Below are 57671 nucleotides of genomic sequence, written 5' to 3' on the forward strand. Positions count from 1 at the left end.
ACGACATCGTCGAGATCGATCTCGGCGTGCCGACCCCCGTACTCCGCACCATCGCCGAACCGGCCGAGTCGAAGGCCGCCCCGGAGTCGGGATATCACGCGGCGTTCTCCGGTCCGTTCACGGTGGCGCGCGCACTGCTGGGCGGGTCCGGACTCGGTGTCGGGCATCGCGATTTCACCGACGAGGCGGCCCGGGACCCGCGCACGCTCGCGCTCGCGGCCCTGGTCACCGCACACAGTGACGACCGATGCGATGAGATCTATCCGCACCAGTTCCCGGCCGTACTGCGGGTGCGAACCCGCGCGGGCACCTGGCACGAAGCACGGGTCGACCACAATCGTGGCGGACCGGTGCACCCGCTCTCCGACGCCGAACTCACCCGCAAGTTCGAGCTCAACGTCGAGGGCCGGCTGGCCGCAGACGTCGCGCAGTCGGTCGCCGCGCAGGCCTTGGGCCTGTCCACGGCCGATTCACTCGACGCGCTGCTGGCAACCGTGCGGGACTGACTTCCCGGACGGCAAAGCAGGCCACCGCCGGGTCCGGACGGATCCGGCGGTGGCGCTTTCCATTCACCGGGAGCCTCACACCACCCGGGCACAGGTCCGTTAACGTCGATCGATGCAGTACGCAGTGATCGCACCCTCCGCAACCGGTACGACCGCCGATCCGCAGTGGATCGGCGAATACGCCCGCCACGCCGAGTCCTGTGGCTTCGAATCCCTCGTGCTGGTCGAACATCCGGTGGTCATCAGCGGATATTCCAGCGTCTACCCGTACGCCAGTTCCGGAAAGATGGAGATCCCCGAGAGCTGCCCGATCCCCGACCCCCTGGACACCCTCGCGTACCTGGCCGCCGTTACCACGACGATCGGCCTGGCCACCGGCGTGCTGATCCTGCCCAATCACCACCCGGTGACGCTGGCCAAGCGAGTCGCCACGGTGGACCGGCTCTGCGGCGGCCGGGTCCGGCTCTGTGTGGGGGTGGGCTGGATGCGCGAGGAGATCGAGGCCTGCGGCGCCGAATTCAGCACCCGGGGCCGCCGCACCGATGAATCGATCCAGGTGATGCGCGCCTTGTGGGCGGAGCCGGGCCCCGGTGGCGCCACCCACCACGGTGAGTTCTTCGATTTCGACAACGCACTGTCCTACCCGAAACCCGTGCGACCCGAGGGTGTTCCGATCCACATCGGTGGCCACTCCGCGGCGGCCGCCCGGCGCGCCGGCCGCTACGGGGACGGTCTGCAGCCACTGGGGCTGGCCGGGGAGGAACTGCGCGCCACTGTAGCGCTGATGCGCGAGACTGCCGAACGCGCCGACCGCGACCCCGACGCCCTGGAACTCACGTTGGGACATCTGGTCACCCGGATCACGCCGGAACGTGCCGGCAAGCTGGCCGACCTCGGCGCGGACCGCCTGGTGCTGGCACCGAGCGACACCTCGGACCTGGAGCAGGCGAAAGACGAACTGTCGGCCTGCGCCGAGCGGCTGAATTTGATTCGTCGCTGATTACCCACATCTCGCCCCGGCGCCCCGGCTGTTCAGCCGGGCGCCGGATCGGCGTGAAATGGTCGGGATGACAGGATTTGAACCTGCGACCCTCCGCTCCCAAAGCGGATGCGCTACCAAGCTGCGCTACATCCCGTGGCCGCCCGGCGCGGGCGCCGAGACCTCCCGAGTGGGCGGAGCCCGTGGCCGGGGATCTGTACGATCCCCATGTCGGAGCGGGTGACGGGAATCGAACCCGCACCATCAGCTTGGAAGGCTGAGGTTCTACCATTGAACTACACCCGCAGGCATACGACACCATTGGGATCGCCACGATGTCGTCTGCGTGTAGGACTGTACCGAACTTCACGGACGGAATGCCAATCGGGCACCCCCGACTTTTCCGGTGCCACCACTCCACCACCGTCCCGACGCCCCGGTGGCAGCGATTCATCTTGTGATACTCATCACCGAAATCGTGATAGTCGAGTGCTATCACCGAGCAGACGCCCCGAATGACCTCGAACAACACCTTTTCACGGAACCACCTGCGGACCAACGGCCCGAGCGTATGCAACACGCCGCAGGCGACACACGGGGTCCCGGTGTAACACCATGGGTACGGCAGCGATCACACTGCCGATCGCCATTCGCGAGGTATCGGAACAGGTTGCAAATCAGCGTCTTTCGATACCGGGTGGCTTGCTATGATCCTTTTTGCCGGACGGGGGTTTCTGGAAAGGGGGCGGTGAGCGTGCGCCGAAGGTGTACTCGACCGCGAAGCAGTGAGCGCGTTCCGGAGGGCGTGACCGGCCGGAGCGCCGGCGTCGACGACGTCTGCGCGAGGTGATCGGCGATGACCGCCGAACTCGACGCACAGACCGCCGCGATCGTCGCGGCGACGACACGGGACTGGGCTCGTGCCGTCTATCCCGGTAGCGGGCTGACGGTCGCACCCGAACACCTGGAGTGGGTGTTCGGCGCGATCATCGACGAATTGTTGAATCTTGCACAGTGGGAACCGTTCCCGGTGACCGCGGCTCGCGCCATCGGTCGGCGCCTCGCCGAGGCTCCGTTCGACCGCACCCGGATGCTCGCGCCGGCCACCAGGGCCCTGCTGGGCTTCGCCCCCGGCGATTCCGGCTCCCTGGTCGCCACCCGGTGGCCGTTCGTCGCCAGCCACGCCATCGACAGCTACGCCGAGGCCCTCCAACAGCGGGCATTGGCACAGCAGGAGCGCAATCTGACGGCAGCGGTGTCGGTCCGGGTACAGGAGATCGCACAGCTGCAGAACCGGTTACGGCACGAGGCCACCCACGATGCACTGACCGATCTGGCCAATCGTTCCCTGCTGCAGGAGCGGGTACGGATCATGGCCACCGACCACACTCGCGGCGTCGGCCTGCTGCTGATCGACCTGGACGATTTCAAACAGATCAACGACGGTCACGGCCATTCGGTGGGTGACGAGGTACTCGTGGCGATCTCGCGGCGGCTGCGCGCCGCCTGCCCCGACGAGGCTGTCGTATGCCGCTACGGCGGCGACGAATTCGTCGTCGCACTACCCGCCCACCGCAATACCCTCGCCGAGGTGGCGATGCGCGTGTTGACCGCGCTACACGATCCGGTCCACACCGAAGCCGGACCGGTTCCGGTATCGGCCAGCGTCGGGACCGCCTTCTCACCGCCCGGGCGGCCGTGCGATTTCTCGGATCTGCTGCGCAGCGCAGACCGCGCGATGTACTCGGCGAAGACGGCAGGTAAGCGGCAGTTCGCGCTGTCCGAACTCGAGGACACCGAGAGCGAGCCGGGCGGCTACGATGCCACCCGGCTCCACTACGGCGCCGACGCCACCCGGCTGCGTTACGACGCCGCCGTCGCCGGCTGACAGGACGGGCACCAGAACAGATTCCGGCCCTCGAGCACGCCGTGCGCGACGGTGGTCGCGCAGATCCGGCAGGGCTCGCCCGCCCGGCGATAGACATAGGTCCGCGGCTTACCCGTGGCATATGCGGGTGCGCCCCGGTCGTGTTCCGGACGGACCACCACGATCGCGCCCCGGCGCACCCCGGTCTTCATCAGCGCCACCAGATCCGTCCACAGCGCGTCCCATTCCGCCACGGTGATCGAGCGGCCGGTCCGGTGCGGCGAGATACCGTGCCGGAACAGCACTTCCGCGCGGTACACGTTGCCGACCCCCGCCACGACCGATTGGTCCATCAGCAGCGCTGCGATCGAGCGCCCGGAACGACGAATACGAGCCGCCGCCCGCTCGGGATCGGCATTGCGCCGCAGCGGGTCCGGGCCGAGCCGGGCGGTGAGCGCCTCGACCTCGGGCTCGTACAGCACTTCACAGGCCGTCGGACCGCGTAGATCGGTGCCGTAACACTCGCCGTTCGATTTTCCCGCGCCGATCATCCGCATCCGCACCTGTCCGACCGGCTCACTCAGCGGCACGGGCGATTCGGTGAAGGTGCCGTACAGGCCCAGATGCACATGCACGACCAGACCCGAGTCGTAACGGTGCAGCAGATGTTTGCCCCACGCCTCGGATCCGATCAGCACGCCACCGTCCACCAGGGCCGCACCGTCGGCGAAACGTCCCTGCGGACTCGAAACACGTACCACGCCACCGGCGAAGCGGCGCTGATGCAGCTTCGCCAGGCGGTGCAGCGTATGCCCTTCAGGCATCGAGCGAAATCCGTACCTGCCTAGCCCTCGACGGCCGGCGGCTGACCGGACTTCTCGTACTCGGCGATGATGTCGATCCGCCGCTGGTGGCGCGCCTCGTCCGACCATCGGGTAGCCAGGAAGGCATCGATGATCGCGAAAGCCTCCTCGGTGCTGTGCATCCGGCCGCCGATCCCCATGAGCTGCGCATTGTTGTGCTCGCGGGCGAGCTTGGCAGTTTCCACGCTCCAGGCCAGCGCACAGCGCGCACCGGGGACCTTGTTCGCGGCGATCTGCTCGCCGTTGCCGCTGCCGCCGAAGACGATGCCGAGACTGCCCGGGTCCGCGACCACGCGACGGGCGGCGTCGATGCAGAACGCCGGATAGTCGTCGACGGCGTCGTACTCGTGGGCTCCGCAGTCGACCACGTCGTGGCCGGCCTGCGTCAGATGATCCTTGACTTGGTTCTTCAATTCGAAGCCGGCATGGTCGGCACCCAGGTATACGCGCATGGCTGAGATTGTGTCAGGCTGAGCCGACGCCGCGTCACGGGGTGGTCTGCGGATTCTCTATAGAGTTCAGCCCATGGAGTCCGACGATCAGTCACCAGTACAGGGGCGCGGACCGGGGTGGAATCCGGTGACCGGTATGACCGGATGGGACCCGCGTCAGGGGCCACCGGGATGGGGCCCGCAGCAACCGTTCTCACCACCGGTGATCCCGCCGTACCAGCCGACCACCGGACTGTCACCGTGGGGCCGGCCGGCCCGCCACAGCTGGGAGATCGCACTGCTGGTCGTGGTGATCATGGCGACCGTTCTGGCCTACCTGTTCGCTCTGTTGTTCCTGCTGTTCGGACTGATGAACTATGTCGTCCTGGGGTTGGTCCTGGCACCGATCCTGGTGTGGTTCGGTCGCGGCACCACCTACTCGACGCAGCGGCTCAATGCGGTGAAGATGTCGCCGACCCAGTTCCCCGAGGGGTATCGCATGGTCGCCGAGGCCGCAGCGCGTTTCGGTATGGCGACCGTTCCGGACGCCTACGTGGTACTCGGCAACGGGCAGATCAATGCCTTCGCCTCCGGGCACGGTTTCCGCCGTTACGTCGCCGTCTACAGCGATCTGTTCGAGGTCGGCGGTCAGGCGCGCGACCCGGATGCGCTGGCGTTCATCATCGGGCACGAGGTCGGCCACATCGCGGCGGGCCACGTCTCGTACTGGCGCCAGCTGGGCATGTTCCTGGTGCCGTTCCTGCCGCTGCTGGGCAATGCGCTGATCCGTTCACAGGAGTACACCGCCGACAATCACGGCTTGTGCAATCGCCCCGACGGTGCGCGCGGCGCGATGCAGACGCTCGCCGGCGGTAAGTACCTCAATTCGCTGGTCGGGTTCGACGAGATGGCCGATCGAGCCTGCCAGGAGAAGGGGTTCTTCATCTGGATCGTCAATGCCATGTCGTCGCATCCGGTGCTGACCTGGCGGATGTGGGCGCTGCGTGACCGCAGCCGGCACGGCAACATGTTCTGGCGCCCGGGCGGGCCGCCACCGCGACCGGCGGTGGCCGCGCCGCCGTATCCACCACCGGTCACCGGCCCACCGCAGGCGGGGCCGCCCACCGACACCGGCAGGTACGGTCCGTCGGGGTACGGCGAGTACTACTCCAGCTACTTGCCGCGCTAGTCGAACTCCGGGTCCTCGGTGCGGGTGCGCTTGAGTTCGAAGAAGTGCGGATACGACGCGAGCGCCACCGCACCGTCCCACACCTTTCCGGCATCCTCCCCGCGCGGAATCCGCGACAGCACCGGACCGAAGAATGCGACACCGTTGATATGGATGGTCGGCGTGCCCACATCCGGCCCGACCTTGTCCATCCCCGCGTGATGACTCGCGCGCAGCGCCTCGTCGTAGTCGGTGCTCGTGGCTGCTCGTGCAAGATCGGCCGGTAGTTCGACCTCTGCGAGCGCGTCGGCGACCACAGCCGTCAGGGTGGCGGCACGATCCTCCTGCTCGTAGTCGGACCTACGGTCGTGAATGCGGGTACCCATCGCCGTGTACAGCGGGGACAAGACCTGGTCACCGTGCTGTTCGGCGGCCGCGATCGCCACCCGCACCGGGCCCCACGCCGACTTCATCATCTCCACGTACTGCTCGGGCAGATCACGGCCCTCGTTGAGCACCGCGAGGCTCATGACATGGAAGTGGGTTTCGATCTCACGGACCTTCTCGACCTCCAGGATCCAGCGCGAGGTGATCCAGCACCAGGGGCACAGGGGGTCGAACCAGAAGTCGACGCGGTCCGTGGTCGTCCGATCGCTCACATTCGTCCTTTCGAACCGGGGGAGGCCGCGTGCCCCGCCCTCGATAATCGACAACACCGCAATGTCTGCGTTATTTCCCGGATACGGCATCTCGCGGGTTAGAGTCGCACTCGACCCTGGTTGCCACTGCCCGGAGGTTCTGCCATGCCCACAGATTCCAGGTTTGTCGTCGTCGGCGGTGGTCTGGCCGCCGCGAAGCTAGCGGAGTCGTTGCGCGACAACGGCTTCGACGGATCACTCACGGTCATCGGCGCGGAGACGCAGCCACCCTACGAACGGCCGCCGCTGTCGAAGGAACATCTGTTCGGGAAGCAGGCGCTGGCCGACTTCACCGTGCACCCCGCCGAGTGGTATCGGGACAACGGTATCGATCTACTACTCGGGACCACCGTGACCTCGATCGATCGATCCTCGAAAACTGTTGCCCTGCCCGATGGTTCGACACTCGCCTACGACAAACTGGGCTTGGCGACGGGGTCACGCCCACGCCGGCTCCCGATCCCCGGTGCCGATGCGGAGGGGGTGTACCTGCTGCGGACCATCGAGCAGTCCGATGCCTTGCTGTCGCTGTTCGGCACGGCGCGGCGGCTGGTGGTGATCGGTGCGGGCTGGATCGGACTCGAGGTCACTGCGGCCGCACGCGCCGCGGGCGTCGAGGTGACGGTGCTGGAGATGGGCCCGGTTCCGCTGCGGGCCGCGCTCGGCGAGGAAATGGGCACGGTTTTCGCCGAGTTGCATCGCGCCCACGAAGTGGATCTGCGCTGCGGTGTACAAGTCGCCGAAATCGTCACCGCCGACGGTAAGGCCACCGGTGTGCGACTGTCCGACGATACGATCGTCGACGCCGACGCGGTGCTGGTCGCGGTGGGCGCCCGGCCGAATATCGAACCGGCCGCCGATGCCGGGCTCGCCGTCGAGGGCGGTGTCCTCGTCGATGAAAGCCTGGCCAGCAGCGATCCGGATATCGTCGCGGTCGGCGATATCGCGGATCACCAGCACCCGGTGCTGGGGCAACGGGTGCGGGTCGAACACTGGGCCACCGCGCTCAATCAACCGGCCGTCGCGGCGCTGACCATGCTGGAGCGCCCCGCGACCTACGATCGGCTGCCGTATTTCTTCACCGACCAGTACGACCTCGGTATGGAGTACACCGGGTACGTCGCGCCCGGCACCACCACCTCGGTCGTGGTCCGCGGCGACGTCGGCGCCCGCGAATTCGTCGCGTTCTGGCTGGACTCCGGCAATCGCGTGCTGGCCGGCATGAATGTGAACGTCTGGGATGTCACCGACCGGATCAAGGAGTTGATCCTCGGCGCGCAGCCGGTGGACCCCGCAGTCCTCGCCGATACCGCCACACCCCTGTAACCGGGTCCCGTCCCGCCGACGGCGTTGCCGCTCGGCGGGACCGGGCATACCGCGATCAGGACCAGGTGTGGCCGGTGATGCGCTGATAGGCGTCCATGTACTTCTCCCGTGTCGCCGCCACGATGTCGGACGGAATCTCCGGGCCGGGCGGTTCCTTGTCCCACCCGGTGGAGGTCGCCCAGTCGCGCACGAACTGCTTGTCGAACGAGCGCTGGGCACGGCCCGGCTCCCATTCGTCCGCCGGCCAGAAACGGGACGAATCCGAGGTCAGCACCTCGTCACCCAGAGTGAGGACATCCGCGTTCCAGCCGAATTCGACCTTCGTATCGGCGATGATCACACCGCGTTCGGCGGCATGCTCGGCGCCCCGGGTGTAGATCTCGAGCGTCAGTGCGCGCAGCCGCTCCGCGACCTCGCGGCCCTCCTGGTTCACCACGTCGTCGAAGGTGATCGGTTCGTCGTGGCCCGCCGACGCCTTGGTGGTGGGAGTGAAGATCGGCTCCGGCAGCCGGTCGCCCTCGCGCAGCCCCTCGGGCAGGCGCACCCCCGATACGGCACCGGTGTGGCGGTACTCCTGGAGACCGGACCCGACCAGGTAGCCGCGGGCGATGCATTCCACCTGCACCATCTGCAGCGGACGAACCCGCACCGCGCGGCCGGTGAATTCGTCCGGGACATCGGTCGTGGACACTACGTGGTTGGGGACATCGGCGAAATAGTCGAACCACCAGTTCGACAGCTGGGTGAGCAGCGCGCCCTTGTCCGGGATCGGCGTCGGCAGCACCACGTCGTACACCGATACGCGATCGGACGCGACCAGAATCAACGATTCGCCGTCGGCGTAGAGATCACGCACCTTACCGGCGTGGATGTGCTTCAACCGTCCTCCTCGTATCACTGAGCGCCGCAACGAACGCTCAGCCTACCGAGCGGTCCGATGGCCACGAACCTTCGGTGGCGTGGCGCGCGGTGGTCGCGAACATGGCATTCTGGGCTGCGACTACATCAACAGCGCGGTTCATCGACCGGTCTCGAGCGAAGGAGTCTCCTTGTCTGCACCGAATCTCACCCGCGAGCAGGCCATCGCGCGGGCCTCGACGATCAGCGTGGACAACTATCGAGTCGAACTCGACCTCACCGGGAAACGGTCGGAGGGCCCCGCACACGAGACCTTCCACTCCCGCTCCACGGTGACCTTCACCGCCACCGCCGGCGCGCAGACCTTCATCGATATCGTCGCCGCCGGAGTGCGCTCGGCCGTGCTCAACGGCACCACTGTCGACGTCTCCGGATACGACGAGTCGCACGGCATCACCCTGACCGATCTGGCCGAGCACAACGAACTGGTGGTGGAGGCGGACTGCGAGTACTCCCACACCGGTGAGGGCCTGCACCGCTTCGTCGATCCGACCGACGACAAGGTGTACCTGTACTCGCAGTTCGAGACGGCCGACGCGAAGCGGATGTTCGCCTGCTTCGACCAGCCCGATCTGAAGGCCACCTATGACATTTCGGTCACCGCCCCGAGCGACTGGGAGGTGATCTCCAACGGCGCCGCGATCGAGACCCGGGCCGAGGGCGATGCGGTCGAGCACACCTTCGCGACCACGCCGCCGATGAGTACCTATCTGGTCGCGCTGATCGCCGGACCGTACGCCAAGTGGATCGACGTCTACACCGACGATCGGTCCACCATCCCGCTGGGCATCTACTGCCGTGCCTCGCTCGCCGAATTCATGGACGCGGAAAGGCTTTTCACCGAAACCAAACAGGGCTTCGCCTTCTACCACCGCAACTTCGGCGTCCCCTACGTCTTCGGCAAGTACGACCAGTTGTTCGTCCCCGAGTTCAATGCCGGCGCCATGGAGAATGCCGGTGCGGTGACCTTCCTCGAGGACTACGTGTTCCGGTCCAAGGTCACTCGCGCCTCCTACGAGCGCCGTGCCGAGACCGTGCTGCACGAGATGGCGCACATGTGGTTCGGCGACCTGGTGACCATGAAATGGTGGGACGATCTGTGGCTGAACGAGTCGTTCGCCACCTTCGCGTCGGTCCTGTGCCAGACCGAGGCCACCGAATACACCGGGGCCTGGACCACTTTCGCGAATGTCGAGAAGTCGTGGGCCTACCGGCAGGATCAGCTGCCCTCCACCCATCCCATCGCCGCCGATATTCCGGATCTGGCCGCGGTCGAGGTCAATTTCGACGGCATCACCTACGCCAAGGGCGCCTCGGTCCTCAAGCAACTGGTGGCCTACGTCGGGCTGGAGCCGTTCCTCGCCGGCCTGCGCGACTACTTCGCCGCACACGCCTTCGGCAACGCCACCTTCGACGATCTGGTCGGAGCACTCGAGAAGTCTTCCGGGCGTGACCTTTCCGGTTGGGGCGCGCAGTGGCTGAAGACCACCGGCCTGAATACGCTGCGGCCCGATTTCGAGGTGGACGACGACGGGAAGTTCACCCGGTTCGCCGTCGTCCAGGACGGTGCCGCCCCCGGAGCGGGTGAGCGGCGCGTACACCGGCTGGCCATCGGCGTCTACGACGACCGGGACGGAAAGCTGGTACGCACCCGCCGCGTGGAGCTCGATCTGGACGCCGCCGAGCGCACCGAGGTACCCGAACTGGTGGGAGTCGAACGGGGCCAACTGGTTCTGGTCAACGACGACGACCTCACCTATTGCTCGCTGCGACTGGACCCGCACTCGCTCGACACGGTCACCACCAGGATCGCCGATATCGCCGAATCGCTGCCGCGCACGCTGTGCTGGTCCGCCGCCTGGGAAATGACCCGCCAGGCCGAGATGCGGGCCCGCGATTTCGTGGCGCTGATCCAGGGCGGCGTGGGCGCGGAAACCGAGATCGGCGTGGTGCAACGGCTGCTGATGCAGGCACACACCGCCCTGGCGAGCTACGCCGACCCGGAATGGGCGGATCAGACCGGCTGGCCTGCCTTCGCCGACCGCCTGCTGGAACTCGCCCGCGCGGCCGAACCGGGTTCGGACCACCAGCTCGCATTCGTGAACGCGCTCACCGCCGCACGCCTGTCCCCGTGGCACAGCGAGGTGCTCGGCACCCTGCTACTCGATTCCGACCCGGCCGCGGCGCAGTTGCCGGGGCTCGCGGTCGACACCGATCTGCGCTGGCGGATCGTGCAGGCGCTGGCGGCAGCAGGCCAGCTCGACGCGGAAACCACCGAAACCCCGGTCATCGACGCGGAATTGGAGCGCGATCCCACCGCCGCCGGTCGCCGCCAGGCCGCCGCGGCCGCCACCGCTCGTCCGCAGGCCGAGGTGAAGGAGAAGGCCTGGCGCACGGTGATGGACGACGATTCGGTACCGAACATCACCGCCCGGGCCATCGTCGGCGGATTCGCTCCCGTCGGTCAGGGCGAGCTGCTGACCCCGTACGTGCAGCGCTACTTCGACGAGATCGCCTCGGTGTGGGAGCGCCGCTCCAGCGAGGTGGCCCAGACCGTCGTGGTCGGCCTCTACCCGCACTGGGCCATCAACGAGGAGGCGATCGCCGCGGCCGACAAGTTCCTCAGCGGTGATCACCCACCGGCCCTGCGCCGCCTGGTGATCGAGGGTAAGGCCGGTATCGAGCGGTCACTGCGTGCCCGCGCGGCCGATATCGCCTGATCAGGACGGACGGTGGTGGGTGGGCCTGCCCCACCGCCACCGCCCGCTGCTGTGAGCGGATCTGCCCACAGCAGCATCTCGCGTTCTCGGGACGCCCCCGGGTGCACCGTGGACGCATGGCTCACGACGACACCAAGACACCGCTGTTCAGCTGGCGCTCGCGGGAACAACTACTCGGCCGTCGCATTCTCGTGCTCGACGGCGGGCTCGACGACGACAACGGGACCCTGCTCACCACCCAGCTGCTCACCCTGGCCGCAGAGGCCCCCGACGCCGACATCTCGCTGTGGATCCACTCCCCCGGCGGATCGGTCCCCTCGATGCTGGCGATCCGCGACGTGATGCGGCTGGTGCCGTGCACTGTCTCGACGCTGGCGCTCGGATTGGCCTGCAGCGCCGGACAGTTCCTGCTCTCGGCCGGAACCCCGGGCAGGCGGTACGCCCTGCCGCATGCGCGCATTCTGATGCATCAGGGGTCGGCCGGTATCGGTGGCAGCGCGGGTGAGGTGGAAGTACAAGCCGACGATCTGCGCCACACCGTCAACACGGTATTGGGCCTGATCGCCGCGGATACCGGCCAGCCGTTCGACCGGGTCTACGAGGATTCGCTGCACGACCGCTGGTTCACCGCCACCGAGGCCCGCGACTACGGCTTCGTCGATCACATCGTGGACTCCTTCGATCAGGTGATTCCACAACGCCATCGCGTCGGAATCTCGGCCTGAGGAGGAACTCGTGACCAGTTACACCATCCCCAATGTCATCGCCCAGCACCCGCACGGCGAGCGAGTCATGGACGTCTACTCCCATCTGCTCACCGAGCGGATCGCCTATCTGGGCACCCCCATCGATTCGGGCGTGGCCAATGCGTTGATCGCACAGCTGCTGCATCTGGATGCCGACAGCCCGGGCCAGGAGATCAACCTCTACATCAACTGCGAGGGCGGCGATCTGTCGGCGATGCTGGCGATCTACGACACCATGCAGCACATCTCGTCACCGGTGGCGACCACCTGTGTCGGCCAAGCCATCGCGGTGGGGGCGGTACTGCTGGCGGGCGGCGCGGACGGACGCCGGTCGATGCTCCCGCACGCGCGCGCCGTATTGCACCAGCCGGCCACTCGTGGGCAGGGGGCGATCCCCGACCTGATCATCCAGGCCGACGAACTGGTGCGGATGCGAGCCGAGATCGAGACGATCCTGTCCAGGCACACCGGTCAGGACGCGACCACACTGCGCCACGACACGGATCGTGACCGGGTGTTCACCGCGCAGGCGGCACTGGAGTACGGGCTCGTCGACCGGATTCTGGGCGAGCGTCCCTGAGCCGGCCCGGCCCTGGGTCCGCCACACTGCGGAAGCTGCACTGTGTGACGCCGATGCCGGTGTTACCCGGCAGCGGACGCGCGGTGGCAGCGGCCGGGTGCGGCGATCGGCTCAGGCGGCGAGCAGCATGGTGTCGGTCGGGCGGCCGACCGATGCCGTGTCGTCCGGACGGCCGAACGAGGTAAGGCGCGTGGCCCGCTGCAGATCGTCGGCGACAGTGGCGGCCAGCTCGCCCAGTGTGGTGCCGAGCGCGCCGGTCAGGGCCGCGATCATCTCGCTCGACGGCTCTTTGCGGCCGCGTTCGATCTCGGACAGGTACTGGGGTGAGATTCCGGCCCGTCCCGCGGTGCGAGCGAGCGTCTCGCCCAGATCGAGGCGCCGTTCCCGCAATCGGCGGCCGAGCACCTCACGCCACAAGGGTTCCGCCGCGCCCCCGGGCCGGGCCGGACGCAGGGCCCGCACCGGGGTCGGTCGCACCAGCTCCGGACGTGCTCGGTCCTCCGAGCCGTCGGGGATCGAGACGGGAGTGCGATCCGGGACCGGGACCGACGGCGGCTCGGCGGCCGGTGACTGCCGTGCGGCCTGGTCGTGTCCGCCGGAGATCGCACGCAGTGTCGGGAAGTCCGCCATATGCCGAGCCTACGTCCGAGGGGCCGCGCGGCGGGCGCGCTTACGCTCACAGCGAATCCCGGAACGCGGCCGACCGGTGTGCAGACAAAAACGCACCCCTGCCCGAGTGTCTCGGACAGGGGTGCATCGGCCCTGATGAACCGGCGCGAGCGTGCCGATCAGCGCGGGTGGATCAGCTCGGGCGTCCGATCGCCGCGGCCATCACGCGTACCGCGGAGACGACACCGTCGACGAGTTGTCCCTGACGCAGTGAGGCCAGCGCCGCGGTGACGCCCAGCTGGCAGACGCGGTCGTTGACACGGTCGGCGACATCGCGACCCGAGCGCACCTCGACCGCGCGGTCGTTGGGTGAGACGGCGATGAGCACCGAACGCGCCGCCTCGGGAGTCACCGGGAACACGGCATCGATACCGGCAGCGGTATCGGCACCCAGGTCGCCGATGTAGACGTTGAACCGGACCTTGGTGGTACGGGTCGCCTCGGTGAGGGTGTTGTCCATCAGCAGCCGCTCGTTGTCGTTGAACGGCGCCTCCTTGAACACGTCACCGGCCTCGTGCACACCGGATACGCGTCCGCTGCTGGTCACGGCGTAGCCGTGCGGCAGGGTGGACGGGTCCACCGCGGGCCAACTAGAACTTGCCACTTGCCCGGCCTCCGATCAGATCAGCCCCGGATTCGATTGCCGCATGATGACCGTGCGACGCATGTGCGGCCTGGGCGACGGACAACGTCACCTCGTCGGTCGCGCTCCACAGCACCGGTGCGGAGGTCCACTTCTTCCCGAGGTCGTAGTGGACCGGCTTCTCACCGGGCAGCGGCTTGCCGAGGAACGACAATCCGGCAATCACCGCGTAGATCACCAGCGGGATGCCGAGAAAGATCAGCACTGTTTCGAGAATGCTCACAGCCCAACGGTAGACGATGGCGATTTCCGGGTCAGCTCCGAGCCACCGTGTCGGCCACCCAGGCCGCCGCACCCGGGGCGAGCTGCGCCTCGTGCAGTGGCGCGCTGGTCAGCAGCAACTCCCCGGCCGGCAGGTCGATCGCAGCCGTGGACGTGTTGAGCACACATACCAGTCCGCCCGGCCGGCGGAAGCCCGGACAGTCGCCGGGACCGTCCCGCCATTCGATCGTATCGCCCGCGAATTCATCTCTGGTGGAGCGTAATTCGAGGGCACTGCGGTACAGCGACAACGTCGATTCGAGATGCTCGAGTTGCTGTTCCACGGTCCGGTCGGCCCACTGCTCGGGCATCGGGAGCCAGGGTTGTCCGTCGGTGAATCCGAACGGCGGCCGCTCCCCCTCCCAGGGAATCGGCACCCGGCAGCCGTCGCGGCCCCGATCGCGATGGCCCGAACGCTCCCACACCGGATCACGCAACGCGGACTCGGGCAGATCGTCGACATTGGGCAACCCGAGCTCGGCGCCGTTGTAGACGAACACCGTGCCGGGCAACGCCAGTTCGAACATCATCATCGCTCGTGCCCGGGCGAGACCCGTCGCGCCGCCACCGTACCGGGTGACCTCGCGCGCGATGTCGTGATTGGACAGCGTCCAGGTCGCCGCCGCGCCGACCGAGTGCACCGATTCCAGCGAGTTCTGCACCGCGGCCCGGATATCGGCGGCATCGAACGCAGCCTCGGCGAGCCGGAAGTTGAAGGCGAGATGGAGTTCGTCGGACCGCAGGTAGTCGCCGAACCGCGCATTGTCCTCGACCCACACCTCACCGATCGACACCGCGCCCGGATACTCGTCGAGTACCTTGCGGAGCCGGCGATGGACGTCGTGCACACCCGGATTGTCGAACCGCGGGTCACGGCCGTCGCGGGCGGGCGGTTCCGCATCCTCGCGCGCGGTTCCCGGCGGCTCGCCCGAGGCTTCGATCGCCGCCAGCACCGTGGGATCGATATCGGGCAATCCCGGTGGTTTCGCCATACCGTGGGCCACATCGATTCGGAAGCCGTCCACTCCGCGCTCGAGCCAGAAGCGCACGGTGTGTTCGAAATCCGCGACGACCTCCGGATTGTCCCAGTTCAGATCGGGCTGCTGTGGCGCGAACAGGTGCAGGTACCACTGCCCGGGGGTCCCGTCGGATTCGGTGACCCGAGTCCAGGCCGGACCACCGAAGACACTGGGCCAGTTGTTGGGCGGCTCGGCACCGTCCGGGCCGCGACCGTCGCGGAAGATGTAGCGAGCCCGTTCGGAACTGCCGGGCGCGGCGGCGGTCGCGGCAGTGAACCACGGATGACGGTCACTGGTGTGATTGGGCACCAGATCCATCGTCACTCGCATACCGCGGTCGTGCGCCTCGGCCACGACCTGATCGAAGGTCTCCAGATCACCGAACAGCGGGTCGATATCGCGCGGATCGCTGACGTCGTAGCCGCCGTCGGCCATCGGCGACCGCATCACCGGGCAGATCCACAACGCGTCGACACCCAGTAGTTCCAGGTAGCCGAGCCGGTCCCGAATGCCGGCGAGATCGCCGACGCCGGTGCCGCCGGCATCGGAGAACGACCTCGGGTAGATCTGATAGAACACCGCCGACTTCCACCACGCCGCGGCGTTCTCCGTCGCCGTGTCCTCCACGTCCCGCTGCACCGGTCCCCCGGTCGATGGCATCGTCACAGTCGCCCATGGTGCCAAAGACGTTGCGGCCCTCCGTGCGGGACCGCGAATTCGGCACAAATGAGCTACTGCACAGCAGTCACCGCAACCGCGCGAAACACCTACTACCAGGGACGGAACCCGGTACAGCTCACATCGGCGCGTTCATCAGTGAATTCGCGGCCATCTCCAGGTAATTCAGCAGCGCTTGCCGATGTTCGTCGTCGAGGATCTCCGGCTCGATCTCCGCGATCGCGATGTGCATGCACCGCAGCCACGCGTCGCGTTCGAGCGGACCGATACTGAACGGCATGTGCCGCATCCGCAGCCGCGGGTGTCCGCGCTCGTCGGAATAGGTGCGCGGGCCACCCCAGTACTGCTCCAGAAACATCCGCAACCGGCGCTCGGCCGGGCCGAGGTCGGCTTCCGGATACATCGGCCGCAGGATCTCGTCGGTGGCGACCTCCCGATAGAACGCCGCCACGATCCGCCGGAACGTCTCCGCCCCGCCGACCGCCTCATAGAACGATGTCGCCGTCTGTTCGCCGGAAGTCATCGACCCTCTCGATCTGTTCGCTGCCCGTATTCGCCCACCATTGTGCCCGTCCCCGTACCGACCGCCCACCGGTCGAGGCACACGGCGCCGCTCGCGGGCCCGTCACCGGCGCATTACTTCGTGTTCAGGCGAAGGCCGGTGTGCGGCCCGCGGCGGCGCGGATAATGGTGCGCAGCCCGTCGACCACGTGCGATCGGTGGAACCGTGCCGATTTCGCGGCCGAAATCACCGTGCACACCGGCACGTTCCGTGGTCAACTGGGTGGCAGTGTCTGCCTGACAGCACACGAACCGACCTAGCAGAATTCGGGGTCCGCAATGAAGCAGCGGCACGGCGCCCGGTCACACGAGGCGAGAGCGCACCGACAACTCCAGCCCGCCGACGTCCACAATCGTGGGTCGGGGGCCACTCCGCTGCATATCCTCTCCGCATATTCCTCTCCGGCACATCCGCCGCCCGCAACCGAGCCCGTCGCGACCCTGTGGTCCAGACGCCGGGTGCTACTTCTCAATGCCACCTACGAGCCGCTGACCGCCCTGCCCGCGCGTCGCGCCATCGTGCTGCTGGTCTGCGACAAAGCCGATACGGTCCACGACGATCCGGAGGGCCCCGTCGTACACTCCGCCGGCACTTCGATCGCGTTGCCATCGGTGATCCGGTTGCGCAATTACGTGCGAGTTCCCTATCGCGCCCGGGTCCCGATGACCCGAGCGGCCCTCATGCACCGGGATCGCTATCGCTGTGCCTACTGCGGCGCCAAAGCCGAAACCATCGATCACGTCGTGCCGCGCAGCCGCGGGGGCGCCCATTCGTGGGAGAACTGTGTAGCCTGCTGCGCGCCGTGTAATCACCGCAAAGCCGACAAACTTCTCAGTGAACTGGGTTGGGCACTCCCGCAGCCGCTGGTCTCACCGAAAGGCCCCCATTGGCGGCTGCTGTCCACCACGTCCGATCTCGATCCGGTGTGGTTGCAGTACCTGGGTGAGGGCGCGGCGTAATACCCCGCGCTCAGGAGGCCAGCAACGGCGCGCCCCGGCGGCGAGCGACCGAACCGTAGCGGGCATCCAGGCGTAACCAGGTCCGGGTGGCCCGCACCCGGACGTACTCGGTGGCGGCGATCCGCCGGGAATCCGCCTCGGTGCCGGCGTGCGGGATGAAATCCATCGCGGTGAGGGCGAACACCACCCGCATCGGCACATCGACCTGCTGACCGGCACCCGTGACGGTCAGCACGGTCTGTTCCAGCAGGGAGGCCGGTGGCCCGTGCCCGCTGCCGTGCTCGGCCGCCAGGCGAGCACCGCGTTCGGCCAGTTCGACCAGGTTGCGGGCCGGGACGTCGTCGATCTGTGCGAACCCGGTCAGCGGCGGTAGTGCCGTGCGCCAGGCCGAATCCATGGAGTACCCCACATCGATGGTCCCGTCCGCACCGGGCGCGGCCAGCCCGGCCAGCGCGGTGTCGCCCGCGACGGTGACATCGCCGACACCCAGTTCGCCTACCACCGTGCGGGCGGCCAGCACCTCGAAACCGGTCGCGGCCCATGCGGTGACGTAACTCTCACCGCGCCGGTGCAGCCGGATGACAGCCGCCGGATCGAGCCGGGTCGCACGGGTGAGGAAGGTTGCCAGATTTTCCCGCTCGGCGGGATCGGTTATGCGCAGCATCGAATCGTCGTGTCGTCCGGACGCGTCAGTCGGCCTGCCAGAGGCTCAGGTAGTCACGTTCCTCCGTACTCAACCGGCGGAGCCGCTGAGTGTCGATGTCGAACGCTGCGATCTGTGTGGTGGCGACGACCGCGGGCGGTGAATCCAACGCCACCCCGTTGGCACGCACCTCGTAGCCGATGGTGAAGTCCACCGCGCGCAGCTGCTCGATCCACATGGCCACATCCAGCGGCGTGTCCTCGTGCCGGAGCTGCCCCCGGTAGCGCACGTGCAGATCGGCGAGCACGCAGCCGGTGCGCAGGCGGGCGGTCGGACGGTCGCCCTCGAACAGCCACGGGATCCGTGCCTCTTCGAGCAGCGTCACCATGCGAGCGTGATTGATGTGCTGGAAGACGTCCATATCCGACCATCGGACATCGACCTTGGCATGGAATCGCTTGGGCGCGACGACGGCATTGCCCGACGTCGAGACTCCGTTCACCGAGCCGACACTGGTCACGCTGTACACCTCCGATCGGGTTACCGCCCGCGCTTCCGGCCCCTGAGGCGGGGAGCGCGGGCGGCCGAACTAGCTCGACGCGGCGGCGGGAGACTCCCGGCCGCTTCGGCTAACCAGTATGCAGTGTCCGCCCGGATCCGCGACTCCGCGGTCTCCGGCGATCACGGCGATCCGACCCGAAGTAGTACCTCCGTTGCTCAGCGCGGCACCTCCGATTGCGCCCCGACACCGCTGACCATGCTGCGGACCTGCCGTGCCGCCACCGACAACGTGGCCAGATCGTGGGTACCCGAGGCGAACAATTCCGACAGGGCCGCGCGCGCACGCCCCAGCCGGGACTGGTTCTTCGACTCCCAGTAGGCGATCTTCTCCTCCGCCGTTTCCTCCGGATCGCCGGCGGAGAGCACATCGAGGGTGAGCGATCGCAGCGAGCCGTACATATCGTCACGCAGCGCGAGACGGGCCAGCGAATGCCACCGGTCACCGCGTTCGAGATGACTCACGGCCTGCAGCAGCCAGTCGATCTTGAGATGCTCGTTGAGCGCGTAGTACAACGCGCCGACCTCTTCCCCGCTGCGGTCGGTGATGTCGGCGATATCGACGACATCGAGCAGCGGGAACAGGTTCAGCAACCCGATCACCTCGGTGGCGAGGTCTTCGGGGACCCCACGCGAGACGATCTTGGCGGAGGCCTCCGACTGGGTGTCGAGATGATGACCTCGCAGCCACCCCGGCACCTTGGGCGCGAGCTCGCGAACCGCACCGCTGTACCGGTGAATCTCGGCGCCGACCGCAACCGGCTGAGGACGGTTGGTCAGCAACCACCGGGATGCGCGGTCGAGGGTGCGTTTGGTCTCGAGTTCCAGCTCGTCCTTCACGGCCGTGGGCACCTCGACGGCGCGAATTCGCTCCCACAGCGCGTGCAGATCGAAGATCTGGCTGGTGGCGGTGAAGGCGCGAACCACGTCCGAGGTGCTGGCCCCGATTTCCTCGTTGAGCCGATGGGCGTAGGTGATACCGCCCAGATCGACCATTTCGTTCACCACCATCGTGGTGACGATCTCCTGGCGCAGCCGATGCCGCTTGATCGCCGCACCGAACCGGGAGCGCAGGGCCTCCGGGAAGTAGTCGGGCAGCCGGGCCGCGAAGTGGGCGCTGTCGGGCAAATCGCTCTCCAGCAGTTCCGCCTTGAGCGCGAGCTTCACATGTGCGAGCAGATTCGCCAGTTCCGGGGATGTCAGTCCGGTGCCGGCCTCGGCTCGACGAGTCAACTCCTTGGCCGAGGGCAGGGCTTCCAGCTCTCGATCCAGGCCGCGGCGTTGTTCGAGGTCGTCGATCACCCGCATATGTACGTTGAGCATGCGTGGTGCCTCGGTCCGCGACATTCCCATCAGGAAGTTCTGCGAGACATTGTCGCGCAGCACCATCTCCGCCACGTCGTCGGTCATCGAGGCCAGTAACGGATTGCGCTCCTCCACCGGCAGCTCACCGGCGGATACCACACCGTCGAGCAACACCTTGATGTTGACCTCGTGGTCGGAGCAGTCCACGCCGGCGGAATTATCCAGCGCGTCGGTATTGCATTTGCCCCCGAGCGTGCAGAATTCGATGCGTCCCAGAGCCGTGACTCCGAGATTGCCGCCCTCGCCGATGACGCGTGCTCGGAGCTTCGAGGCGTCGACACGCACCGGGTCGTTGGACTTGTCGCCCACTTCGCCGTGCGATTCCGAACTCGCCTTGATATAGGTGCCTATACCGCCGTTCCACAGCAATTGGACCGGCGCGCACAAAATTGCGCGAATCATTTCCGGTGGGGACAACGAGACCACTTCGTCGGCGAGATCGAGTGCTCGCCGAATCTGCGGGCTGACCGGAATCGACTTCACGGTGCGGTCCCAGACGCCGCCGCCCTCGCTGATCAACGACGAGTCGTAATCCGCCCACGACGACCGCGCCAACCCGAACAACCGCTTCCGCTCCACAAACGACGACGCCGCCACCGGATCCGGATCAATAAAAATATGACGATGATCGAACGCCGCCACCAACCGAATATGCTCCGACAACAACATCCCGTTACCGAACACATCCCCCGACATATCCCCCACACCCGCAACCGTGAACTCCTCCGACTGCACATCCACATTCATCTCCGCAAAATGCCGACGCACACTCTCCCACGCACCACGAGCCGTAATCCCCATCGCCTTGTGGTCATACCCCGCCGAACCACCCGACGCGAACGCATCCCCCAACCAGAAACCGTATTCCCCCGCCACCTCATTGGCGATATCGGAAAACTTCGCCGTCCCCTTGTCGGCAGCCACCACCAGATACGTATCGTCACCGTCCCGACGCACCACCCGCGGTGCCGGAATCACCGCACCGGTGGTGTGGTCGACGTTGTCGGTCACATCCAGTAATCCGGAGATGAAGGTGCGGTAGCACCACACGCCCTCTGCCTGCAGCGCCTGCCGATCGGCCACTGGGTCCCCGGTGGCGGCCGGTGGCAGTTTCACCACGAAACCACCCTTCGCACCCACCGGCACGATCACCGCATTCTTCACCGCCTGCGCCTTCACCAGACCCAACACCTCGGTCCGGAAATCCTCCAACCGATCCGACCACCGCAAACCACCACGAGCCACCGCACCGAAACGCAGATGCACACCCTCCACCCGCGGCGAATACACGAAAATCTCGAACTGCGGCCGCGGCCGCGGCAATTCCGCGATGGCATGCGGCTCGACCTTGATCGAGAGGTAGTCGCGCGGAGCACCCGTCGCATCGGCGACGTAGTAATTGGTCCGCAGCGTCGCGGTCAGCACGCTCAGGATGGCACGCAGGATGCGATCGGCATCCAGGCTCACGACCTCGTTGATGCATTCGTGCACCGCAGCCTGGAGCTCTTCGGCGCGTTCGGGTGAGGCGGAGTCCGGGTCGAACATCGTCTCGAACAGCTCGACGAACAACCGGGACACATCCGGCGCCCCGAGCAGGACGCGGGCGATATTGGTCTGACTGTACGGAAAGTCGGCCTGCTGCAGATACTTCGAATAGGCACGCAGGATCGAGACCGACCGCCACGGCAGCCCTGCCCGCAGCACCAGTTCGTTGAGCGGATCAGCCTCGGCACGACCGTGCCACAGTGCGTCGAAGGCCGCGGTGAACCGCTCCCGCAGGCCACGCTCCTGCGCGTCCAGGACATCCAGCCGATCGGTGGACTCGACCAGTTCGGCATCCATATTGCGATCCAGCGAGGTCCGCAGCAGATCCGGTCGAGCCTGCAGGCCGAAGTCGTAGATCCACGCCTGCCGCCCCTCGACGAACTCGACCTCGTAGGGCCGCTCATCGACCACCTCGACCCCGAGGCTCTGCAGCAACGGCAACACCTGACTCAGCGAGATCCGTTCGCCGACATACAGGGTGAACCGCCACGACCCGGGTTCGGCGCCCGGGCGGCGGTACAGATGCTGATCGATCGTGGTGGCGTCGAGCCGCTCCACTCGAACGATATCCGCCAACGCGCGTGACGGGCCGAAATCCTCCTTGTAGCCGTCGGGCAGCGCGGCCGAATAGCGCTGCACCACAGCCGGATCGAGCACACTCGACCGCGCTACCTCGTCGCGGAGGTCGTCGTCCCAGGTTCGGCTCGCCTCGGCGAGCAGGTTCTGGATCCGCAAGCGGTTGGATTCCGAGGTATCCACCCGGGTACCGGGCTCGGGCAGATGCACCGTGAAATACACACTGGCGAGCTCACTCTCGGACACCCGAGCGGAGTAGTCGATCGACTCACCACCGAGCTCACGCACGAGAATATCCTGGATCTCGAGCCGGACCCGGGTGGTGTAGCGGTCGCGCGGCAGATACACCATGGCGGCGACGAACCGCCCGTAGGAATCCTGACGCAGGAACAACCGCACCTGCCGCCGCATCCCGACGTTCAGCACCGCGCTGGCGGTGCGACGCAGGGTGTCGACATCACTGGAGAACAGTTCGGTGCGCGGGAAGGACTGGATCACCTCGAGCATCGCCTGGCCCGAGAACGATTCCAGATCGAATCCGCACTGCTCGATCACCGAGCGCACCCGACGCGCGATCACCGGGATGTCGAGCACGTTCTCGTGCAGGGCTGCCACGGTGAAAACGCCGATGAACAGGTGCTCGCCGACCACAGCGCCCGAGGCGTCCGATTCGGCCACCCCGACGAAGTACGGATACACCGAGCGGTGCACTGTCGCCGGGACCAGCCCCTGGGTCAACATCAGCAGTGGACGCTCACCTCCGTCCACGGGCACCCGGAAGTCGGTCCCCACGTCGGTGCGCAGCACACCCAGGCAACTCTCCGGTACCACAACGGATTTCGTTCCCGCCGGGGCTTGCGGGTCGCGTTGGAACCTGGCGTAACCGAGCACCGTGAAATGGCCGTCCGCCATCCAGCGCAACAGATGCGCGCAGTCGACGAGATCTGTCCTCGAATACGGCGGGGCCCCGGCATCGGCGGCCCGCACCAGATCGTCGGACAGACGATCCTGCATTGCCCGCATCGCTTCGGTATCGCTGACGACCTGCCGCACGTCGGCGAGCACATCGGGCAGCTCGCTCTGGATGCGGTCGAGGACGTCGCGGCCGGTGGAGTTGTGCAGCTGGACGTGGATCCACGATTCCCGCACCCCGGTGACACCGTTGCCGTCGATCTCGTGCGGGGCGGCCGAGCGCAGTCGTCCCTCGTCGTCGCGGAGAACCTCGAAGATCGGGTGGATGACCTCACTGACACTGACCCCGATCCTGGTCAGGGCCGAGGTCACCGACTCCACGAGCAGCCGCATATCGTCGGTGATCAGCTGGACGGCGGTACCCAGGCCGCTGCCGTCGTCCGGGTGGTAGACCCGCACGAGTGCGGTACCCGGGGGTCGTTTCATACCGACTTCGAGGTGCCTTCGAAAGACCATCGCCGAACTTCCGGTAATAGCGCAGTCCACATCGCCGGCGTCCACGTGGCGGAAGTACGCCGATTCGAGCGTCGCGAGTTCGCCCCGCAGCGGCTCCGGCAGGTCTTCAGCCCACGCATTACTGGACAATTCGGACGAGACTGTCATTTTCTTCGCCAACTCCCTCGGATTCGGTTCCGCAACAAAGTGACGCCGGGGTCGAGAGTAGCTGGGCAGCGTGGCCGCCGGGGTGGATTCCTCCTAAACCCCGGCAACCTCAGCTACCTCGAACGGGCCGGTGGTAACGCCCGTGTTCGCCGTCCACCACTGTCCATGGTAGACCGCTAAGACGTTGCGCCGCTGGATATTTGGCGCACGTCCGGGTTGTGATCGACTACGCGACAAGGAAAATCAGTCGCGTGTCAGCTTACGATGGGTAACACGGTGCGGACGGGCCGCATCCGGGCCCAGCCGCTCGACCTTGTTGGCCTCGTAGGCCTCGAAGTTGCCTTCGAACCAGAACCACGCGGCCGGGTTCGTATCGTCACCTTCCCAGGCCAGGATATGGGTGCAGGTCCGGTCCAGGAACCAGCGGTCGTGGGAGATGACCACGGCGCAGCCGGGGAAGTTCTCCAGCGCATTCTCCAGCGAGCCCAGGGTTTCGACGTCCAGGTCGTTGGTGGGCTCGTCGAGCAGGATCAGGTTACCGCCCTGCTTGAGCGTCAGCGCCAGATTCAGGCGGTTGCGCTCACCACCGGAGAGCACGCCGGCCGGCTTCTGCTGATCGGCACCCTTGAACCCGAACGCGGAAACATAGGCGCGCGAAGGCATTTCCTGGTTGCCGACCTCGATGTAATCCAACCCGTCGGAGACGATCTGCCACACCGTCTTCTTCGAATCGATACCGGCGCGGTTCTGGTCGACGTAGCTCAACTTGACCGTCTCGCCGACCTTCACCTCACCACTGTCGGGCTGCTCCAGACCCACGATGGTCTTGAACAACGTCGACTTACCGACGCCGTTCGGTCCGATCACACCGACAATGCCGTTGCGCGGCAAGGTGAACGACAGATCCTTGATCAACTGACGGTCGCCGAAGCCCTTGTCCAGGTGCTCGACGTCGACCACGACATTGCCCAGCCGTGGGCCGTGCGGGATCTGGATCTCCTCGAAGTCCAGCTTGCGCGTCTTCTCCGCTTCGGCCGCCATCTCCTCGTAACGGCCGAGGCGGGCCTTGTTCTTGGCCTGACGAGCCTTGGCGCCCGAACGCACCCAGGCGAGCTCCTCCTTGAGCCGCTTCTGCAGCTTCTGATCCTTCTTGCCCTGGACCTCGAGGCGTTCGGCCTTCTTCTCCAGGTAGGTGGAGTAGTTGCCCTCATAGGGGTAGGCACGACCACGGTCGAGCTCGAGGATCCAGCCGGCGACATTGTCCAGGAAGTACCGGTCGTGGGTGACGGCCAGCACGGCGCCCTGATATTGGGCCAGATGCTGCTCGAGCCAGTTCACGCTCTCCGCGTCGAGGTGGTTGGTGGGCTCGTCGAGCAGCAGCAGATCCGGCTTGCTCAACAGCAGCTTGCACAACGCGACGCGGCGTCGCTCACCACCGGAGAGGTTGACGACCGGCTCCTCCGGCGGCGGGCAGCGCAGCGCGTCCATGGCCTGCTCGAGCTGGGAGTCGACATCCCACGCGTCGGCGTGGTCCAGATCCTCCTGCAGCTTGCCCATTTCCTCCATGAGCTCATCGGAGTAATCGGTGGCCATGAGTTCGGCGATCTCGTTGAAGCGGTCCAGCTTCACCTTGATCTCGCCGAGCCCCTCCTCGACGTTGCCGCGAACCGTCTTCTCCTCGTTCAGCGGCGGCTCCTGCTGCAGGATGCCGACCGTCGCTCCGGGCGCCAGGAACGAGTCACCGTTGTTGGGCTGATCCAGTCCGGCCATGATCTTGAGCACGCTCGATTTACCGGCGCCGTTCGGACCGACGACGCCGATCTTGGCGCCTGGAAGGAAGTTCAGGGTCACATCGTCGAGGACGACCTTGTCGCCATGCGCCTTGCGAACTTTCTTCATCTGGTAAATGAACTCAGCCATGTAGGAAAGCCTATCGGTGTCGGAACGAGTGGGTCGAAACGGAGGACCACGGGCAGAGCAGGGGTCACCGTCGTCATCCGGCGTCGGCAGGCGCCGCGGAGACCGGCTCGACCGTAGCCGATCCGGTATCGGCGGTGGCGAGGGACTCGCCAGACTGCACCTGCGGCCGCGCGTCCTGTTCTCCGGAGACAACGTGCGAGCCCGTGGCGGAGTTCCGTAGGAGCCCGCGCCGGACCACGCGAGCTGTGCAACGCCCCAGGTCGGGCCCCAGAGCAGCGACCCGCATCTCCAGCTCCTGACGGTAGGCACCGTCCTTGGTCCGGTACTCGTTGGTGCGCAGTTGCCCGTAGGCGATGATCGGGTCACCGCGCCGGATGGACGCGTCGACCCCGTCCACCAGACGCCGCCAACAGGTGACGGTCAGGTACAGCGTGCCGCTGTTCACCCAATTGCCACTGTCGCGATCGAGACGGCGGGCATTGCTCGCCATCCGGAAGGAGGTCACCTGTTCCCCTCCCGGCAGGCTGCGCCGCACCGGATGTGTGACTACTGTGCCGATCACAGCGGTATTCGCCTCGTACATGGTTGCACCCCTCCACCATTCGACAACCGGATAGCCCGCCACCGCCGGATTCCCGCTGCGGCCGGGACCCGTTCAGCGTCTCCGATACCGCGGTGTGCCACCAGTCACCGACCCGCGATTGTGTACAACCGGTCGGGTGTGAACAGAGCTCGTTCCGGTCAGAGGGTGCTGACATCGGTATTGGCGCCGCACAGCACGATGACCGGCCGCTCCCCCGGCGCCGGGACGTACGCACCGCTCTGCACCGCAGCCAGGGCCACCGCGCCCGCGGGCTCCACCACCAGCCGGAACTCCCGCCACAGATATTCACGCGCCATCGCGATCGCGTCGTCACCGACCAGGACCGACCCCACCTGGTAGCGCAGCGCGGTGTCGAGGGCGATATCTCCGATCCGGGTCGCTCCCAGTGCGTCCGCGGCGATGGTGTCGATCGGCACGTCGACCGCCTGTTCGGCCGCCAGCGCGGCATGCAGGGTGGGCGCGCCCTTGGGCTCCACACCGATCACCCGCGAGCGCGGCCCGAGCGCGGTGGCGATACCGGCCATCAACCCGCCGCCACCGACAGCCACCAGTACCGGTGGCCGACCGCGCACCTGCCGTTCGATCTCCAGCCCGACCACACCGGCGCCCGCCACCACGGCCGGCAGGTCGTAGGCATGCAGTTGCAGCGCGTCGCGTTCCGCGGCCACCGCATCGGCACAGCGTTTCGACTCCGCGTAGGTCGTACCGTGCCACAGCACTTCCGCGCCGTAGGACCACATCGCCGCGACCTTGGTGTGGGGCGCGGTTTCGGGCACGACCACGATGCACGGAAGCCGGCGCACCGCACACGCCAGGGCCGCGGCGATCCCGGCATTACCGCCCGAGGCGATCACCACCGGACGAGCACCGTCGGTCTCGGACTGCAACAACGCGTTCAGGCTGCCGCGCAGCTTGAACGTGCCGCCGTATTGCAGGTGTTCGAGTTTCAGCGTGACCTTGACCGGTCCGCGCGGACCGTCGACCTCGGTGTGGAATACCGGTGTCACCCGAATATCGCTCCCCAACCGCTGCCGGGCCGCCCGGATGTCGGCGCGGGTCAGCCGCGGCGCGAGCGCGGACGCATCGGTCAAGACTTCGCCTCTCGGTCCCGCCGCGCCAGTTCCGCGAACATGGCGTTGTGCGCGGCGAGGTCGGCATCGTGATCCCGCTCGGCGGCCCGGTCGACCCGCTTGGCCGTGCGATTGTCACTACGCGACCACTGCACCAGCAACGACAGCATCACCAGCACCAGCGGGATCTCACCACTGGCCCAGGCCAGGCCGCCCCCGGTGCGCTGATCGCCGAGTAGATCGGAATTCCAGTCCAGGCCCAGCGACCGGTAGAACGCACCACCCATCACCGTCGTCATACTCATCAGCGCGACACCGAAGAAGGCGTGCAGCGGCAGCGAGCCGAAGACCATGCCGACCTTGGTCAGCGGCTGCACTTGGCGCGGCTTCGGATCGATACCGAGGACCACCCAGTAGAACAGATAGCCCGACAGCAGGAAGTGCACGTTCATCGCCAGATGCGCACCGTGCGAACCGACCACCGCGCTGAATATGCCCCCCAGGTACAACGCGTAGAAGCCGACGACGAACAGGGCCGTCGCCACGATCGGGTGGGTCAGGAACCGGGAGACCGGATTGTGCACGGCGGCCAATACCCATTCGCGAGGTCCGGGCGGTGCACCACGCCCCGCCGCGGGCAGGGTGCGCAGGGCCAGTAGTACCGGACCGCCCAGGGCGAACAGCACCGGAGCCAGCATGGACAGCACCATGTGCTGAGCCATGTGCACGCTGAACATTCCCGGTGCGTACCGCCCCACTCCCGAGCTGGTCGCGATCAACAGCGCCACACAGCCACACAGCCAGGCCACGGTGCGTCCGACCGGCCAGTCGTCACCGCGCTTACGCAGCCGTCGCACCCCGATCAGATACAGCACCGCGAGCACGATCGCGAGCGTTCCGAACATGATGTCGAACCGCCAGTCGAACAGGATCCGGCCGATGGTCGGCGAACCGGCGAGGTTGTAACCGAGTTCGACCTCGGCCGGGGAAGGAACATGTGTCGGGTCCGGCGGCGGGGTGCGTCCCAGACCGACTGCCAGTCCGATCGTCGCCGCGAAGATCAGCACTTCGACCCCGGCGTAGCTGATCAGCGCGGACGGACTGCGCGGATTGGCGGCCAGGGCCGGTAGCGCCCGGCGCCGCTGCAGGAATCCGAGCACCCCGAGCAGACACAGGGCCACCGCCTTGGCGATCACCAGCCGGCCGTAGGTGGTCGTGAAGAGATCACCCGCCGGCACCCGGACCCAGGCGTTGATCACGCCGGAGAATGCCACCACGATGAAGGCGCAGGTCGCCACGATCGAGAATCTGCTCGCGGCCAGGCCGGTGTGCTTGCCGTCCCGCATCGCGTAGGCGAGCACCGCGAACAGTCCGCCGACCCATACCGCCATACCGACCAGATGCAGGATCAGGCTGTTGGTCGCGACATCATGCGCACCACCCGAGGACGAATGCCCGGTCAGCGCGACGGGCATCAGGCACAGCAGCGACCAGGCGAACAGCACCGGGGTCCATCCCCAGCGCAGCGCCAACCGGCAGCCGATGGCCAGCAGCACCGCCATGATCGCGGTGGCACGCCAGGATCCCGCCACATCCACCTTGTCGATCGCGCCCCAGACCTGGTCGGGCCGCAGCAGCGTGCTCACCGGTTGACCGGTGGTGTCCGACAGCGTCAACGGAACCAACAGTGCGGAGGTCACCGCCCACGCCAGTGCGGCGATCCCGGCCCGGCGCAGCGCACGATAGCCACCGACGTCGAGCAGCCCGTCGCGTTGCGGCGGGCACAGGAATGCGGCGAACAGTGCCGATCCGACGGCAACGGCGGCCGAGAAATCGGCGAGCGCCCGGACCGCCGGCAGACCGTAGGTGGTCAGGGGTCCAGGGTCGGGAATGCCCAGCAGCGTCAGGGCCCGGGCCGCGGACAAGCTCACCACGACCGGGGCGACCAGGGCCGTAACCAGGAGTGACAGCACCGCCAGGAATGGGAACGCCGTCGACTCCGACCGCACGGCCCCGGGGGCGGATTCGGAGGGCGGGTCCAGCGGCGACGACATACTATGCAGCGTAGTTGGCAGCGCGCCCCTGCACGCCGCGGCCCCGAGTCGCGACAGCAGGTTGTGACGAGACCGACAGCGCGCCGCCCCGCCGCTGATAAGCAGGACGGACCTGGACGCTCGCTATAATCAACTGGCTGGACACAATGCCTCCGACCGGGCATCGTGTTTGGGTGCTACCAGCCTCCGTAGCTCAGTTGGATAGAGCAAGGGCCTTCTAATCCCTAGGTCGCAGGTTCGATTCCTGCCGGGGGCGCAGGTCAGGGGCCGTTTCGCACGGCGGCCCCTGAGTAGGTCCCATCGAGTTGTCCTCACATACCACGATGGCCGACGGAGTACCTCGACCAGTTCCTGGTGTATCCACCACGCCCCCGCCGTAAACATCGTCTTGCGCGAATCACCGCCGACGATCACGAATCCGGCGGCCCGACCCCTCGATCTCACCGAGAATGCCATTCGCCTGAATTGACATTGTTATTCTTGTGGCTATGACGTCGGCCGGAGGATGCGATGGGTGACGAGCTGGGAGCCGCCGGATTGCGTTTCGAGCGCGACGGGGTGATCGGATGGTGTGTGATCGATCGGCCGCAGGCACGCAACGCCCTGACGCCGGCGATGTACTTCGGAATCAAACGAGCGGTCCGGTTGGTCAACTCCGACCCGGAGCTGGCGGCTCTGATCATCACCGGGACCGACGACGTGTTCGCGCCCGGGGGTGATCTCGGCGGGCGGTCCGAACCCGGGGATTCCCTTCCGGCGGAGCTGTCGGGACAGGACATCCTGCCGTTCCTGACGATTCGGGACAGCCGGGCACCGGTCGTCTCGGCGGTCAACGGCATCTGCCAGGCGGGCGGGCTGCTCATCGCGATGCTCTCCGATATCGCGGTAGCCAGCGAACGGGCGACCTTCCGGGTTCCGGAACTGCTGCGCGGAATTCCCGACGCCACCTACGCGGCGGTCCTGCCCGCACATGTGGGCCTGGCGACGGCCCGCGATCTCCTGCTGTCGGCCCGGCGGTTCGATGCCGCCGAGGCACAACGCCTGGGCGTGATCAGCCGGGTGGTCCCGCACGAGCGATTGCGGGCGGAGGCGCTCGCGGCCGTCACCGAGATACTGCACACCGCGCCGCAGGCCCGCGCCCACGTCAAACGCATGCTCAACGAGCGTTACGGCGACATCGACTACCAGACCATGTTCCTGGCGCTGGAAACCTCGCCCGAACCGCGCGAGGGGATGCGGGCCTTTATGGAAAAACGCCCCCCGGAATGGATTCCGGCCGAGCTCAGCACTCAGCGCAGCGCGCCGTAGCTACGGGTGGGACGGATCCGGGCGACGACGCGACGGTCGGCGACCATCGCGCGGCGATAGTCCGCCCAGTCGGGGTGTTCACCGCTCAGTGCACGGTAGTAGGCGATGAGCTCCTCGACGGTGGCGTCGCCGGGATCGGCCGCCACCGCGGTCAGTTCGACATCCCCTTCGAGGACGGCGTACGACCAGAAATCCGTGCTCGTCACGTGCAGGGCCGCCCACGGCCGGCGGCGCAGGTTGAAGTATTTGGCCCGGTCGGCGGTGATGGAGATACGAACGATGCCGTCCGGCGCCGTCCAATGCGTGACATTGGACAGTTGCGGGAGCCCGTCACGGCGCAGTGTGGTCAGCACCGATCGCGAGGTGGTGCGGGCGAAATCCAGTGCTGCCTCGACGTCCATGACGGATACAACCCCGGGCGGAGCGCAGCTGTTCCTGCCGAGGCGCATCCTCGCGGCGGACTGGTCGAGACCGCCGCGGCCGCACCGGGTGCCATCGGGATCCGCCGGAGGCACGGCGGCGTGCTCAGCCGGACGAGCGGGGAAGAAATTCGATCGGCAGCGCCAGCGGCGACCGGGTCAGGCCCGCGTGGTAGCCGATCTCGGCCGCCTCGGCGAGGGTGATCCGATCCATCCGGCGGACGATTTCCTCGAGCGCGACTCGCAGGTTCAGCCGGGCCACATTCGATCCGGCGCAGCGGTGCGGGCCGGCGCCGAAGGCGAAGTGCCGGTTGCGGGCCCGGTTCGGATCGAAGCGGTCGGGGTCCGGGAACTCACCGGGATCGCGATTGGCCGAGGCCCAGTGGATCAGCATCTTGTCACCGGAGGAGACCGGGCATCCGCCCAGTTCCACATCCTGGACCGCGGTGCGTCCGACCGAGACGAACGGTGAATCCAGCCGCAGCAGTTCCTCGACGGCCTTCGGCATCAGATCTGGTCGTTCCCGCAACAATTGCGGGATCTCCGGTTCGCGGCAGAATCGCTCCATCATCAGACCCAGCGCGCCGGCCGTGGTCTCGAGTCCTCCCAGAATGAGAAGCTGTACGGCACCGATCGTTTCGTCCTCCGTCAGCGGCACACCGTCGATCTCGGCGGCCAGCACCGCATCCACCACATCACCGCGCGGCGGCTGCTCGCGGCGACGAGCGAGGAAACCTTTCACCCACGCGTACAGTCCTTTCCAGCATTCCCGGGCTTCGGGATGATTGGGAATCGAGGACCGCGAGGCCAGTGCCGAGACGGTGTCGAGTTCGTCGGCCGGGGCGCCGATGGCCAGTTCGAAGAAGGCCAGGCTCGGCAGCGGCCGGGCGAAGGCATCCATGAATTCGCACCGCCCGTCCTCGATGAACGCATCGAGCAGCCTGGTCACCAGATCGCGGGTGGGCTGCTCCCAGTCCGCGACGGCTGCCGGGGTGAAGTACGGCGTGATCAGGCTTTTGTACGCGCGTTGCTCGGGCGGATCCACCTCGACGGGCAGGTTGCGCACCACGCCCTTGGTCCCGGTGACCGACAGGCCGTGTGCGGAACTGAACGCCTGCCAGTTCTGCGCGACGCTCAACACCTCCTCGTAGCCGGAGGCGACCCAGAAGCCACCGTAGCGATCACTGTGCGCGACCGGGCACAGCTCGCGCATGCGTGCCATCGTCTCGGGCAGCGAGGCCGCGAGTTCGGGCGCGAGGTGGTCGAATTGGTTGCGGCACCAATCATCTGACAGGCGTACGCCGTCGGGCGTTGTCTTCTCCATGGTATCCCCTGTGGATCGGGCACCGGTTGGGCGCTCACCCACGATAACAGGGTAAGTGATTACTTTCTAGCGCTCGATAGGCCGCGACGACCTACCATGGGTTAGTAAGTTCTTACTCACAACCGTCCGGCAGCGGTACGCGCCGCGGTCAGGGAGGATTTCCATGTCGACAAGTACCGGAGCTCGCCCCGCGCTCCCGGCCTTCCTCGACGGCCGGCCCAAACGCCTGCTGATCGGCGGACGGTGGGAGCCCGCCGCGGCGGGCCACACTCTCACCAGTGTCAATCCTTCCACCGGCGAGGTGATCGCCGAACTGGCCGCGGCCGATGCCACCGATATCGATCGCGCGGTCACCGCCGCGCGGACCGCGTTTCGCGGGCCGTGGCACGGGTTCTCACCGCGTGACCGGCAGGCACTGCTGTGGGAGTTCGCGGATCTCGTGCAGCGGCACTTCGACGAATTGCGCCTGCTCGAAGCCCTGGATATGGGTGCCCCACTGGGCAGGCGCCGCCCCGGTTCGCGGGCCTGGGAAGCCGAGGTGCTGCGCTACTACGCGGGCTGGGCCACCAAGATCCATGGTGAGACACTGCCCAATTCGATTCCGGGCTCGGTGTTCAGCTACACGGTCAAGGAACCGGTGGGAGTGGTCGCCGGGATCGTGCCGTGGAACCGACCGGTGGCCAACGCGGTCTGGAAGATCGCGCCGGTCCTGGCGACCGGCTGCACCCTGGTACTCAAACCTGCCGAGGAGGCGAGCCTGGCGGCGATCCGCCTCGGGGAACTGTTGTCCGAGACCGGTATTCCCGATGGCGTGATCAACATTGTCACCGGCGAGGGCGAATCGGCCGGCGCCCCGCTGGCCACTCACCCCGGGGTGGACAAGATCGCGTTCACCGGTTCCACAGCGGTGGGCCGCGACATTATCCGGTCCTCGGCGGACACCCTCACCCGTGTGTCGGTCGAACTGGGCGGCAAATCCCCGGATGTGGTCTTCGCCGACGCGGACCTGGCCAAGGCCGTACCCGGCGCCGGAATGGGGGTGTTCTCCAATTCGGGGCAGACCTGCTGTGCCGGCACCCGCATCTTCGTCGAGCGGCCGATCTACCACGAATTCGTCGACAAACTCTCCGATTTCGCGCGCTCGCTGACCGTCGGCGACAGCCTCGACCCCGCCACTACGATCGGGCCACTGGTCTCCGAACAGCAGCTGCACCGGGTGTGCGACTATCTGGCGGTCGGCCCGGCCGAGGGGGCTCGCACCACGGCGGGCGGAGCTCGCATCGAATCCGGGCCACTGGCGGACGGCTACTTCGTGGAACCGACGGTCTTCGCCGACGTCGGCGACGAGATGCGGATCGCACGCGAGGAGATCTTCGGTCCGGTCGCCTCCGTCCTGCCTTTCGACACCGTCGAGGAGGTCACCGAACGCGCCAACGATTCGGAATACGGTCTCGCCGGAGGCATCTGGACCCGTGATGTCGGGACCGCACACCGGCTCGCCGGACAATTGCGCACCGGCACCGTATGGGTGAACACCATGCTGCTCTTCGATCCGGCAGTGCCGTTCGGCGGTTACAAGATGAGTGGGTTCGGCCGCGAGATGGGACCCCATTCACTGGACGAATATCTCGAGGTCAAATCGGTGTGGATCGACACCGCATAGCCGATGCCGGCGCTGTCGTCCCACCGCCGGTACAGCGAGAAGGGACCGCCGTGCACATCGGCGGCCCCTTCTCGGCAACCGTGCGATTCAGCTGCGCAGCAGCCTTCCCGCCGACGTCTCGTCCACATCCGCGCCGTCGAGACGGGTGGCCGTCCCGTTGACCCACATATGAGTCACCCCGGTGCTACGCACCACCAGTCGATCGGCGCCCCCCGGCTGATCGTGCACGCGTTCGATGGGGGTGGTGCCGATGGTGGCGGGGTCGAATGCCACCAGATCCGCGAAGTAACCCGCGCGGACCAGCCCCCGTTCCCGGATGCGGAATGCGTGTGCCGGCTGTCCGGTCAGGCGCCACACCGCATCCTCGATACCGATCGCCTTGCGCTCCCGAACCCAATGCCCCAGCAGGTGAGTGGAATAGCAGGCATCGCAGAGCTGGCTGGCGTGCGCTCCGGCATCCGACAGTCCGAGGATGGTGCGTTTGTCGGCGAGTAGATCGCCGATCTCCTCGTCACCGTCGTTGTCGAGCACTACCCGGAACCTCGTCCCCATCTCGTCGGCCAGCGCCGTATCGAGCATCAGGTCGAATGCCGTGGTGCCCCGCTCGGATGCCAAGCGGTCCAACGGGATTCCCACCGCTTCCGGATCGGCCACCGTCTCTTCGACCGCGACCTTCGGCCACCGGTGTGCCCACGCTTGTAGCGTCGCCGGCCTGGCCCGATCGCGCCACTGCGGATCACGGTAGAGTTCGGCGCGCTCTTCGCGCGGCCGGGCCAGCACTTCCTTCCACTCGTCGATCTCGCCCAACGGCGCCGGATCGGCGAGTGTCACCTGCATGACGATGGGCCGGCAAGCGATCTGCGGATACACCTCACCGGGTAGCGCACCACCGCGGGCGACCGTGCGCATCGCCGCGCCGGGTTTGTCGGCGCGCGCCACCAACGCGGTCCACGTCACCGGGATCCCGTGGCGCACCGACAGTTCCGAGAACTGATCGACGAACATACCGGGACCGATGGAGACCTGCAGGATGCCCTTGCCCGCGGCACCCAGTTCCGCTGCGAGCGCATCCACCTCGTCCACCTCGGCGAACCGGCTCGGCACCGGGCGGCCGAAGGCGCCCTGATGGGCGGGTTGCCGAGAAGTCGACAGACCCACCGCCCCGGCGCCGACGGCCTCGCGCACCAGTTCCCGCATGGTGTCGAGTTCCTCCGGTGTCGCCGCGCGTTCCTCGCCGCCGAGCACGAACAGTCGCAGCGGCGTATGTCCCAGGAATGCCGCGAGATTGAGCCGCTTGCGACGCTGCTCGAGTGCGTCGAGGTACTGCGGGAACGTCTCGAAACACCAGTCGATGCCGGCATCGAGGGCCTCCATCGACATGCCCTCCACATTTTCCAGGGTGCGCACGATGATTTCGCGGTGCGGTGGGCGGGTGGGGGCAACACCGAAACCGCAGTTGCCCATCACCACCGTGCTGACACCGTGCCAGGAGGAAGGCGTCAGATCACCGTCCCACAGGATCTGCGCGTCGTAGTGGGTGTGGATGTCGATGAAACCCGGTGCGAGGGTGAGGCCGTCGAGATCGACCACCGTCGTGTCCGGTCCCGGGGTGAGCGTGCCGGGCTCCGCGACGGCGCTGATGCGGTCACCGGTCACCGCTACCTCGGCGGCCCGTCCGGGATCACCGCTTCCGTCGACCAGCCAGGCTCGGCGCAGCAACAACTCCATGGGTCCTCCGATCGGTACGAATCAGGTAGTCGGCAGCGCACTTTCACCGTTCTCGCGCATCGGCGAGGGCGGCGTCGAAGCCGCGGTGCAGATGTTGCGGGGCGGGTTCGTTGCGACCGAAGACGATGGTGTCCAGCACTCCGGCCCGCACCCCCGGCTCGGTGCGCCCGGCAACCCAGAAATCCTCGCCGTCGACCACGGTTTCGCAGATCCACGGAGCCATCTCGACGGCCTTGGCGCGTTCGGCCTCGCTGAGGTCCGGGCGCAGGTAGGTGCTGTGCACGACATCGGAGGTATCCGCGTCGACCGGCACGATCTGCCACAGCTCCACGTGACGGCTGTCGAAGGTGAGGCTGACGTTGGGAAACAGTGCGTATTGCAAACTGATGTGCCCCATCACATCACCCCACTGCTCGTCGGGGACATCGCGAATCTCGTCTATGGATCGCAGCGCCGAGCAGTTGCGCAGATGCCGGCCGAACGGGTCGAAGGTCAGCACCCCGCCGTAGGCGTACTTCGCCAGCGTACGGCGGTGCAGGAAACGGAAATGGTAGTTCTCCCGGAAGGTGTCGAGCGTGACCTTCCAGTTGGCGGCGACATGATGCACATGGGGTTCGCTCTGTAACTCCCATTCGGTGAACTCGAGCGCCGCGAGTTCGTCGGCGAGTCCGGGACCGAGGTATTCGTCGATATCGATGGCCGGCCCGGGACGCAGTGCACCGATGATCAGCCCGTACCCCTCGCTGACGGGCAGTTCGACAAGTCCCTTGCGCTCGAAGCACATTCCTTCGAAGGCTTCGTCCACCGGTACCGCTACCAGCCTGCCGTCGAGGTCGTAGGTCCAGGAATGGAACGGACAGGCGAAGCGCGTGCGAGCACCTCCGCCGTCCACCACCCGCACCCCTCGATGCCGGCACGCGTTCGCGAAAGCACGTACTCGGCCACTCTCGTTGCGGGTCAACAGGATCGGAACACCGCACAGGTCGACCGTGCGATAAGTGCCGGGCCCGGCAAGTGCTCCCGACAACGACAACACCAGCGGATGACCACGGAACAACACCTCGAATTCCTCGTCGTGGCGAGCCCGCGAGTAGATGTCGGTCGGCAACTCGAGGATATCGGGCGCGAGATCGGTGGTGCCCCCGTCGATGTGATCGAGCAATCGGCGCGCGAGGCTGTGTTCCAGCGCTTGCCTGTCCATAACAAACTCCACCTGATACTTCAGACCAGCGGAACGGTCACCATGGAGCTTAGAGGGTAATTACTTACTCCGCAAGGAAACGACACAACCCGGCCCCACCTGGAAAAACCCGTGATCACCATGTCGATACCTGAATGCTTTCGACCGGGCATTACGATAAAGTGTGTACCCACTCACCACCCGCCGATCGGCACCGGTGTAAGCCCGCACACGAGGAGGACCCGTGGCCCGAACCACGACGAGCCGGCCCACTCCCCCGCCCGGCGCACCGCCCGTGCGCCGTCGGCTCACCGCCGAAGCGCGCAAGAGCTCGATCCTGTCCGCAGCACGCCGGGCATTCAGCGAGACCGGCGATATGAACGGCACCACCGTCAAGATGATCGCCGAGCACAGCGGTATCAGCGAAGGAATCATCTACCGCCACTTCGACAGTAAGGATCAGCTGTTCTTCGAGGCGGTGGTGGAACCGCTGAAGACCGCCGTCGACGACCTGGTAGCTGCCACCGCCGTCGTCGACCGGGACGAGCCCCTCACCCCGCAGCGACAGCTCGAAACCCTCGAAGGCCTGTACCGCCAGCTGATTTCGACACTGGAGGAGGTGCTGCCACTGCTGGGCCTGGTGCTGTTCGGTGACCCACAGGTGGCGCGCCGGTTCTACCGGGAGAACTTCGCGGTGGCGATGGACCGGCTCGCCGAGGCATGGCGTGCGGTCGAGGACCGGTACGGATTCCACTTCGAATCCACCGACATCTCCGCCCGCGCCGTGATGGGCATGGCACTGATGCAGGCCCTGGAGACCCGGCACGGCACAGCCAAGAAGGCCGAGCGCGACCGCGCCATCACCCTGATCAGCGAGGGCACCGTCAAGGGGTTCTTCCCGGTGATCGAAGGAGTCGAGTCCGATGAGCGCACACGGTGATTCCCCGCGCGGCGGTCTGTCCGTCGTGACCGAACTCGCCCGCCGTTTCGCCGCGGGAGACGGGGCGGGCGCGTTGACCCTGTTCCATCCGGAGATCCGGATCGAACAGCCACGATCACTACCGCACGGCGGTGAGTACCACGGCCACGCCGGGGTGGCCGCCATGGGCGAGTCGTTCGGAAAGTACTGGGAGCGCCGCATCGACAATCCGCGCATCTTCGGTTCCGACGAGGCCGTCGTGCAGGTGACGACGCAGACCTGGACCGCCAAGGACACCCACCGCGCAGCGACCGTCGACGTGGTCGAGTTGTTCTCGTTCGCCGACGGCATGGTCCGCGAGATCCGGGTATTCCAGCAGGACACTCACGCCCTGCTGGAAACCCTGGATCGGTAGCCGCTCCGCGGACACGCCGTCACGGCACCTCGAGGACCACCGCGGTGCCCATACCGCCGCCGGCGCACATCGCGGCCACGCCGATTCCCCCACCGCGCCGGCGCAACTCGTGGACCAGGCTCAGCACCATGCGAGTACCGGTCATCGCCACCGGATGGCCCAGGCTGCAACCACTTCCGAGAATATTGACCTTCGCCTCGTCCAGGCCCAGTGTCCGGGTCGCGGCCACCGCCACCGAGGCGAAGGCCTCGTTGATCTCCCACAGCGCTACATCCGACACCGACAACCCGGCACGAGCGAGCACCTTCTCGATGGCGGGTGCCGGCGCCAACCCGGTCTCGGCCGCAGGCACCCCCACCGACGCCCACGCCCGAACCACGGCCAGCGGATCGATGCCACGCGCCCGGGCCAGCGCCCGATCGGCGACGACGAGGGCACCGGCCGCATCGTTGATGCCGGCGGAGTTCCCGGCCGTGATGGAGAAACCGTCGATCTCCGGATGCAACGGCTTCAACGCGGCCATCTTCTCCAAGGAGGAGGTGCGGCGGGGATGTTCGTCGACGGCGAAGGTCACGCTCACGCCATCGCCCCTGGTCACCTCGATGGGCACGATCTCGTCGGTGAAACTCCCGGCATCGATCGCCGCGACGGCACGTTGATGGGACCGAAACGCCCACTCGTCCATCTGCTCTCGCGTGATTCCGGCCTTGACCGCCGCATTCCAGCCGACGGTGATCGACATATCCCGCACCGGTGCATCGGCCGTCTCACGGTGGCTCGGGGCGAGCCAGTCCTCCTCCACCTCCTGGCTACCGGGAATGCGTCGATTCACCGTCGGTGCAGTCGAACTCGACTGCACGCCTCCGGCCACCACGACCCGGTCCATCCCGGCGATCACCGAGGCGGCGGCGCTCTGCAACGTCGACAATCCGGACGCACAGTGCCGGTTGTGTGCGATACCCGGCGCGTTCACCAGGCCCGCCTCGATCGCGACGTACCGCCCGATCGCGCCACCGCCGTACAGCGATTCGCCGAGCACCACATCGTCGATCAGCTCGGGTTCCACACCCGCGCGGCGTACCGCCGCACCGACTGCTGCCGTACCCAGCGTGAAGGCATCGGTTTCGGTGAGCGAACCCTTGTATGCCGTCCCGATCGCAGTGCGCGCGCCCGAAATGATCACGGCCTCATGGCTCATCGGAGCCACCCCATTCCCGTATTCGAGTAGAAATTTTCCGACAGTGCCGCCTCGACCGCGGGGGTCAGCGGGCGGTCACCAGACGCCCCGGAACCTCTCCGGTCAGCTCGTCGTGATCCACCAGCACCCGGCCGTTGACGAGCGTGTAGTCGTACCCCCGCGCGCGCTGCACGAATCGCTGCGCCCCGAGCGGGAAGTCGGTTGCCATCCGCGGAGCGAACAGGTCCAGGTTCTCCAGATCGATGACGTTCACATCGGCATGGGCGCCGGGTGCCAGCACCCCGCGATCGGCGATGCCGAACAGGTTGGCGGCGTCCACCGTCAGCCGCCGGATCGCCGCCCCGATCCCCAGCAATGCCCGATCACGCACCCAGTGCCGCAGGAAGTAGGTCGAGTTCCCGGCGTCCATGGTGAGCGCGACGTGCGCGCCCGCATCCGCAACACCCAGCACCACATCGGGATTGGTGATCATTCGCGCCACCGCATCCAGATCCTGGTTGAGCACCGGGTAGTAGAGCAGGCCCGATCCGTCCGTTTCCAGGAGGTAGTCGATGAATGCGGCGGCGGCGCTGCATCCGCGGCGCTGCGCCTCGGCGGCGAGGCTGTTGTCGGGGCCCACGTCGTAGGCGGCCGAACCCGGTGGCAGTAGATACATTTTCGCCGGATCCTTCGGTGCGAGCGGACCGGACGCCTGCGACGGCTGCTCGGCTGCGGCCACCAGCCGGTCCCGAATCTCGCTGCGGGCCAGCAGTTCGAGTCGTGCCGCAGGCGGCTCCGCCATCACCTGCGACCAGGCCGGAAGTGCGTCGTAGGGGGTACGGCTCGCAATGCCGTAGACGATGGCGCTCCCGCGCACGGAGGTCATCGGTCGCAGATCGGCGCCGCGCGTCCGCGCGCCGGCGGTCTGCTCCATCACCCACGCCCACAGCCCCGGGCGCCGGTCGCTCTGCATGATCGAGAAGGTCAGCGGACGCCGCGATGTCAGCGCCACCTGCTCCATCCAAGCCATTTCCGCGCGCGAATTGGCACGGTCGGCGCCGTCCCGTTCGCCCAGGCGCGGGACCACCTGGAAGGTGCCGCGGCCACGTTCGGCCAGTACATCGGCGATCGCCGAGAGCTCCGCGGTGTCGGCGAAGGTGCCCGGTATCGGCCGGCCGTCGGTGACGGTGTGCATATAGGTCCGGGAGGTGGAGAAGCCCAGCGCTCCGGCATCGATGGCCTCCCCCACCAGCGCGGCCATCTCGGCGCGATCGGCATCGGTGGCCGGTGCCTCGTCGAGGCTGCGCTCTCCCATGACGTAGTAGCGCAGCGCGGCATGACCGACGAGCCCGCCCACATTGACTCCGAGTGCGCGGGTGCCCAGGCTCTTCAGATAATCCCCGTAGGTCTGCCAGCCCCAGTCCACACCGGCCATGATCGTATCGGCGGGAATATCTTCCACCGACTCCATCATCGCGGCCAGGTATCCCTCCTGACCTGGACGAACGGGGGCGAAAGTGACGCCGCAATTGCCCATCACCACGCTGGTGACCCCGTGGTAGCAGGAGGGGGTCGCCGGCGGATCCCAGAACAGCTGGGCATCCAGATGGGTGTGCACATCGATGAATCCGGGAGTGACCAGCCGACCCGACGCGTCGATCTCGCGACGCCCGGCGGCTTGCTTCGGCCCGATCTCGGTGATGCGGTCCCCGTCGATCGCCACATCGGCCCGCCGGGGCGGTGCCCCGGTCCCGTCGACCACGTCCCCACCGCGAATCACGATGTCATGCATGGTTTTCCATCCTTCCCGGCGTGGGATACCCGAGCATAAACAAGGGAGTACTCACTCAACATAACCCGTGAAGCGCTCGCATATCAGGGCCTAGCGTGAGAAAGTAGGTACTTACTTGCTAATCGCACCGCTCGGGCCCTGACCCGCAGCGCACATCGCAGGAGTCGACGTGGGATCGATGGACGGCCGAACCGCAATCGTGACCGGCGCGAGCCGGGGAATCGGGCAGCGCATCGCCGAACGCTTCGCCGCCGAAGGCGCGGCGGTGGCCGTAGTGGCCCGCACCGCCCAGGCCGGCAGCGCCGCACTCCCCGGTTCCATCGAGGAGGTGGTGTCGGCGATCCGGGATCGCGGGGGCCGCGCCGCCGCGATCCGGGCCGACCTGACCGTTCCCGACGAGGTGGAGACGATCCTCACGCGCGCCGAGGAAGCCCTGGGCCCGGTAGATACCCTGGTCAACAACGCGGGCGTGAACTTCTACGGCCCGGCGCTCGACATTCGCCCCAGCCGTTACGGCCTGATGTTCCAGATGATGGTCCACACCCCGTTCCGGCTGTGCCAGTTGGCCGTTCCCGGCATGCTCGAGCGCGGTCGCGGCTGGATCCTCAACATCACCTCCAAACAGGCCCGGCATCCGCTGGGCCCGCCGTACCCGGAGTGGGCCGCCGACGGTTGCGTGCCCTACGGCATGTGCAAATCGGCACTCGACCGGCTGACCACCGGATTGGCCGCGGAGGTACACGGGACCGGTGTGCACATCAGCAGTCTGGGCACCTCCGGGCTGGTCATGACGCCGGGGGTCGCCGTCGTATCGCCCCACACCCCCGACGACACCCCGGTCGAGCCCGACGACGCCATGGCCGAAGCCGCTGTACTGCTGTGTAATTCGACCGAAGACACCGGGCGTATCGCCTACAGCATGGAACTATTGGGCCGTCCGTTCCCCGAAGGCCCCTGGGCCTTGTCGGCCACCTACTGACACGGAGGATCTCATGCACGTATCCATCGACCACGATCTCTGTCAGGGGCACGCCCGGTGCTGGGAGATCTGCCCCGAAGTGTTCGAACTCGACGACGAGGGCAGCGGGCGCACGCTGGTCGACGAGGTGCCCGCCGAACTCGGCGAACGGGTACAGGAGGCGGCCGACAACTGCCCGGAACGCGCCATCACCCTCCACTGACCGAGCGACCGACAGCCCGCGTCCACGACGATCGCCGTGGACGCGGGCTCGAACGGTTCAGGATTCCGGGATCGTCGCCGGGTCGGCCGGGGTGAAGTTGTACACCCGGGAGGCATTGCCGACGGTGATCTTGTCCTGCACGTCCTGGGGCAGATGGCCGAGCCACTTGCCCGCCATCTGCACGGTGTCCGGCCAGGTCGAATCCGAATGCGGGTAGTCGCATTCCAGCATCACGTTGTCCTCGCCGATGATGTCCAGTAGGCGGATGCCGGCCTGATCCTCGATGAAGGTGCCGTAGACGTGGTCGCGGAACAGGCGGCGGATATCGGTGTCGAGGTCGAAGGTGGCCTTTCCCTTCTGCTCGCCGCGCTCGTGGGTGGCGTTCATGCTGATGTCGAAGCGAGAGGCCCAGAAGCGCTGCTTGTCGACCACCTGCTCGGCGCGTTCGAGGAAGTACGGGATCCAGCCGATCGAGCCCTCCGAGAGTGCGATCTTCAGGTTCGGATACTTCACGAAGTTGCCGCTGAACAACCAATCCAGCAGGGTGCCTGCCTGATTCGCGGCCGCGGAGTACGCCATGAACGCGAGCGTCGGCATATCCTCGGAGGTTCGGATCATATTGGACGACGAACCGACATGCATCGAGATCGTGGAGCCGGTGTCGTTGCAGGCCTGCAGGACCGGATCCCAGAAGTCGGTGTGGATCGAGGGCAACCCCAGTTTGGTGGGGTTCTCGGAGAAGGCAATGGATTTCGCACCCAGTGCGGCGGTGCGCTCGATCTCGGCGGCGGCGGCGACCGGATCCCACAGCGGGATGATCATCATCGGGATGAACCGCCCCGGGTAGGCCTGAGCGAACTCCTCGAGGATGAAATCGTTCCAGGCCCGCACGCAGAGCAGTGCGAGTTCCTTGTCCTTGGCCTCGTGGAAGATCTGACCGCAGTAGCGCGGCAGCGAGGGGAACAGCATCGACGACAGCACATGCCCCTGATTCATGTCGGCCACCCGCGCGGCCGGGTCGTAGCAGCCCTGGCGCATCTCCTCGTAGGTGATCGGCTCCGGGGAGAATTCTTCACGTTTCTTGCCCGCGACCGCGTTGAGGCCGGTGGTGACGATCTGGCGGTCCTCGTAGACCCAGAACTCGGACTTGTCCTCTCGGACGATCCGGGGGCCGGTCCGACGCCATTTCTCCGGCAACCGCTCCTGCCACAGCCGCGCCGGCTCGATGAGATGGTCATCAACCGATATGAACCAGCTGAACGACATGGGATCTCCCAACTCCGGTAACAAAGCGAATACTTACATACAAGGTAGCCGCAGATGAAGGGCGGCGCCAGAGCTTACGACGATTCGTTGCGCTGCCGCACCGCTCAGACGATGACGGTGCGTACCCCTTCGGAACGGGTGAGCAGCTCCACTCCCTTGTTGATCTCGTCGAGCGAAATACGATGAGTGATCATCGAATCCAGATCCAGGCGCCCCGACTCCGCCAGCCTGATGAAGCGCGGGAAGTCGCGCAGGATCTGTGCACCGCCGACGACCGATCCGGCAATCCGCTTGCCGGAGAAGACCGTCGAGATCGCCGGCAGGGTCAGTACGTCGGTCGTTGCGGGCATGCCGACCAGCGTGACCACTCCCTCCACCCGCGCCATATCGATGGCCTGAGTGACCAACTCGGGGCGCCCGACCACCTCGAAGGTGTAGTCGGCGCCGCGGCCCCCCGTCAGCTCACGCACCTGAGCGACGGCATCTCCCGCCTGCGGATCGACGGTGTGGGTGGCACCCACCCGCAGACTCGCGTCCCGGCGCCCGGCCATCGGGTCGACCGCGATCACAGTCGCCGCACCGGCGATATGCGCGCCTTGGATCACCGATTGCCCCACACCGCCGCAGCCGATGACCGCCACCGAAGACCCCGGTGTCACCCCCGCGGTATTGAGCGCCGCACCCAATCCGGTGGTCACACCGCAGCCGAGCAGGGCCAGCTGCTCGTCGGCCAGGTCGGTGTGCACCGGAACCACCGAAGCCTCGTGCACCACCATGGCCTCGGCGAAGGTTCCACAGCCACAGACCGCGGCCGCGCGACGCCCGTCGGCCAACCGGAACCGTTGCCGGCCCTTCACCTCGGCATTGAGTTCACAATGGTTCGACATGCCGTTGACGCACGACCAGCAGCGTCCGCAGGCGGGGGTGACCGAGGCCAGCACCCGATCCCCGACCCGCGTTCGTCGCACCTCGGAGCCGACCTCCTCGACGATCCCGCATCCCTCGTGTCCCGGCACGATCGGCAGGGGCAGCGGTGAGCGCCCCTCGATGACATTCAGATCGGTATGGCAGATGCCACTGGCGGACAACCGCACCACCACATCGTGCGGACCGGGCTCCGGCATGGGCAGATCTTCGATGTCGAGGGGCCGACCGGCTTCGTAGGCGACAACGACCTTCATAGCATACCTCTACGGGTTGACTGCGATACGCCACGGAACGAACCGCCGCGCCGTCGCTGGGTATCGAGCGAGTACTTACTCATGTTAGGAGTCCGATTCCGGTCCCGGCGTCGATTCGGCGGTCCGCCCGCAATTCGATGCCGAACCCGTTGCGACCTTGACATCCGCTACCCGCGATGCCAAGTTAGTAACTGTGCGCTCACTTACTCAGAGCTCACTTCCCCTGTCTACGGGTGTATCCGGAGGTAGCGCAGCGATGGAATACGGGTTGATCGATGCCGACGGGCACTACTACGAACCCGACGACTGCTTCTCGCGCCATATCGAGTCGAAGTTCGCCGACCGCACCATCGGCGTGAAACGCGGTGACGACGGCCTGGGCCGCATCTTCCTGCGGGGACAGCGCACCTTCATGAGCGTGATGCCCGGTGACTACGCCTCGGCGCCCGGCGCGCTCCAGGGTCTGTTCGTAGGCGGGGTCGCCGACGGCTTCACCCATCGTGAGGTGGTGACGACGAAGGACCATCCGGAATTCGCCGACCGCAAGGCACGCCTGGCCGTCCTCGACGAACAAGGTGTCGACGCCACCCTCATGCTGCCCACCGTGGGCGTCGCCGTGGAATACGACCTGCGCGACGATGTCGACCTCACCTATGCGAGTCTGCGCGCGTTCAACCGCTGGCTGGAAGACGATTGGGGCTACGGCGCCGACGGCAGGCTGTTCGGGGTGCCGATGCTGTCGCTGCTCGATATCGACCGTGCCGTCACCGAAGTGCATCGCGTGATCGAGGCCGGCGCCCGCATGGTGCATCTGTGCCCGGGACCGATCGGCGGCCGCTCCCCCGCCGACCCGGTCTTCGATCCGTTCTGGGATACCGTGGCCGAGGCCGGAATTCCGGTGGTATTGCACGTATCCAACAGCGGTTACCAGCATTTCTACGGTACCCACTGGTCGGAGAATCCGGAGAATCCGTCCCATATGCAGTCCCCGCTGCAGTGGGCGCTGTGCAATACCGAGCGCCCGGTGGTCGACACGTTGATCGCACTCACGCTGCACAATCTGTTCGGCCGCCATCCCAAGGTGAAGATCGTCTCCATCGAGAACGGATCGAGTTGGCTTCGCCCGCTGTTCAAGACGATCGACAAGGCCGCGGCCCTGGGACGACGTGGCCCCATGATCGGTGGCCCACTCCCGCCCCGCCCCAGCGAGGCCCTCGCCGAACACCTGTGGGTGTGCCCGTTCCCCGAGGACGACGTCCACGACCTGATCGATGCCCTCGGCGCCGACCATGTCCTGTTCGGCTCGGACTACCCGCACCCGGAGGGCCTGCGCGACCCCCGCGATTACCTGCCCCGCCTGCAAACCTGCGATCCGACGGTGCGCCACCAGGTGCTGCGTGGAAATACGGCGGCGCTACTCGGTTTGAGCTGACGGCGCCGAACCGGCGCCGGCCCGCAGCCGAGGGTGAAGGGCACTCCCCTCGTTCGGGTATTACGCTCGGCGCATGAGCGACGAGTGTGTGTTCTGCGCGATCATGGCCGGTGATGCTCCCGGTGTTCGGGTGGACGAGGACGAGACGACGTACGCGTTCATGGACATCCACCCGGCGACGGACGGGCACCTGCTGGTAATCCCCAAGCGGCACAGCAAGGATCTGTTCGAGATTGCCCCGGAAGACCTCAGCGCCGTCACCCGGTCCGCGCAGCGCATCGCGAAGACTGCCGTCGAGGTGTTCGGTGCCGACGGTGTGAACATCCTCAACTGCTGCGGTGCGGCCGCCTGGCAGACGGTGTATCACTTTCACCTGCACGTCATTCCGCGCTACACCGACCGTGCCAAGGACCGCCTGGTGCTGCCGTGGCAACCCGGTGTGGCAGCAGATGCGCACACCCTCAGCACCCTCGGAGAGCGACTCGCCGGCGCCCTCACCGAGCCGGGAAAGCACTGAGGCACCGTCCGATCGGATTCCGCTACTCCAGCTGACGCGCCACCTTGGTGGTCAGCAGTTCGTCGACCTTTTCGTCGCCGAATCCCAGTTCGCGCAGTACTTCGGTGGTGTGTTCGCCGACACCGGGGATCATCGGACGGGGGCCGCCGGTGACGTCGGGGCCGGTGCGGAGCAGGGGGCCGATCTGTTCGAAGTAGCCCCAGTCGGTGGTGCGGAAGCCGACTACGCGGCCCAGTTGACGGTTGACCGGGTCGTCGAGGATGGTGTGGCGGAAGCGGTTCCGGTCCATCGGGTCGATCAGTTCGGCGCAGATGTGGTGTTCACGCAGCAGGTGCACCCACTGTGCGGCGGGGGCGGTGGCGAAGGCGTGCGCGAGGGTGGTTTCGGCGGCGCGGGCAGCCGCGTCGGTCGATCCACCGCGCAGCGGCGTGTAGTCGCCGAGTGATTCGCTACCGACGAGTTCGCCCAGCCTGCCCCAGGATTCGCGGTCGGGCACGACCAGTGCCAGCCATTCGTCGTCGAAACCGCGGTAGATGCGGTAGCCGGGGCCGTATCCGGTCTGTTCCCGATCGAGGGACGGGCCCGCGACGAGTTCGCCGTCGCGCAGGTACACACCGCAGTGCATGAGCATTCCGGCGCCGAGCAGGCTGGTCACCACCTGTTGTCCGCGGCGCTGGGTGGCCCGGGCGTACAGGCCCAGGGCGATACCGGCCGCTGCCAGCCAGCCGCCGGCCATATCGATCGGAATCCAGGTCGCCGCCACCGGTGTGTTGTCTGCACCCCCGATGGCACGCTCGAAGCCGGTCAGCGCCTGCATCAGCGCATCGTTGCCCGGGAAGGCGGCGCGCGGGCCGGCGGCGCCGAATGCGCTGGCGTGGCAGTACACGGCCCCGGGATTCAGTCGGGCGACGGTCTGCGCGTCGATGCCGAGACGTTCGGCGACACCGACGCGGAAGTTGTGCAGCACCACGTCCGCCCCGGCGATCAGTTCCTCGACCACCGGGCGTGCCTCGGGCGCGTTGATATCCATGGCGATGCTGCGCTTGCCGCGCTGGCACGCGGCGACGGCATAGGCGGCCGCGCGCATCGCCTCACCGCCGGGCGGCTCGACCTTCACCACGTCGGCGCCCAGGTCGGCCAGCACCTCGGCGGCCAGCGGGCCGGCGACGAAGGCGGAGAAGTCCACCACGCGAAGGCCCGCGAACAGTCCCGCGGCGCCCCGGGCCGGAGGTGGCGCCGTCTCCTCGGGGACGTCGAGCAGCGGCCGGATCTCGAACGGCGAACCGATCATCAGGTCCTGTCCACCCCGGTCGGAACGGATCGTCGCCAGACCGGTCTCGAGGGTGTGCGGGTCCAGCAGCACCTCACCGGGGCCGAGTACGGGTTCACATGCCACTCCCGCCGCACGCAGCCGTTCGATCCATTCCGCCCGCGGCCGGGTGGCGAAGAACGTGGTCCAGCGCTGCGCCCGCGCCTGGAGTTTCCCGCTGGTCTGATCGGTGTAGTAGCCGTCGGGGCTGGGTTCGTCGCCGAGTACCTCGAGCACCGACCGGTACATCCCCTTACCGCCGAACCACACCTGCAGCAGTTCGCCGTCGGCGCAGCGGTAGAGAAAGTTGGGGAAGGTCGATCCGTGTTCCCAATAGGATTCGACCTCCGGCGCGGCCCGTTCGGAGCGGCCGATCATGCATCCGAGGGTGGCGAGCATGCCGTCGTAGAGCGAGGTTTCACACCATCCGCCGGCTCCCGTGCGGACGCGCCGGCGCAGCAGTGCGAAAACCGAGGTGAGCATCAGAAACGAGGCACCCGTTCCGGAGGCTCGCACATCGGTGAAAATGGGTCCGGGCCGGTGGCCGGGCAATTGCGTGCAGAAGCCCGCGCGCGCCTCCACCAGCAACCCGAAATCCTCCACCGTTCCGGCTTCGGTGCGGCTGGGCCGGCAGCGCACGTAGACCAGCGCCGGATTGTCGGCCGACCGGTCGAGAAAGCCCAGGCCCCTGGCTTCGATCAGATCCTCCGGCCCGTAGACCAGCGCGATATCGGCCGCGCGCAGCAGCTCCGAAATCCGGTCGGGATCATCGGTGGTGATGATCTGCTTGTCGCGATGCCACACCCTCCCCCACGAGACCTCGGCATCCAACGGCAGCGCGTCGCCGGTCACCCGCACCACTCGCGCACCCAGTTCGGCCAGCAGCATGCCGGGCAGCCCGCCCGCCGAGCCGAGGCCGAGATCGCTGACCCCGACAGCGACCTCGACGACCGTCAGTCCCGCACAGGGACGTTCGCTTTCCATGACCGCACTCCTCCGCCGTCCTGTGTTCCGGTGCCACGGTTTCCGATGTTCACCGCCCGACCTCGGCAGGTAGTTCCAGGCGGGGCAGCACTTCTTCGGTGGCCAGCCGGACGACCTCGAGCGTGTCGCTCCGAGTGGCCGGAGCGATGATGAAATGCCGGACCCCGGCATCGACGTAGTGCTGCAACCGCACCGTGACTTCGTCGGGTGTGCCGGCGGGTGCGATGCGGTTCAGCATGTCGCCGGGTTTGTCGCCGTAGGCTCCGCCGAGGAACCGGGCCACCTCGTCGCGGGCCTGGTCACCGTCGCGGCGGATCGAGCAGTACAGATACATCGTCCATTCGAAGCCACGCAGGTCGCGGCCGACGGCATCGGCTTCTGCTCGAATCGCCGCGACGGAGCGGGCGTAGGCATTCGGTGACATCAGATAGGGCATCCACCCGTCACCGCGGCGCGCGGCACGGCGCACGGCCGGGCCCTTGCGACCGGAGACGATCAGTGGCGGGCCTCCGGGTTGCATGGCGGCGGGCGCGCCGGGCGCTTGCACCGGCCGAAGATGCAGGTCCTGGAACCTGAAGTGGGCGCCCGCGTGATCGACAGGTTCGTTGCGCCACAGCGTGCGCAGGATATCCATCGCCTCGTCGGTGCGCGGACCACGTTCGGACAGCGGCACTCCGAGAGCCTCGAATTCGTGGCGGAACTCGCCCCCGACACCGAGCCCTACCGAGACTCGCCCACCGGACCTGGAGTCCAGATCGGCGAGCTGTTTGGCTACCAGCACGGGGTGATAGAGCGGCAGTAGCAGTGTCGCGGTTCCGACCCGGACGCGCTCGGTCCATGCGACCATCAGCGACAGGCGGGTGATCGCCTCCCCGGTGGCACTCGGCGGCAGCACATGGCCGCCCTGCCAGATGGAGGTGAGGGGCAGACGTTCGGCAGCGGCCAGCCAGTCCCGATCCGGTTCCGGCATTGCGGCTGCCCCGAAGACGATGCGGTCGGCAGACATCCGACTCCTTCGGCCGAGTGCGTCGGGCCCGAATCGGCACCGACCACACGAAGATAGCAAATGCTCACTTATCATGATAGTGGTTGTAGGCAGGAACAACTCGCCGCGGGAGGCCGGATGAGCGAGATACCAGGTATCCCACCGATGATCACCGAGGAGACCGCACCGTTCTGGGAGGGTGCCGCCGCGGGCCGGTTACTGGTCGAGCACTGCCCCGCCTGTAGAGCCGATTCTTTCCCGCCACGCGGCATCTGCCGCAACTGCCGCGGCCGTGACACCACCTTCACGGAAATCGACGGCCCGGGAACGGTTTACAGCTTCACGGTGAACCATCAACGGTGGCTGCCGGACCTGCCGGTGCCCTATGCGATCGTGCTGGTCGAATTCCCCGCTCACCCCGGCGTCCGCATTCCCGGGCGGTTGCGCGGCTGCGCTCCGGAGCAGGTCGCGATCGGCATGCGGGTGCGGGTCGGCTTCGAGCCGGGACCAGGCGATATCGCGGTGCCGAGCTTCGTAGCGGAAGCGCGGGCGGTATGAGTGCGAATCGGTTCGAGCAGCGCGCAGTCATATCCGGTATCGGCCAGTCCGCGATCGCCCGCCGGCTCGACCGCTCGGCGATGGCACTGACCCTCGACGCCATTCTCGCGGCCGTCGCCGACGCCGGGCTGACCGTCGGCGATATCGACGGCCTGGCCATGTTCCCCGGCGGCGGCGCCGCCAATCTGCCCGGTTACGCAGGCGCCAATCTCTACGAGATCCAGGACGCGCTGCGGATCGAGACCAGCTGGCGGCAGGGTCTGGTGGAGGGTATGGCGCTGCCGTTCTACGGCCCGGCCCAGGCCGTGGCCACCGGGCAAGCGCGTCACGTGGTGATCTGGCGAACCGTGAAGGAGGGCAGCGCGGCCCGTACTGCCGGTGGCCGCCCGGCCTACGGTTCCACCAAACCGGTCGCCGAAGGCCCGCAGGCCTGGCTGCTGCCGATCGGGATGCTGTCCCCGGTCTGCCAGATCGCCCCGTTCGCGACCCGCTACATGCACGAGTACGGCCTCACCCGGGAACAGCTGGCGTGGATTCCGGTCACCCAGCGCGCCTGGGCCGCACGTAATCCCGACGCTGTCTATCGAGCACCGCTCACTGTCGAGGACTATCTCGGTGCGCGGATGATCTCCACACCGCTGTGCCTGTTCGACTGTGATGTTCCCGCCGACGGCGCTACCGCGATCGTGGTCTCCGCCGCCGATACCGCCGCCGATCTGCGGGCACCGGTACGGATCGAGGCGATGGCCGGCGTGGTCGACCACCGGCCCGGCTGGGACCAGTGGGAGGACATGACCCGCGTCGGATACGCCACCGCGGACGCACTGTGGGCGCGCACCGGATTGCGACCGTCCGAGGTGGACCTCGCCCAGCTCTACGACGGTTTCAGCATCGAAGCAGTGTGGTGGCTCGAAGCGATGGGTTTCTGCACGACCGGCGAAGCCGGAGCCTTCGTCGAGGGCGGCACCCGGATTGCACCCGGCGGTGAGCTACCGCTGAACACGTGGGGTGGACAGCTGTCAGGCGGGCGACTGCATGCCGGATTCGGCCATACCGCCGAAGCGGTACGCCAGCTGCGCGGTGAAGCCGACGGTCGGCAGGTGACCGGCGCCGAGGTGGCCGCGGTGACCAATGTCGGCGGAATCGAAGCCGGCGCAGCGCTTCTCACGCGCTGGTAAGCGGATCGAGCGAAGGAGAGAAGATCATGGTGGAGCGCGCGGGCAGGGTCGAGAACAAGGTGGCCATCGTGACGGGGGCGGGTTCCACGCCCGGCCCCGGAATCGGCACCGGTAAAGCCACCGCGGTAGCTCTGGCGCGAGAGGGCGCCAGCGTGCTGCTGGTGGACCGGTACGCCGAACGTGCGGAGCAGACGTTGCGCCTCATCGAGGACGAGGGCGGGAAAGCGGCAGTATTCGCTGCCGACCTGACCGACGCTCGAGCAAGCGAGCAGATGGTGCGGACCGCGGTCGACACCTTCGGTGAATTGCACATTCTGGTCAACAACATCGGGCTGGCAGCGGTCGGCACGGTGGTCGACGTCTCCGAGGAGGACTGGGACCGGTCGCTGGACATCAACCTGCGCACCGCATTCCTCGCCTCCAAATACGCCGTCCCCGCAATGATCGAGGCGGGCGGCGGATCGATCGTGAACATCTCCTCGATCTCCGCGCTGCGCGGGGACGGCACCGTCGCCTACTCCGCGGCCAAGGGCGGCTTGCTCGCCATGACCGTGGATATGGCGTATTCACATGGCCGGCAGGGCATTCGGGTCAATGCCATCGCGCCCGGGCACATCACGACACCGATGGTGCTGTCGGTGTCGGCACCGGGGCCGCGCGCCGAGTTCATGAACACGATGCGCTCGGAGGCAGGACTGCTCGGCTCCCCCGGCGACGGCTGGGACGTGGCGTGGGCGGCCACATTTCTGGCGAGCGACGAGGCGCGCTGGATCACCGGGGTCACCTTGCCGGTGGAATCCGGTGTGCTCAGCGTGACGCCGCTGCTGATGGCGCCGCATCTGCGCGCAGTACCCGAACCGGCGCCCGAGCCGGCCGCCGGTTCCGCCGTCTTCGAGCCACCGGCACCGGAATCGAGCCACTGAGCGCACCGGTCTCGCCGCGGGTGTTGTACATCGAGCGAGCGGTAACTAGAGTAAGTAAGTAAGCACTCTCATAGTTGAATAATCTTCCTGGTACAGAAGGAGTTCGGGATGGCTGACCCCGATGGCGCCGGAGCCGCCCTGTGCGAGCGATATGCGGTCGCCGATGTCGACTCCCACATCATCGAACCGGCTGATCTGTGGACCTCGCGGATCTCGCAGCGTAAGTGGGGGGACCTGGTTCCACATGTGCGCTTCCACGAACGGCGGCAAGAGGATTACTGGTACATAGGCGATAAGAAGCTCTACGGGGTGGGCGCCTTCGCGCAGGCCAAATGGCCGGAATTCCCGCCGTCGCATCCGAAGAAGCTGTCGGAGGCCTTCACCGCGGCGCTGGATTCCAAGGCCCGGCTGGCCTATCTGGACGAGGTCGGGATCTACTACCAGGTGATGTATCCGAACATTCTCGGATTCCACAGCCACGTCTTCCTCAACCAGATGCCGCACGAACTGGCCACCGAATGTGTGCGCGCCTACAACGACTGGCTGGTGGAATGGTGTTCGGCCGATTCGCGGCGGCTGGTGCCGATGATGATGCTCCCGTTCTGGGATATCGACGAGTCGGTCGTCGAAATGAAGCGGGCCTACGAGATGGGGCACAAGGGCGTCCTTTTCGCCGCCCGCTACGACAAGGTCGGCCTGCCCCGCCTGGTCGACGACTACTGGGAGCCGCTGCTGGGCCAGGCCCAGGACATGAGACTGTCGATGAACTTCCACGTCGGCTTCCTCAACTCCCCCGACCAGCTCAAGGGGGCGGTCGACCAGTCGCAGAAACTCGACTTCACCAAGGAGAGCGCGCTGGTCCTGCTCGGCAATGCGCAGAACATCGCCGAGGTCGTGGTCAGTGGTGTCTGTCACCGGTATCCGAAGCTGAATTTCGTTTCGGTGGAGAACGGCGCCGGCTGGCTGCCGTTCCTGGGCGAGAGTATGGACTGGCAGTGGCTCAATGTCGGTGCACACCACGAATATCCGGACCGGCTGCTGCCGAGTGAATATATGCGGCGGCAGGTCTACGGCATGTACTGGTTCGAGAACCGGTCGCTACGCCCGGTGATCGGCGAATTGGCCGACAACCTGATGTTCGAGACCGACTTCCCACACGCCACCAGCCTGTCACCGGGCCCGGCTTCGGAATCACCCAGTCCACGCGACATCATCGACCGCTCACTGAATGGAATTCCGGAAGAGACCGTCGCCAAGGTCCTGCAACATACCGCAACGAAGCTCTACAACCTGGACCCGCCCGAGCGGAACTGATCGAGACCGGGCGCGGGTGTCCCGCACTGACACAGGAGGCGGCGTGGGTGACAATGCGCAGCCCACCCACGCTGCCGACCGGGCGCGGGTGTCCCGCACTAACACAGGAGGCGGCGTGGGTGAGTTGATGTTCCGGCGGGAGTTCTTCGTCGACGGGGTGTGGGCGTCGCCGTCGGGCGCGGAGCGGCTGGCGGTGATCTCGCCGTCCACCGAGGAGCCCGTCGGTGCGGTTCCGGTGGCTACGACGGCCGATATCGATCGGGCGGTCGCGGCCGCCCGCGCGGCCTTCGACACCGGTCCGTGGCCGCGGATGACGGTCGGTGAGCGGGCCGATGCACTGTCCCGTGCCGCCGAAGTGTTGCGCACACGCGAAGCCGATATCGCGTCGGTGACGGTCGACGAAATCGGCTGCCCGGTCAGTCAGTCCCGGCAGGCGCAGACCGGAATGGTGGCCGCGCTGTTCGACTACTACGCGGAGATGATCCGCGATTTCGCGTTCGAGCGCACGGTGACCGCGGGGACGCGACGTGGCCTGGTCACCCGGGAGCCGGTCGGTGTGGTCGCGGTGATCGTGCCGTGGAATGCCCCGGTCACCCTGGCGGCGTGGAAGACGGCGCCGGCGCTGGCCTCCGGTTGCACGGTGGTGCTCAAGCCACCACCGGAAGCACCGCTGAGCAATTTCGTCTTGGCGGAGGCGCTGTCCGAGGCCGGTATTCCGGCCGGTGCGATCAACGTCGTGCCCGGGGATCGGGAGGTCGGCGAGTATCTGGTCGGCCATCCCGGCATCGACAAGGTGGCCTTCACCGGGTCGAGCGCGGCCGGCAAGCGCATCATGAGCGTCTGCGGCGACCAGGTGAAGCGGGTGTCGCTGGAGCTGGGCGGCAAATCCGCATCGGTGGTCGCCGACGATGCCGATATCGCGAGCATGCTGCCGGCGATCGTCAAGGGCGCCATGCATATGTCGGGTCAGGTGTGCGGTGCGCACACCCGCGTGCTGATTCCGCGGTCACGGTATGCCGAGGCGGTGGATACTGCGGCCGCGGCGGCGGCCGCGGTGCCGGTCGGCGATCCGCATGACCCGGACACTGTGGTGGGCCCGCTGGTCGCGCAGCGGCAGCGCACCCGTGTCGAGCAGTACATCGCGCTGGCCCGCGAGGCGGGTGCGCGCGTCGTCACCGGAGGGGGACGGCCGGCGGCACTGCCACGAGGCTGGTATGTCGAACCGACGATTCTGGCGGAGGTCGACAATTCGATGCGGGTCGCGCGCGAGGAGATCTTCGGCCCAGTCCTGTGCCTGATCCCCTATGACGGTGACGACGAGGCCGTCCGGATCGCCAACGATTCGCCCTACGGCCTGTCCGGCGGGGTGTGGTCGGGGTCGGCACGGCGCGCGTTGTCCATCGCCCGGCGACTGCGCACGGGGAGTATCGCGGTCAACGGCACCTATCCCCCGTTTCCGCACGTCCCTTTCGGTGGCTTCAAGGAGTCCGGTCTGGGCCGCGAGCTGGGCCCCGAGGGCCTGCACAGTTTTCTCGAACCGAGAAGTATCGGCCTGCCCGCCACCTCGGCGGACGGGAAGCAGTAGAAGGGGTGTGGTTGCGATGACACGCACCGGAACACGGGTATCCGGCACGGCGTTCGACGAGGAGTTGTTCGTCCGTGCCACGGTCGAGTCGAGCGGCCGCTGTCCGGCGCGGGCGGACTATATCGAGATCTGTTTCGCGACGACCGAGGGCCGCTGGAAATGGTGTTTTCCGGAACCGGACCCCGCGGACGCGCTCGACGAACCCATCACGGCGCTGGCGTTCACCCTGGACCAGTACGGCGCCCAGGCCCATCCGATCGTGGACGGCACGATCGGGCCTGCAATTCTCAGCGCGTCGGCCCTGCCGATGGTGCTTGCGGGCACACCGGTACATATCGCGCGCCGACTGGTCCTGCTGTGCCGCTGACGGCGGCGCCGATTACCCGGTGAGTACTACTTCCCGGGCGGCGAGGAACCAGGAGCGGGCGAACAGATCGCCGGGCTCGGCGCGAAAGTTGGTGCGGAACCAGTCGATTCGCGTGCGCAGGCCGACGACGTCGTCGAAGTACACCTCGTTCACCGCGTCGTAGACCGTGGTGGCCGCGGCGAGTGGATGGTTCTGGATGTAGGCCCGGCCCCGGGCCGCATCCGGTATCTCGACCGCGGCACCGGACGCCCCGACCGTGCCGGCATGTGTTTTCCATCGTTCGGCGAATTCGGCGGGGCTCAATTCCGGTGCGCGCACCGCGACGGCCATATGTTTGAGCCGGTCGCCGCCGTCGAACCAGCGGTGCTCGAGCCAGTCGTCACCGCGCATGACGTGTTCGCGGGCAACGACTTCCACCGCACCGGCCAGTACGGCCTCGGTCGTGGCGTCGTCGTCGTGTGCGGACCGCCAACGGTCGTGGCGGCGCAGATGACGCATATCACGGAACCATTCGGCCACCACCCCGTCGTGTTCGGCGCCGGGGCCGGTCAGATCGGGCAGCACGGTACACACCGCCACCCGCACCGGCCGCATTCCCCCGGGGGCATCGGCCGCGGCAGCGCACAGCAGCGGCCACTGCCGGGCGAAGTCGCCGGACGGCAGGTCGGGGTTGCGGGTTGCGAAACGAAGCCGTTTGATCACGAGGTCACCTCCGACACCTCGGCGGTATCGGTCACCGTACTCCGCGGGCCGGATTCGCGACGCCATTCCGCCACTTTCTCCCGCCACCGGGCGACGGCACGTTCCTTGATCGGTCCGTATCCCTTGATCTCGGCCGCCGATCGTGCCATCCGTACCCGGTCGTCGTAGTTCGCCGGCGCTCCCAGATCGGTGAGTTCGGCGACCAGCTGCGCGTATTCGGCGATCACCGCCCGTTCGGTACGCCGATCGCGGTCCAGGCCGAACGGATCGAACGGGGTGCCGCGCAGCCGCTTCATGCGCCGCAGCACCCGGAATCCGAGGGCGTACAGGGTGCCCGCGGGGAGCTTTCGCCGCATCCCCAGGCGACGCAGGAACGGCGGATGCAGGTGATAGGTCAGCGCATAGCCGCCGGCTATGCCGAGTTCGGTGGCGACCGCGTCGTAATCGGTGGCCAGTTGTAGGCGTGCGACCTCGTATTCGTCCTTGTAGGTGAGCAGCGCGAACCAGGTATCGGCCACGGCGCGGGTCAATGCCCATTCGCGATCGGGCCCGTCCTGCGCCGCAGTGTGTTCCACCAGATCGAGGTAGCGGCCGGCCAGGGCGCGGTGCTGATAGTCGACGACCTGCGCGGCCCGCCGAAGCAGCACCTCGTACAGCTCGTCGGGCAGGGCGCGGCCGGCGAGCAGGGGTGCGGCGGCCGCGGTGGCGGCCGCACTGGGTTCGTACCCGCCGGCAGTCGGGGCCGTGGCCGGGCCCTGCAA

The 57671-nt window shown here is 67.0% G+C and carries 51 protein-coding genes and 3 tRNA genes (2 of these 54 only partly in view); 24 read left to right on the forward strand and 30 right to left on the reverse strand.

Features of this window, described 5'->3' with window-relative positions:
• On the forward strand, window positions 1-506 hold the 3' portion of the coding sequence (locus tag NV2_RS03190; protein WP_067868759.1) for an MmgE/PrpD family protein. The gene continues 922 nt to the left of window position 1, outside the view; 506 of the gene's 1428 nt are visible here — the last part of the coding sequence; the start codon falls outside the window, past its left edge; the stop codon is at window positions 504-506.
• Window positions 507-618: 112 nt separating this feature from the next.
• The gene (locus NV2_RS03195; protein WP_067868764.1) at window positions 619-1506 is read left to right on the forward strand and encodes an LLM class F420-dependent oxidoreductase; all 888 of its coding nucleotides are present in this window, start codon (window positions 619-621) and stop codon (window positions 1504-1506) included.
• Between the two features lie 59 nt (window positions 1507-1565).
• Here the strand turns inward: NV2_RS03195 and NV2_RS03200 are convergent.
• Window positions 1566-1642, reverse strand: a tRNA-Pro gene (locus NV2_RS03200).
• A gap of 78 nt (window positions 1643-1720) precedes the next feature.
• Window positions 1721-1791 (reverse strand) — tRNA-Gly (locus NV2_RS03205).
• 550 nt (window positions 1792-2341) lie between these two features.
• On the opposite strand from NV2_RS03205, the gene NV2_RS03210 reads away from it, so the two are divergent.
• Window positions 2342-3373: a GGDEF domain-containing protein gene (locus NV2_RS03210; protein ID WP_084473791.1), complete on the forward strand. Its 1032-nt coding sequence runs from the start codon at window positions 2342-2344 to the stop codon at window positions 3371-3373.
• On the opposite strand, the gene NV2_RS03215 is transcribed toward NV2_RS03210, so the two are convergent.
• Together NV2_RS03215 and NV2_RS03220 are read right to left on the reverse strand one after the other, a co-directional pair.
• Entirely contained in the window at window positions 3349-4176 is an 828-nt protein-coding gene (locus NV2_RS03215; RefSeq protein WP_067868773.1) for an Fpg/Nei family DNA glycosylase, read from the reverse strand. The genes NV2_RS03210 and NV2_RS03215 overlap by 25 nt on opposite strands.
• A gap of 20 nt (window positions 4177-4196) precedes the next feature.
• Window positions 4197-4667, reverse strand: coding sequence for a ribose-5-phosphate isomerase (locus NV2_RS03220; RefSeq protein ID WP_067868776.1), 471 nt, complete (start codon window positions 4665-4667; stop codon window positions 4197-4199).
• Window positions 4668-4740: 73 nt separating this feature from the next.
• On the opposite strand from NV2_RS03220, the gene NV2_RS03225 reads away from it, so the two are divergent.
• On the forward strand, window positions 4741-5835 hold the full coding sequence (locus NV2_RS03225; RefSeq protein ID WP_307612536.1) for a M48 family metallopeptidase: 1095 nt from the start codon (window positions 4741-4743) through the stop codon (window positions 5833-5835).
• On the opposite strand, the gene NV2_RS03230 is transcribed toward NV2_RS03225, so the two are convergent.
• Window positions 5832-6473 (reverse strand): mycothiol-dependent nitroreductase Rv2466c family protein, encoded by a 642-nt coding sequence (locus tag NV2_RS03230; protein WP_067868779.1) that lies wholly within the window; start codon window positions 6471-6473, stop codon window positions 5832-5834. The two genes, NV2_RS03225 and NV2_RS03230, sit on opposite strands and share 4 nt — an antisense overlap.
• A 144-nt stretch (window positions 6474-6617) precedes the next feature.
• Here NV2_RS03230 and NV2_RS03235 point away from each other — a divergent pair, with 144 nt between their 5' ends.
• Window positions 6618-7838 carry an NAD(P)/FAD-dependent oxidoreductase gene (locus NV2_RS03235; RefSeq protein ID WP_067868782.1) on the forward strand — a complete coding sequence of 407 codons (1221 nt, stop codon included), beginning with the start codon at window positions 6618-6620 and terminating at the stop codon, window positions 7836-7838.
• A 55-nt stretch (window positions 7839-7893) separates the two neighbouring features.
• On the opposite strand, the gene NV2_RS03240 is transcribed toward NV2_RS03235, so the two are convergent.
• Window positions 7894-8718 (reverse strand): phosphoribosylaminoimidazolesuccinocarboxamide synthase, encoded by an 825-nt coding sequence (locus NV2_RS03240; protein ID WP_067868792.1) that lies wholly within the window; start codon window positions 8716-8718, stop codon window positions 7894-7896.
• 169 nt (window positions 8719-8887) lie between these two features.
• Between NV2_RS03240 and pepN the strand changes: the two genes are divergently transcribed.
• The 3 genes from pepN (at window position 8888) to NV2_RS03255 (ending at window position 12802) form a co-directional block, all read left to right on the forward strand.
• Window positions 8888-11476, forward strand: a complete 2589-nt coding sequence (gene pepN, locus NV2_RS03245; protein ID WP_067869350.1) for an aminopeptidase N — start codon at window positions 8888-8890, stop codon at window positions 11474-11476.
• Between the two features lie 116 nt (window positions 11477-11592).
• Entirely contained in the window at window positions 11593-12201 is a 609-nt protein-coding gene (locus tag NV2_RS03250) for a ClpP family protease (RefSeq protein WP_067868794.1), read from the forward strand.
• A gap of 10 nt (window positions 12202-12211) precedes the next feature.
• Entirely contained in the window at window positions 12212-12802 is a 591-nt protein-coding gene (locus NV2_RS03255) for a ClpP family protease (protein ID WP_067868796.1), read from the forward strand.
• 111 nt (window positions 12803-12913) lie between these two features.
• Here the strand turns inward: NV2_RS03255 and NV2_RS30610 are convergent, their stop codons facing one another.
• The 5 genes from NV2_RS30610 to NV2_RS03280 form a co-directional block, all read right to left on the reverse strand.
• On the reverse strand, window positions 12914-13432 hold the full coding sequence (locus tag NV2_RS30610) for a helix-turn-helix domain-containing protein (RefSeq protein WP_084473794.1): 519 nt from the start codon (window positions 13430-13432) through the stop codon (window positions 12914-12916).
• A gap of 172 nt (window positions 13433-13604) precedes the next feature.
• Window positions 13605-14075 (reverse strand): DUF5130 domain-containing protein, encoded by a 471-nt coding sequence (locus tag NV2_RS03265; RefSeq protein WP_067868798.1) that lies wholly within the window; start codon window positions 14073-14075, stop codon window positions 13605-13607.
• On the reverse strand, window positions 14062-14337 hold the full coding sequence (gene ctaJ / locus NV2_RS03270; RefSeq protein ID WP_067868801.1) for an aa3-type cytochrome oxidase subunit CtaJ: 276 nt from the start codon (window positions 14335-14337) through the stop codon (window positions 14062-14064). Before ctaJ ends, NV2_RS03265 begins: the two co-directional genes overlap by 14 nt.
• Window positions 14338-14368: 31 nt before the next feature.
• Window positions 14369-16054, reverse strand: coding sequence for a glycoside hydrolase family 13 protein (locus NV2_RS03275; protein WP_067868804.1), 1686 nt, complete (start codon window positions 16052-16054; stop codon window positions 14369-14371).
• A gap of 136 nt (window positions 16055-16190) precedes the next feature.
• Window positions 16191-16595: a globin gene (locus tag NV2_RS03280; protein WP_067868806.1), complete on the reverse strand. Its 405-nt coding sequence runs from the start codon at window positions 16593-16595 to the stop codon at window positions 16191-16193.
• Between the two features lie 317 nt (window positions 16596-16912).
• On the opposite strand from NV2_RS03280, the gene NV2_RS03285 reads away from it, so the two are divergent.
• The gene (locus NV2_RS03285) at window positions 16913-17593 is read left to right on the forward strand and encodes an HNH endonuclease (protein WP_174550540.1); all 681 of its coding nucleotides are present in this window, start codon (window positions 16913-16915) and stop codon (window positions 17591-17593) included.
• 10 nt (window positions 17594-17603) lie between these two features.
• On the opposite strand, the gene NV2_RS03290 is transcribed toward NV2_RS03285, so the two are convergent.
• The 7 genes from NV2_RS03290 to NV2_RS03320 all read right to left on the reverse strand — a co-directional run bounded on the left by NV2_RS03290 (window position 17604) and on the right by NV2_RS03320 (window position 29503).
• Complete coding sequence (locus tag NV2_RS03290; RefSeq protein WP_067868810.1) at window positions 17604-18257, reverse strand: DUF8185 domain-containing protein; 654 nt, start codon at window positions 18255-18257, stop codon at window positions 17604-17606.
• A 25-nt stretch (window positions 18258-18282) separates the two neighbouring features.
• Window positions 18283-18738: an acyl-CoA thioesterase gene (locus tag NV2_RS03295; protein ID WP_281198517.1), complete on the reverse strand. Its 456-nt coding sequence runs from the start codon at window positions 18736-18738 to the stop codon at window positions 18283-18285.
• A 215-nt stretch (window positions 18739-18953) separates the two neighbouring features.
• On the reverse strand, window positions 18954-23855 hold the full coding sequence (locus NV2_RS03300) for an NAD-glutamate dehydrogenase (protein WP_067868811.1): 4902 nt from the start codon (window positions 23853-23855) through the stop codon (window positions 18954-18956).
• 243 nt (window positions 23856-24098) lie between these two features.
• Entirely contained in the window at window positions 24099-25775 is a 1677-nt protein-coding gene (ettA, locus tag NV2_RS03305; protein ID WP_067868812.1) for an energy-dependent translational throttle protein EttA, read from the reverse strand.
• Between the two features lie 73 nt (window positions 25776-25848).
• Window positions 25849-26358 (reverse strand): single-stranded DNA-binding protein, encoded by a 510-nt coding sequence (locus NV2_RS03310; RefSeq protein ID WP_067868813.1) that lies wholly within the window; start codon window positions 26356-26358, stop codon window positions 25849-25851.
• 158 nt (window positions 26359-26516) lie between these two features.
• Entirely contained in the window at window positions 26517-27470 is a 954-nt protein-coding gene (locus NV2_RS03315) for a threonine/serine dehydratase (RefSeq protein ID WP_067868815.1), read from the reverse strand.
• A complete protein-coding gene (locus NV2_RS03320; RefSeq protein WP_067868817.1) occupies window positions 27467-29503 on the reverse strand; it encodes a bifunctional copper resistance protein CopD/cytochrome c oxidase assembly protein in 2037 nt (678 codons plus the stop codon). Before NV2_RS03320 ends, NV2_RS03315 begins: the two co-directional genes overlap by 4 nt.
• Window positions 29504-29685: 182 nt before the next feature.
• Here NV2_RS03320 and NV2_RS03325 point away from each other — a divergent pair.
• Window positions 29686-29759 (forward strand) — tRNA-Arg (locus NV2_RS03325).
• A gap of 254 nt (window positions 29760-30013) precedes the next feature.
• Window positions 30014-30811 (forward strand): enoyl-CoA hydratase/isomerase family protein, encoded by a 798-nt coding sequence (locus tag NV2_RS03330; RefSeq protein WP_067868818.1) that lies wholly within the window; start codon window positions 30014-30016, stop codon window positions 30809-30811.
• Here the strand turns inward: NV2_RS03330 and NV2_RS03335 are convergent.
• Together NV2_RS03335 and NV2_RS03340 are read right to left on the reverse strand one after the other, a co-directional pair.
• Window positions 30793-31212, reverse strand: a complete 420-nt coding sequence (locus tag NV2_RS03335) for a PPOX class F420-dependent oxidoreductase (RefSeq protein ID WP_067868821.1) — start codon at window positions 31210-31212, stop codon at window positions 30793-30795. The genes NV2_RS03330 and NV2_RS03335 overlap by 19 nt on opposite strands.
• Window positions 31213-31336: 124 nt before the next feature.
• Window positions 31337-32554, reverse strand: coding sequence for a cytochrome P450 (locus NV2_RS03340; protein ID WP_067868823.1), 1218 nt, complete (start codon window positions 32552-32554; stop codon window positions 31337-31339).
• Window positions 32555-32717: 163 nt separating this feature from the next.
• Between NV2_RS03340 and NV2_RS03345 the strand changes: the two genes are divergently transcribed.
• Complete coding sequence (locus NV2_RS03345) at window positions 32718-34217, forward strand: aldehyde dehydrogenase family protein (protein ID WP_067868825.1); 1500 nt, start codon at window positions 32718-32720, stop codon at window positions 34215-34217.
• Window positions 34218-34304: 87 nt separating this feature from the next.
• Here NV2_RS03345 and NV2_RS03350 read toward each other — a convergent pair whose 3' ends face one another.
• Both NV2_RS03350 and NV2_RS03355 read right to left on the reverse strand, forming a co-directional pair.
• Complete coding sequence (locus tag NV2_RS03350) at window positions 34305-35945, reverse strand: N-acyl-D-amino-acid deacylase family protein (RefSeq protein ID WP_067868827.1); 1641 nt, start codon at window positions 35943-35945, stop codon at window positions 34305-34307.
• A 43-nt stretch (window positions 35946-35988) separates the two neighbouring features.
• Window positions 35989-37146: an aromatic ring-hydroxylating oxygenase subunit alpha gene (locus NV2_RS03355; protein WP_067868829.1), complete on the reverse strand. Its 1158-nt coding sequence runs from the start codon at window positions 37144-37146 to the stop codon at window positions 35989-35991.
• A 223-nt stretch (window positions 37147-37369) separates the two neighbouring features.
• On the opposite strand from NV2_RS03355, the gene NV2_RS03360 reads away from it, so the two are divergent.
• Both NV2_RS03360 and NV2_RS03365 read left to right on the forward strand, forming a co-directional pair.
• A complete protein-coding gene (locus NV2_RS03360) occupies window positions 37370-38065 on the forward strand; it encodes a TetR/AcrR family transcriptional regulator (protein ID WP_157102715.1) in 696 nt (231 codons plus the stop codon).
• Window positions 38049-38459, forward strand: a complete 411-nt coding sequence (locus tag NV2_RS03365; protein ID WP_067868833.1) for a nuclear transport factor 2 family protein — start codon at window positions 38049-38051, stop codon at window positions 38457-38459. The genes NV2_RS03360 and NV2_RS03365 overlap by 17 nt, the downstream gene beginning before the upstream one ends.
• A gap of 19 nt (window positions 38460-38478) precedes the next feature.
• Here the strand turns inward: NV2_RS03365 and NV2_RS03370 are convergent, their stop codons facing one another.
• Together NV2_RS03370 and NV2_RS03375 are read right to left on the reverse strand one after the other, a co-directional pair.
• On the reverse strand, window positions 38479-39657 hold the full coding sequence (locus NV2_RS03370) for a thiolase family protein (RefSeq protein WP_067868836.1): 1179 nt from the start codon (window positions 39655-39657) through the stop codon (window positions 38479-38481).
• Between the two features lie 64 nt (window positions 39658-39721).
• Entirely contained in the window at window positions 39722-41428 is a 1707-nt protein-coding gene (locus NV2_RS03375) for an N-acyl-D-amino-acid deacylase family protein (protein ID WP_067868839.1), read from the reverse strand.
• 178 nt (window positions 41429-41606) lie between these two features.
• Here NV2_RS03375 and NV2_RS03380 point away from each other — a divergent pair, with 178 nt between their 5' ends.
• Both NV2_RS03380 and NV2_RS03385 read left to right on the forward strand, forming a co-directional pair.
• Window positions 41607-42407, forward strand: a complete 801-nt coding sequence (locus NV2_RS03380; protein ID WP_210749619.1) for an SDR family NAD(P)-dependent oxidoreductase — start codon at window positions 41607-41609, stop codon at window positions 42405-42407.
• A 13-nt stretch (window positions 42408-42420) separates the two neighbouring features.
• Window positions 42421-42609, forward strand: a complete 189-nt coding sequence (locus NV2_RS03385) for a ferredoxin (RefSeq protein WP_067868846.1) — start codon at window positions 42421-42423, stop codon at window positions 42607-42609.
• 57 nt (window positions 42610-42666) lie between these two features.
• Here the strand turns inward: NV2_RS03385 and NV2_RS03390 are convergent, their stop codons facing one another.
• Together NV2_RS03390 and NV2_RS03395 are read right to left on the reverse strand one after the other, a co-directional pair.
• On the reverse strand, window positions 42667-43875 hold the full coding sequence (locus NV2_RS03390) for an amidohydrolase family protein (protein ID WP_067868850.1): 1209 nt from the start codon (window positions 43873-43875) through the stop codon (window positions 42667-42669).
• Window positions 43876-43979: 104 nt separating this feature from the next.
• The gene (locus NV2_RS03395) at window positions 43980-45056 is read right to left on the reverse strand and encodes a Zn-dependent alcohol dehydrogenase (protein ID WP_067868853.1); all 1077 of its coding nucleotides are present in this window, start codon (window positions 45054-45056) and stop codon (window positions 43980-43982) included.
• A 256-nt stretch (window positions 45057-45312) separates the two neighbouring features.
• Between NV2_RS03395 and NV2_RS03400 the strand changes: the two genes are divergently transcribed.
• Both NV2_RS03400 and NV2_RS03405 read left to right on the forward strand, forming a co-directional pair.
• Entirely contained in the window at window positions 45313-46488 is a 1176-nt protein-coding gene (locus NV2_RS03400; RefSeq protein ID WP_067868857.1) for an amidohydrolase family protein, read from the forward strand.
• 73 nt (window positions 46489-46561) lie between these two features.
• Window positions 46562-47005, forward strand: coding sequence for an HIT family protein (locus NV2_RS03405; RefSeq protein ID WP_067868859.1), 444 nt, complete (start codon window positions 46562-46564; stop codon window positions 47003-47005).
• Window positions 47006-47027: 22 nt separating this feature from the next.
• Here the strand turns inward: NV2_RS03405 and NV2_RS03410 are convergent, their stop codons facing one another.
• Together NV2_RS03410 and NV2_RS03415 are read right to left on the reverse strand one after the other, a co-directional pair.
• Window positions 47028-49298, reverse strand: a complete 2271-nt coding sequence (locus NV2_RS03410; RefSeq protein WP_067868861.1) for a CaiB/BaiF CoA-transferase family protein — start codon at window positions 49296-49298, stop codon at window positions 47028-47030.
• A 49-nt stretch (window positions 49299-49347) separates the two neighbouring features.
• Window positions 49348-50304 (reverse strand): LLM class flavin-dependent oxidoreductase, encoded by a 957-nt coding sequence (locus tag NV2_RS03415; protein ID WP_067868865.1) that lies wholly within the window; start codon window positions 50302-50304, stop codon window positions 49348-49350.
• Window positions 50305-50421: 117 nt separating this feature from the next.
• Between NV2_RS03415 and NV2_RS03420 the strand changes: the two genes are divergently transcribed.
• The 6 genes from NV2_RS03420 (at window position 50422) to NV2_RS03445 (ending at window position 56208) form a co-directional block, all read left to right on the forward strand.
• Window positions 50422-50841 carry a Zn-ribbon domain-containing OB-fold protein gene (locus NV2_RS03420; protein WP_067868868.1) on the forward strand — a complete coding sequence of 140 codons (420 nt, stop codon included), beginning with the start codon at window positions 50422-50424 and terminating at the stop codon, window positions 50839-50841.
• Window positions 50838-52019, forward strand: a complete 1182-nt coding sequence (locus NV2_RS03425) for a thiolase family protein (protein ID WP_067868870.1) — start codon at window positions 50838-50840, stop codon at window positions 52017-52019. The genes NV2_RS03420 and NV2_RS03425 overlap by 4 nt, the downstream gene beginning before the upstream one ends.
• A gap of 26 nt (window positions 52020-52045) precedes the next feature.
• On the forward strand, window positions 52046-52942 hold the full coding sequence (locus tag NV2_RS03430; protein ID WP_067868872.1) for an SDR family NAD(P)-dependent oxidoreductase: 897 nt from the start codon (window positions 52046-52048) through the stop codon (window positions 52940-52942).
• Window positions 52943-53050: 108 nt separating this feature from the next.
• Complete coding sequence (locus NV2_RS03435) at window positions 53051-54256, forward strand: amidohydrolase family protein (protein ID WP_067868874.1); 1206 nt, start codon at window positions 53051-53053, stop codon at window positions 54254-54256.
• 127 nt (window positions 54257-54383) lie between these two features.
• Window positions 54384-55841: an aldehyde dehydrogenase gene (locus NV2_RS03440; protein WP_067869356.1), complete on the forward strand. Its 1458-nt coding sequence runs from the start codon at window positions 54384-54386 to the stop codon at window positions 55839-55841.
• 16 nt (window positions 55842-55857) lie between these two features.
• Complete coding sequence (locus NV2_RS03445; protein ID WP_067868877.1) at window positions 55858-56208, forward strand: hypothetical protein; 351 nt, start codon at window positions 55858-55860, stop codon at window positions 56206-56208.
• A gap of 12 nt (window positions 56209-56220) precedes the next feature.
• Here the strand turns inward: NV2_RS03445 and NV2_RS03450 are convergent, their stop codons facing one another.
• Complete coding sequence (locus NV2_RS03450; RefSeq protein WP_067868880.1) at window positions 56221-56910, reverse strand: hypothetical protein; 690 nt, start codon at window positions 56908-56910, stop codon at window positions 56221-56223.
• Window positions 56907-57671: the 3' end of an indolepyruvate ferredoxin oxidoreductase family protein gene (locus NV2_RS03455; RefSeq protein WP_067868881.1), read on the reverse strand. 2718 nt of this gene lie beyond the right edge of the window; only the last 765 of its 3483 coding nucleotides appear in the window; its start codon lies beyond the right edge, outside the window — the gene reads right to left on this strand; its stop codon occupies window positions 56907-56909. The genes NV2_RS03450 and NV2_RS03455 overlap by 4 nt, the downstream gene beginning before the upstream one ends.

It is taken from the genome of Nocardia vermiculata NBRC 100427 (assembly GCF_001613265.1).
Lineage (GTDB): Bacteria > Actinomycetota > Actinomycetes > Mycobacteriales > Mycobacteriaceae > Nocardia > Nocardia vermiculata.

Coding starts and splice junctions, on each gene's coding strand:
- NV2_RS03195 (WP_067868764.1), top strand. CDS start 619: ATGCAGTACGCAGTGATCGCACCCTCCGCAACCGGTACGACCGCCGAT.
- NV2_RS03210 (WP_084473791.1), top strand. CDS start 2,342: ATGACCGCCGAACTCGACGCACAGACCGCCGCGATCGTCGCGGCGACG.
- NV2_RS03215 (WP_067868773.1), bottom strand. CDS start 4,176: ATGCCTGAAGGGCATACGCTGCACCGCCTGGCGAAGCTGCATCAGCGC.
- NV2_RS03220 (WP_067868776.1), bottom strand. CDS start 4,667: ATGCGCGTATACCTGGGTGCCGACCATGCCGGCTTCGAATTGAAGAAC.
- NV2_RS03225 (WP_307612536.1), top strand. CDS start 4,741: ATGGAGTCCGACGATCAGTCACCAGTACAGGGGCGCGGACCGGGGTGG.
- NV2_RS03235 (WP_067868782.1), top strand. CDS start 6,618: ATGCCCACAGATTCCAGGTTTGTCGTCGTCGGCGGTGGTCTGGCCGCC.
- NV2_RS03250 (WP_067868794.1), top strand. CDS start 11,593: ATGGCTCACGACGACACCAAGACACCGCTGTTCAGCTGGCGCTCGCGG.
- NV2_RS30610 (WP_084473794.1), bottom strand. CDS start 13,432: ATGGCGGACTTCCCGACACTGCGTGCGATCTCCGGCGGACACGACCAG.
- NV2_RS03275 (WP_067868804.1), bottom strand. CDS start 16,054: ATGCCATCGACCGGGGGACCGGTGCAGCGGGACGTGGAGGACACGGCG.
- NV2_RS03280 (WP_067868806.1), bottom strand. CDS start 16,595: ATGACTTCCGGCGAACAGACGGCGACATCGTTCTATGAGGCGGTCGGC.
- NV2_RS03285 (WP_174550540.1), top strand. CDS start 16,913: ATGAAGCAGCGGCACGGCGCCCGGTCACACGAGGCGAGAGCGCACCGA.
- NV2_RS03290 (WP_067868810.1), bottom strand. CDS start 18,257: ATGCTGCGCATAACCGATCCCGCCGAGCGGGAAAATCTGGCAACCTTC.
- NV2_RS03300 (WP_067868811.1), bottom strand. CDS start 23,855: ATGACAGTCTCGTCCGAATTGTCCAGTAATGCGTGGGCTGAAGACCTG.
- ettA (WP_067868812.1), bottom strand. CDS start 25,775: ATGGCTGAGTTCATTTACCAGATGAAGAAAGTTCGCAAGGCGCATGGC.
- NV2_RS03310 (WP_067868813.1), bottom strand. CDS start 26,358: ATGTACGAGGCGAATACCGCTGTGATCGGCACAGTAGTCACACATCCG.
- NV2_RS03320 (WP_067868817.1), bottom strand. CDS start 29,503: ATGTCGTCGCCGCTGGACCCGCCCTCCGAATCCGCCCCCGGGGCCGTG.
- NV2_RS03330 (WP_067868818.1), top strand. CDS start 30,014: ATGGGTGACGAGCTGGGAGCCGCCGGATTGCGTTTCGAGCGCGACGGG.
- NV2_RS03335 (WP_067868821.1), bottom strand. CDS start 31,212: ATGGACGTCGAGGCAGCACTGGATTTCGCCCGCACCACCTCGCGATCG.
- NV2_RS03340 (WP_067868823.1), bottom strand. CDS start 32,554: ATGGAGAAGACAACGCCCGACGGCGTACGCCTGTCAGATGATTGGTGC.
- NV2_RS03345 (WP_067868825.1), top strand. CDS start 32,718: ATGTCGACAAGTACCGGAGCTCGCCCCGCGCTCCCGGCCTTCCTCGAC.
- NV2_RS03350 (WP_067868827.1), bottom strand. CDS start 35,945: ATGGAGTTGTTGCTGCGCCGAGCCTGGCTGGTCGACGGAAGCGGTGAT.
- NV2_RS03355 (WP_067868829.1), bottom strand. CDS start 37,146: ATGGACAGGCAAGCGCTGGAACACAGCCTCGCGCGCCGATTGCTCGAT.
- NV2_RS03365 (WP_067868833.1), top strand. CDS start 38,049: ATGAGCGCACACGGTGATTCCCCGCGCGGCGGTCTGTCCGTCGTGACC.
- NV2_RS03370 (WP_067868836.1), bottom strand. CDS start 39,657: ATGAGCCATGAGGCCGTGATCATTTCGGGCGCGCGCACTGCGATCGGG.
- NV2_RS03375 (WP_067868839.1), bottom strand. CDS start 41,428: ATGCATGACATCGTGATTCGCGGTGGGGACGTGGTCGACGGGACCGGG.
- NV2_RS03380 (WP_210749619.1), top strand. CDS start 41,607: ATGGACGGCCGAACCGCAATCGTGACCGGCGCGAGCCGGGGAATCGGG.
- NV2_RS03385 (WP_067868846.1), top strand. CDS start 42,421: ATGCACGTATCCATCGACCACGATCTCTGTCAGGGGCACGCCCGGTGC.
- NV2_RS03390 (WP_067868850.1), bottom strand. CDS start 43,875: ATGTCGTTCAGCTGGTTCATATCGGTTGATGACCATCTCATCGAGCCG.
- NV2_RS03395 (WP_067868853.1), bottom strand. CDS start 45,056: ATGAAGGTCGTTGTCGCCTACGAAGCCGGTCGGCCCCTCGACATCGAA.
- NV2_RS03400 (WP_067868857.1), top strand. CDS start 45,313: ATGGAATACGGGTTGATCGATGCCGACGGGCACTACTACGAACCCGAC.
- NV2_RS03405 (WP_067868859.1), top strand. CDS start 46,562: ATGAGCGACGAGTGTGTGTTCTGCGCGATCATGGCCGGTGATGCTCCC.
- NV2_RS03410 (WP_067868861.1), bottom strand. CDS start 49,298: ATGGAAAGCGAACGTCCCTGTGCGGGACTGACGGTCGTCGAGGTCGCT.
- NV2_RS03415 (WP_067868865.1), bottom strand. CDS start 50,304: ATGTCTGCCGACCGCATCGTCTTCGGGGCAGCCGCAATGCCGGAACCG.
- NV2_RS03420 (WP_067868868.1), top strand. CDS start 50,422: ATGAGCGAGATACCAGGTATCCCACCGATGATCACCGAGGAGACCGCA.
- NV2_RS03425 (WP_067868870.1), top strand. CDS start 50,838: ATGAGTGCGAATCGGTTCGAGCAGCGCGCAGTCATATCCGGTATCGGC.
- NV2_RS03430 (WP_067868872.1), top strand. CDS start 52,046: ATGGTGGAGCGCGCGGGCAGGGTCGAGAACAAGGTGGCCATCGTGACG.
- NV2_RS03435 (WP_067868874.1), top strand. CDS start 53,051: ATGGCTGACCCCGATGGCGCCGGAGCCGCCCTGTGCGAGCGATATGCG.
- NV2_RS03440 (WP_067869356.1), top strand. CDS start 54,384: ATGTTCCGGCGGGAGTTCTTCGTCGACGGGGTGTGGGCGTCGCCGTCG.
- NV2_RS03445 (WP_067868877.1), top strand. CDS start 55,858: ATGACACGCACCGGAACACGGGTATCCGGCACGGCGTTCGACGAGGAG.